Annotated in this window: 42 protein-coding genes and 1 pseudogene (1 of these 43 running past the window's edge); 29 read left to right on the forward strand and 14 right to left on the reverse strand. The window is 67.0% G+C overall.

Translation table 11 applies throughout. The features are described from left to right. The 7 genes from HNR28_RS09125 to HNR28_RS09155 all read left to right on the forward strand — a co-directional run. Window positions 1–1,125, forward strand: the 3' end of a protein-coding gene (locus HNR28_RS09125; protein WP_151024202.1) for a BPTD_3080 family restriction endonuclease. The gene continues 1,989 nt to the left of window position 1, outside the view; 1,125 of the gene's 3,114 nt are visible here — the last part of the coding sequence; its start codon lies beyond the left edge, outside the window; its stop codon occupies window positions 1,123–1,125. A gap of 1 nt (window position 1,126) precedes the next feature. Continuing rightward, window positions 1,127–3,994, forward strand: coding sequence for a site-specific DNA-methyltransferase (locus HNR28_RS09130; RefSeq protein WP_151024201.1), 2,868 nt, complete (start codon window positions 1,127–1,129; stop codon window positions 3,992–3,994). A 14-nt stretch (window positions 3,995–4,008) separates the two neighbouring features. Beyond that, on the forward strand, window positions 4,009–5,109 hold the full coding sequence (locus HNR28_RS09135; RefSeq protein ID WP_151024200.1) for a hypothetical protein: 1,101 nt from the start codon (window positions 4,009–4,011) through the stop codon (window positions 5,107–5,109). Further along, entirely contained in the window at window positions 5,106–5,480 is a 375-nt protein-coding gene (locus HNR28_RS09140) for a hypothetical protein (protein WP_151024199.1), read from the forward strand. The genes HNR28_RS09135 and HNR28_RS09140 overlap by 4 nt, the downstream gene beginning before the upstream one ends. Window positions 5,481–5,502: 22 nt before the next feature. Further along, on the forward strand, window positions 5,503–7,587 hold the full coding sequence (locus HNR28_RS09145; RefSeq protein WP_151024198.1) for a 3'-5' exonuclease: 2,085 nt from the start codon (window positions 5,503–5,505) through the stop codon (window positions 7,585–7,587). Between the two features lie 168 nt (window positions 7,588–7,755). Further along, entirely contained in the window at window positions 7,756–8,076 is a 321-nt protein-coding gene (locus tag HNR28_RS09150) for a nucleotide pyrophosphohydrolase (RefSeq protein WP_151024197.1), read from the forward strand. Then, entirely contained in the window at window positions 8,073–10,259 is a 2,187-nt protein-coding gene (locus HNR28_RS09155; RefSeq protein ID WP_151024196.1) for a DNA/RNA helicase domain-containing protein, read from the forward strand. The genes HNR28_RS09150 and HNR28_RS09155 overlap by 4 nt, the downstream gene beginning before the upstream one ends. Before the next feature lie 34 nt (window positions 10,260–10,293). Here HNR28_RS09155 and HNR28_RS09160 read toward each other — a convergent pair whose 3' ends face one another. Next, window positions 10,294–10,917 carry a glutathione S-transferase family protein gene (locus tag HNR28_RS09160; protein WP_151024195.1) on the reverse strand — a complete coding sequence of 208 codons (624 nt, stop codon included), beginning with the start codon at window positions 10,915–10,917 and terminating at the stop codon, window positions 10,294–10,296. Window positions 10,918–11,087: 170 nt separating this feature from the next. Between HNR28_RS09160 and HNR28_RS09165 the strand changes: the two genes are divergently transcribed. Both HNR28_RS09165 and miaE read left to right on the forward strand, forming a co-directional pair. Next, complete coding sequence (locus tag HNR28_RS09165; protein WP_052355953.1) at window positions 11,088–12,332, forward strand: MFS transporter; 1,245 nt, start codon at window positions 11,088–11,090, stop codon at window positions 12,330–12,332. A gap of 14 nt (window positions 12,333–12,346) precedes the next feature. Then, window positions 12,347–12,994 (forward strand): tRNA-(ms[2]io[6]A)-hydroxylase, encoded by a 648-nt coding sequence (miaE, locus tag HNR28_RS09170; RefSeq protein WP_151024194.1) that lies wholly within the window; start codon window positions 12,347–12,349, stop codon window positions 12,992–12,994. A 99-nt stretch (window positions 12,995–13,093) separates the two neighbouring features. On the opposite strand, the gene HNR28_RS09175 is transcribed toward miaE, so the two are convergent. From HNR28_RS09175 to HNR28_RS09185, 3 genes are all read right to left on the reverse strand, one after another. Next, window positions 13,094–13,705 (reverse strand): LysE family translocator, encoded by a 612-nt coding sequence (locus HNR28_RS09175; protein WP_043684506.1) that lies wholly within the window; start codon window positions 13,703–13,705, stop codon window positions 13,094–13,096. Between the two features lie 181 nt (window positions 13,706–13,886). Next, a complete protein-coding gene (locus HNR28_RS09180; RefSeq protein ID WP_277355910.1) occupies window positions 13,887–14,522 on the reverse strand; it encodes a trimeric intracellular cation channel family protein in 636 nt (211 codons plus the stop codon). 44 nt (window positions 14,523–14,566) lie between these two features. Next, a complete protein-coding gene (locus HNR28_RS09185) occupies window positions 14,567–15,601 on the reverse strand; it encodes a LacI family DNA-binding transcriptional regulator (RefSeq protein ID WP_043684504.1) in 1,035 nt (344 codons plus the stop codon). A gap of 249 nt (window positions 15,602–15,850) precedes the next feature. Between HNR28_RS09185 and HNR28_RS09190 the strand changes: the two genes are divergently transcribed. From HNR28_RS09190 to mgtA, 7 genes are all read left to right on the forward strand, one after another. Then, on the forward strand, window positions 15,851–16,651 hold the full coding sequence (locus HNR28_RS09190; protein WP_151024532.1) for an SDR family NAD(P)-dependent oxidoreductase: 801 nt from the start codon (window positions 15,851–15,853) through the stop codon (window positions 16,649–16,651). Between the two features lie 121 nt (window positions 16,652–16,772). After that, a complete protein-coding gene (locus tag HNR28_RS09195) occupies window positions 16,773–17,810 on the forward strand; it encodes a TRAP transporter substrate-binding protein (RefSeq protein ID WP_151024531.1) in 1,038 nt (345 codons plus the stop codon). Window positions 17,811–17,812: 2 nt separating this feature from the next. Continuing rightward, window positions 17,813–19,711 carry a TRAP transporter large permease gene (locus HNR28_RS09200; RefSeq protein WP_151024535.1) on the forward strand — a complete coding sequence of 633 codons (1,899 nt, stop codon included), beginning with the start codon at window positions 17,813–17,815 and terminating at the stop codon, window positions 19,709–19,711. Between the two features lie 74 nt (window positions 19,712–19,785). After that, on the forward strand, window positions 19,786–20,325 hold the full coding sequence (locus HNR28_RS09205) for a VOC family protein (protein ID WP_151024530.1): 540 nt from the start codon (window positions 19,786–19,788) through the stop codon (window positions 20,323–20,325). Window positions 20,326–20,392: 67 nt separating this feature from the next. Next, complete coding sequence (locus HNR28_RS09210) at window positions 20,393–21,673, forward strand: ribulose-bisphosphate carboxylase large subunit family protein (protein WP_151024529.1); 1,281 nt, start codon at window positions 20,393–20,395, stop codon at window positions 21,671–21,673. Next, window positions 21,670–22,974, forward strand: a complete 1,305-nt coding sequence (locus tag HNR28_RS09215; RefSeq protein WP_151024528.1) for a four-carbon acid sugar kinase family protein — start codon at window positions 21,670–21,672, stop codon at window positions 22,972–22,974. Before HNR28_RS09210 ends, HNR28_RS09215 begins: the two co-directional genes overlap by 4 nt. Before the next feature lie 516 nt (window positions 22,975–23,490). Beyond that, window positions 23,491–26,256 carry a magnesium-translocating P-type ATPase gene (gene mgtA, locus HNR28_RS09220; protein WP_151024527.1) on the forward strand — a complete coding sequence of 922 codons (2,766 nt, stop codon included), beginning with the start codon at window positions 23,491–23,493 and terminating at the stop codon, window positions 26,254–26,256. Between the two features lie 40 nt (window positions 26,257–26,296). Here mgtA and HNR28_RS09225 read toward each other — a convergent pair whose 3' ends face one another. The 4 genes from HNR28_RS09225 to HNR28_RS09240 form a co-directional block, all read right to left on the reverse strand. After that, window positions 26,297–27,796: a tripartite tricarboxylate transporter permease gene (locus HNR28_RS09225; protein WP_043684486.1), complete on the reverse strand. Its 1,500-nt coding sequence runs from the start codon at window positions 27,794–27,796 to the stop codon at window positions 26,297–26,299. 12 nt (window positions 27,797–27,808) lie between these two features. Beyond that, window positions 27,809–28,279, reverse strand: a complete 471-nt coding sequence (locus tag HNR28_RS09230; protein ID WP_148304992.1) for a tripartite tricarboxylate transporter TctB family protein — start codon at window positions 28,277–28,279, stop codon at window positions 27,809–27,811. 124 nt (window positions 28,280–28,403) lie between these two features. Further along, window positions 28,404–29,378, reverse strand: coding sequence for a tripartite tricarboxylate transporter substrate binding protein BugD (locus tag HNR28_RS09235; RefSeq protein WP_148304991.1), 975 nt, complete (start codon window positions 29,376–29,378; stop codon window positions 28,404–28,406). A gap of 144 nt (window positions 29,379–29,522) precedes the next feature. Then, window positions 29,523–30,512 (reverse strand): TRAP transporter substrate-binding protein, encoded by a 990-nt coding sequence (locus HNR28_RS09240; RefSeq protein ID WP_151024526.1) that lies wholly within the window; start codon window positions 30,510–30,512, stop codon window positions 29,523–29,525. Between the two features lie 245 nt (window positions 30,513–30,757). Between HNR28_RS09240 and HNR28_RS09245 the strand changes: the two genes are divergently transcribed. Both HNR28_RS09245 and HNR28_RS09250 read left to right on the forward strand, forming a co-directional pair. Next, window positions 30,758–32,764, forward strand: a complete 2,007-nt coding sequence (locus HNR28_RS09245; RefSeq protein ID WP_151024525.1) for a PAS domain S-box protein — start codon at window positions 30,758–30,760, stop codon at window positions 32,762–32,764. Window positions 32,765–32,995: 231 nt separating this feature from the next. Then, window positions 32,996–33,586 carry a response regulator transcription factor gene (locus HNR28_RS09250; RefSeq protein WP_043684475.1) on the forward strand — a complete coding sequence of 197 codons (591 nt, stop codon included), beginning with the start codon at window positions 32,996–32,998 and terminating at the stop codon, window positions 33,584–33,586. An 85-nt stretch (window positions 33,587–33,671) separates the two neighbouring features. Here HNR28_RS09250 and amaB read toward each other — a convergent pair whose 3' ends face one another. Beyond that, window positions 33,672–35,183, reverse strand: coding sequence for an L-piperidine-6-carboxylate dehydrogenase (amaB, locus tag HNR28_RS09255; protein WP_043684471.1), 1,512 nt, complete (start codon window positions 35,181–35,183; stop codon window positions 33,672–33,674). Between the two features lie 249 nt (window positions 35,184–35,432). On the opposite strand from amaB, the gene HNR28_RS09260 reads away from it, so the two are divergent. Genes HNR28_RS09260 through HNR28_RS09275 form a run of 4 tightly spaced genes read left to right on the forward strand, consistent with a single transcriptional unit; the run spans window position 35,433 to window position 39,969 of the window. After that, entirely contained in the window at window positions 35,433–36,614 is a 1,182-nt protein-coding gene (locus tag HNR28_RS09260) for an NAD(P)/FAD-dependent oxidoreductase (protein WP_043684468.1), read from the forward strand. A 46-nt stretch (window positions 36,615–36,660) separates the two neighbouring features. Next, on the forward strand, window positions 36,661–37,311 hold the full coding sequence (locus HNR28_RS09265) for a helix-turn-helix domain-containing protein (RefSeq protein WP_221291649.1): 651 nt from the start codon (window positions 36,661–36,663) through the stop codon (window positions 37,309–37,311). Further along, on the forward strand, window positions 37,304–38,227 hold the full coding sequence (locus HNR28_RS09270; protein ID WP_151024524.1) for a delta(1)-pyrroline-2-carboxylate reductase family protein: 924 nt from the start codon (window positions 37,304–37,306) through the stop codon (window positions 38,225–38,227). The genes HNR28_RS09265 and HNR28_RS09270 overlap by 8 nt, the downstream gene beginning before the upstream one ends. Window positions 38,228–38,286: 59 nt before the next feature. After that, window positions 38,287–39,969 (forward strand): thiamine pyrophosphate-binding protein, encoded by a 1,683-nt coding sequence (locus HNR28_RS09275; protein ID WP_151024533.1) that lies wholly within the window; start codon window positions 38,287–38,289, stop codon window positions 39,967–39,969. A gap of 46 nt (window positions 39,970–40,015) precedes the next feature. On the opposite strand, the gene HNR28_RS09280 is transcribed toward HNR28_RS09275, so the two are convergent. Next, window positions 40,016–40,960, reverse strand: coding sequence for a LysR family transcriptional regulator ArgP (locus tag HNR28_RS09280; RefSeq protein WP_151025174.1), 945 nt, complete (start codon window positions 40,958–40,960; stop codon window positions 40,016–40,018). A 322-nt stretch (window positions 40,961–41,282) separates the two neighbouring features. Between HNR28_RS09280 and HNR28_RS09285 the strand changes: the two genes are divergently transcribed. Continuing rightward, on the forward strand, window positions 41,283–41,918 hold the full coding sequence (locus HNR28_RS09285) for a LysE/ArgO family amino acid transporter (RefSeq protein WP_457912094.1): 636 nt from the start codon (window positions 41,283–41,285) through the stop codon (window positions 41,916–41,918). Here HNR28_RS09285 and HNR28_RS18690 read toward each other — a convergent pair. Beyond that, the gene (locus HNR28_RS18690) at window positions 41,915–43,960 is read right to left on the reverse strand and encodes a methyl-accepting chemotaxis protein (protein ID WP_151025175.1); all 2,046 of its coding nucleotides are present in this window, start codon (window positions 43,958–43,960) and stop codon (window positions 41,915–41,917) included. The two genes, HNR28_RS09285 and HNR28_RS18690, sit on opposite strands and share 4 nt — an antisense overlap. A 255-nt stretch (window positions 43,961–44,215) precedes the next feature. On the opposite strand from HNR28_RS18690, the gene htpG reads away from it, so the two are divergent. The 6 genes from htpG to HNR28_RS09320 all read left to right on the forward strand — a co-directional run bounded on the left by htpG (window position 44,216) and on the right by HNR28_RS09320 (window position 49,757). Further along, window positions 44,216–46,117 carry a molecular chaperone HtpG gene (htpG, locus tag HNR28_RS09295; protein WP_151025176.1) on the forward strand — a complete coding sequence of 634 codons (1,902 nt, stop codon included), beginning with the start codon at window positions 44,216–44,218 and terminating at the stop codon, window positions 46,115–46,117. 299 nt (window positions 46,118–46,416) lie between these two features. Beyond that, window positions 46,417–47,535 carry an S-(hydroxymethyl)glutathione dehydrogenase/class III alcohol dehydrogenase gene (locus tag HNR28_RS09300; protein ID WP_043684459.1) on the forward strand — a complete coding sequence of 373 codons (1,119 nt, stop codon included), beginning with the start codon at window positions 46,417–46,419 and terminating at the stop codon, window positions 47,533–47,535. Next, on the forward strand, window positions 47,522–48,361 hold the full coding sequence (gene fghA, locus HNR28_RS09305; protein ID WP_151025177.1) for an S-formylglutathione hydrolase: 840 nt from the start codon (window positions 47,522–47,524) through the stop codon (window positions 48,359–48,361). The genes HNR28_RS09300 and fghA overlap by 14 nt, the downstream gene beginning before the upstream one ends. 212 nt (window positions 48,362–48,573) lie before the next feature. Next, entirely contained in the window at window positions 48,574–48,918 is a 345-nt protein-coding gene (locus HNR28_RS18845; protein ID WP_409360361.1) for a PhzF family phenazine biosynthesis protein, read from the forward strand. Between the two features lie 4 nt (window positions 48,919–48,922). Beyond that, window positions 48,923–49,552, forward strand: coding sequence for a Fic/DOC family protein (locus HNR28_RS09315; protein WP_043684451.1), 630 nt, complete (start codon window positions 48,923–48,925; stop codon window positions 49,550–49,552). A gap of 25 nt (window positions 49,553–49,577) precedes the next feature. After that, complete coding sequence (locus HNR28_RS09320; protein WP_170288505.1) at window positions 49,578–49,757, forward strand: hypothetical protein; 180 nt, start codon at window positions 49,578–49,580, stop codon at window positions 49,755–49,757. A 42-nt stretch (window positions 49,758–49,799) separates the two neighbouring features. Here the strand turns inward: HNR28_RS09320 and HNR28_RS09325 are convergent, their stop codons facing one another. From HNR28_RS09325 to HNR28_RS09335, 3 genes and pseudogenes are all read right to left on the reverse strand, one after another. Further along, a complete protein-coding gene (locus HNR28_RS09325) occupies window positions 49,800–50,627 on the reverse strand; it encodes an isocitrate lyase/PEP mutase family protein (RefSeq protein WP_043684449.1) in 828 nt (275 codons plus the stop codon). 154 nt (window positions 50,628–50,781) lie between these two features. Beyond that, window positions 50,782–52,467: an AIPR family protein gene (locus HNR28_RS09330; RefSeq protein WP_158386313.1), complete on the reverse strand. Its 1,686-nt coding sequence runs from the start codon at window positions 52,465–52,467 to the stop codon at window positions 50,782–50,784. A 146-nt stretch (window positions 52,468–52,613) separates the two neighbouring features. Then, window positions 52,614–52,802 (reverse strand): annotated as a pseudogene (locus tag HNR28_RS09335) (VOC family protein); the annotation flags it as partial. Window positions 52,803–52,889: the final 87 nt, after the last annotated feature.

Raw genomic sequence — 52,889 nt, forward strand, 5'->3', positions numbered from 1 at the left:
CAAGGCCTGTTCGACGTGGAGTACGCCGACGTATTCGGCATTCCTTTCGACTTCACAGCCAAGCCGGTCGTTGTCACGCCGCCCAAGCCCCGCGAAACCATTACGGTCAAGGCATTGCGCCCGGAGCGCGACCCTCTGGAAATCCGGTTCCCTCGCGTGCAGGGCTATCGCGTCGAACTGCCAGAAGAACAACTCGAAGCCGAATTCAACGGTGACCACCACCTCACCCTGACGCCAGACATGGTTGGCGCAACCCAGACCCACAACGCCGGCATCATCGGCGAGGCGGTAGTGCTGGACATCAAGCATCTGCAAGATGTGCGGCAGTCCACTCTGTTGATGGAGTTGACCAAGCACCTGCTGTTCCAGCATTGGCGCGACCAAGGTCAGGACGCGCCGATTGCATTGTTTGGGCAGCTCAAGCGCATCGTGCGCCAGTGGCTGGACGAGTGCCTGGAATGCAAGGGAGGCACCTGCCCGGCGCAATTGATGTACCGCGAACTGGCGGACATGGCCTGCCAGCGCATCACCAAGGGCATTACCGCGAAGGAGCTGCAGAAAGGCCGGCAGGTCAAGGCCATCCTCGACCCGTTCAACCCCACCGGCAGCACCGCGCATGTGCGCTTCAACACCTCTCGCCCGGGCAGCGAACGCTGGGAAACCCTCGGCGTGGAGAACCAGCCGAAGAACCAGGTCAACTGGGTCATCCTGGACAGTGGCTGGGAAGGCGAATTCTGCCGCGTCGCCGAGTCCCACCCCAAGGTGCTGGCCTACACCAAGAACCACAACCTCGGCCTGGAAGTGCCCTACCGCTTCGGCTCGGCCAACCGTATTTACATCCCGGACTTCATCGTGCAAGTGGATGACGGTCATGGCAAGAACGACCCGCTGAACCTGATCGTTGAAATCAAGGGCTACCGGCGCGAGGATGCGAAGGAAAAGAAGTCCACCATGGACACCTACTGGATTCCCGGCGTGAATCACCTCGGCACGCACGGCCGCTGGGCCTTTGCCGAGTTCGGCGATGTGTACGAAATGCAGGAAGACTTTGCCAAAGAGGTCGAGGCGAAGTTCAACCAAATGATTGAAACGGCTGCACCTGCACCGGGCAACAAGGGACACTGAGATGGCAACCAAGAAAACACAGAAGCCCGGCAAGAGCATCGAGCAGATCACGCATACCGAGGCCAAACGCAAGAACATCCCGACGGTGGAGCATCAGTCGGTGATGCAACACCACGAGCAAGCGCCGGTGCAGGTGGCGTACCCGCGCGCCAATCGGCAATGGCTGGAGGAGCTGTGCGCCCTGCATGATGCAGGCAAGGTATCCCCGGAATTCCAGCAGCGGCTGAACCGTGACCTCGACCCGCAGCTCATCTGGCGTGGCAAGGACCAGCAGGACTGGTCAGACCTGGTCGTCAATGCGCCGCCGCTCTACATCCAGGAGAAGGTCAAGCCCAAGGCGCTGATCGACAACCTGCGGCGCCAGACCGAGGAACGACGCGGAGCTGCCACGCCGCAGCAGGACATACCGGATCTGTTCGGCGACTTCAATGGTTTGCCCACAGGTGCGGATCGGACTGAGTTCTACCAGCACGAAGGCCATTGGCAGAACCGGATGATCCTGGGCGACAGCTTGCAGGTGATGGCGAGCCTGGCCGAACGCGAGGGGTTGCGAGGCAAAGTGCAGTGCATTTATTTCGATCCGCCCTATGGGATCAAGTTCAACAGCAATTTCCAGTGGTCAACCACCAGCCGCGACGTAAAAGATGGCAATGCCGACCACATCACCCGCGAGCCGGAGCAGGTGAAGGCATTTCGGGATACCTGGCGTGATGGCATTCATTCGTATCTGACGTATTTGCGCGACCGGTTGATGGTGGCGCGGGATTTGTTGACCGAATCCGGGTCTATTTTTGTGCAGATTGGCGATGAGAATGTGCATCGTGTGCGTACTCTAATGGATGAAATTTTTGGTGACGAAAATTTCGTTAGTCAGATCGCAGTAAGAAAAACAGGAGCGGTCAGTAGCCCCGATGCAAAATTGAACTCCCTCGGAACTATATCAGATCATGTTGTCTGGTATGCGAGACGAAAGGATTTTCTCAAGTATCGCCAACTCTACACAAGAAAGGCAGACACAAACACTGCAGAGCAGTATCGGCTTACCGACGAGGGCGGTCAATATCAGTCCGTAACGATTGAGTCGAACGGCTATGCAGAGAATTTTCACTTTCCGATTCGGATCAGGGGCAAGGATTTTTATCCCGCAAGGACTCGGCATTGGAGTACCACGGAAAAGGGCATCTATCGTGTGGCAAACGCCGGCCGAGTAATCGCTACCGAAAAAAAACTTCGTTTCAAGAAATATATGGAAGATTTTCCGGTAAGTCCAATTGCAAATATCTGGGCGGACGTTATGGGGTCGTCGGGGCTGATCTATGTTGTGCAAACTAATGAGCGTATTGTCGAACGGTGCTTGTTGATGGCAACCGATCCTGGCGACTTAGTGCTTGACCCCACCTGCGGTTCCGGTACGACGGCCTATGTCGCCGAACAATGGGGACGTCGCTGGATAACGATTGATACTTCGCGCGTTGCACTTGCACTAGCACGCGCCCGTATCATGGGCGCACGTTATCCTTTTTACCTACTCGCCGATTCCCGCGAAGGCCAACAGAAAGAAGCCGAGATCACCCGTGGCGCACTTTCTAGCCATGTCACCTACGGCAACATCACCCAGGGTTTCGTGTATGAGCGCGTGCCGCATATTACCCTAAAATCCATCGCCAACAATGTCGAGATTGATGTCATCTGGGACGCCTTCCAGTCTAAGCTAGAGCTACTGCTCGAACAACTTAATGCGGCGCTGAAAAAGAACTGGCAGGAATGGGAAGTTCCGCGTGAAGCCGATGCAAAGTGGAGCGACAAAGCCAAGAAGCTGCACGCCGACTGGTGGCAGCAGCGCATCGCCCGACAAAAGGAAGTCGACGCATCGATCTCCGCCAAGGCCGAGTTCGAGTACCTCTACGACAAACCCTACGAGGACAAGAAGAAGGTGCGCGTGGCCGGCCCCTTCACCGTTGAATCGTTGTCGCCGCATCGCGTGCTGGGCGTGGACGAGGAAGACAACCTGATCGACCACGTGGCCGAGGCTCAAGCGGAGTACGGCCAGGACTTCGCCAGCCTGATCCTGGCCAATTTGCGCACCGCAGGCGTGCAGCAGGCACACAAGGCCGACAAGATCGAGTTCACCTCACTGGAAGCGTGGCCGGGCGACTTGATTTGTGCCGAAGGCCGCTATCTGGAGAACGGGCAGGTGAAGCGTGCCGGCATCCTGGTCGGTCCCGAATTCGGTACCGTCACTCGCGCTGACCTGGTCGATGCTGCCCGCGAGGCGGGTGATGCCAATTTCGACGTACTCATCGCCTGCGCCTTCAACTACGACGCACCGGCCAGCGAATTCAGCAAGCTGGGCCGCATCAACGTGCTCAAGGCACGCATGAACGCCGACCTGCACATGGCCGAAGATCTGAAGAACACCGGCAAGGGCAACCTGTTCGTGATCTTCGGCGAACCGGATGTAGATGTGCTGGACACCCAGGGCCGCAGCATCCGCCGCTACGACGGCAAGCGCGACGTCATCGAGGTGCCCGCGGACGGACAACTGGTGGTCAAGATCAACGGCGTGGACGTGTTTCACCCCAGCACCGGCGAAGTGCGCAGCGACGGCGCAGACGGCATCGCCTGCTGGTTCCTGGACACCGACTACAACGAGGAATCCTTCTTCGTCCGCCATGCCTACTTCCTTGGTGCGAGCGATCCGTACAAGGCGCTGAAGATCACCCTCAAGGCCGAAATTGACCCCGACGCCTGGGCAACACTCAACAGCGATACCTCACGCCCATTCCCGAAACCCAGCACCGGGCGGTTCGCTGTGAAGGTCATCAATCATCTCGGGGATGAAGTGATGAAGGTTTTCAGGGTAAGCTAGGAGAACGAGGGCATATGAAAATCGACTTCTCCCAACCCAAGTTCACTGGCGCACGCTTTGACGAGCATACGTTACCCGTCGACGTGGCTCGTGACCTTGCTGCTTATGAACGCCTGATTGTCGAGCTGGCCAAGCATCTGTATTTGCAGGAGCACCCAGGGAGGCAGCGCGTGCCCAAGGGGTTTGAAGCCGGTTTCCGCCTGGACATTGAGCGCATCGATGAAGGTAGTACCAAGCCCATGCTGGCGCTGGTCATGGCTGGCGCGCTTGCTCTGCAAGGCGGCGAGAGAGATTATTTCGAGCGTGCCCGCGACTTGGTGGCCGAATGCATCGCAGCGCCGATTACTGCATTGCCAGAAGCATTTCCGAAAGAGCTGTTGGGATACTTCAATCAGTTCGGCCGTTCTTTGCGTGCCGATGAGGCTTTGGAGTTGCCGCTTCAAAGCGGCAATCCGGCCCGTTTGACACAGGACAAACGCAAGCAACTGGTATTGGCCGCTGATCAGGTCTATGAACGAGAAATTTCGCTCAATGGTTACATTGAAGAAGTAGATTTCGCCAAATCTTCGTTTCGCCTGAAGCCGGCAGACAACAGCCCGGCCGTTGTTATTCCTATGTCGGATTCGTTTCATAACACGGCTCGCACCTATGGGGGGCGTGAGCGTCATCAGATTAGCGTAGCGGGTGTAGGTGCCTATGACTCTTACGAACGCCTTCAAAAAGTAATATCCATCGAGTCGCTGGAAGTCACCAAAAACTACGCCATCTCGGCGCGGTTCGACGAAATCTCCCAGCTCGAAAATGGCTGGTTCGAGGGTGGTGGGCTGGCGCCCAATGCCGACAGGCTGTCTCGTGTTTCTGAGAAACTGATCGCTGATTACCCGGATAAATTACCCATACCCCTGATTGTTTCAAAGCAAGATGGCAATCTTTTGCTCGAATGGAAAGTCGAAGGCGACCCATCGCTGGACATCGATTTGACCAATTTGCAAGCCAGTTACCATGCGTTCGGAGCCAATGATGAGGACGTGGAGAGAGACTTCAATCTCGATGCTGCTGGCTGGCAGTCCCTGTTCGCGTTCTTGAATGAAAATATCAAGGTGCAACAGGCATGAACGAACAGATTTTGCTGCTGCGCCAGGTGCATCCGAATTTCTTTCCCGATGGCGAGGTTTCCAGCCAAGCTTTCTTTCCTTTCCCGAAGGATGACGGAAAACTGTCCGTTTACGATGGCAATCAGACTACTGCGGAGGCATCGCATCAGCACTACACCGTGGAGCTCGGTCTGGAATCCGTTGGCGTGTGGGCTGTCAGTGGCGCGGAGACCGTATCGATTGGTTTGACCCACCAGCCGGATCCTGTCGCCGGGAACCCAGCGCACGCGATCATTAATTTCGGCGCGTTCACCGAAAAGGAATGCCGGAAGTTGGCGAAGAAGCTGAAGAAGTTCGCGGTGGATCGCGGTAGTCAGTATCGCGTAGCGTAATTGCCATCGTTGAGAGGAACTGATGGAATTCCGCATTGCAGACACCTTTACCACCAGCCTGGCCCGCCTGACCGGCGATGAACAAAAGTCCGCGAAGACCACTGCCTTCGATTTGCAGATGGATCCTGCCGGCAACGGCATGAGCTTTCACAAGCTCGACAGAGCCAAAGACCCGAACTTTTGGTCGGTGCGTGTCAGCCGCGACATTCGCCTGATCGTCCACAAGACCGCTGGCAGTCTGCTGCTCTGCTACGTCGATCACCACGACAAGGCCTATCAATGGGCCGAGCGGCGCAAGCTGGAAGTGCACCCGACCACCGGCGCGGCTCAGCTTGTCGAGGTCCGCGAGCGTGTCGAGGAGATCCTCGTTCCGAAGTATGTCGAGGACAGCAGGCCGGCCACGCAGCAGAAGCCGAAACCGTTCGCAAAATATGGCGACGCCCAACTGCTGGCCTATGGTGTGCCGCAGGAGTGGCTGGCCGACGTGAAGGCTGCCGACGAGGATTCGCTGCTGGAACTGGCCGACCACCTGCCCGGTGAGGCGGCCGAAGCCCTGCTTGAACTGGCGACCGGCGGTACGCCGGCGTTGCCGGAAGTGGCAACCAAGGGGGCGGACCCATTCCAGCACCCGGACGCGCAACGCCGTTTCCGCATCATGTCCGATATGGACGAGTTGGCCCGCGCCCTGGAATACCCGTGGGACAAGTGGACGGTGTTCCTCCATCCGGCGCAGCGTCAGCTGGTCGAACGTCATTACAACGGAGCGGCGCGTGTGTCTGGCTCGGCGGGCACGGGCAAGACCGTGGTTGCCTTGCACCGGGCTGTACATCTGGCGCACCAGGACGAAGATGCGCGCGTTCTGCTTTCCACGTTTTCGGACACATTGGCCAATGCCTTGTGCGGCAATTTGTATCGGCTGATCTGGAACACTCCCAAGCTCGGTGAACGTATCGACGTGGCCGCCATGGATGCTCTCGGCATCCGCTTGTATGCGGCGGAATTCGGTAAACCGGTATTTGCCAGCCGTGATGAAATTTCCACGCTGCTGAAGGCGACTGCCACGCAGGTGGATGGCCTGAAAGCCAACGTCGCGTTTTTGCTGTCCGAATGGGAAGGCGTGGTGGACACCTGGCAAGTGGAAAGCTGGGAGGCTTACCGCGATGCCAAGCGTCTGGGGCGCAAGACGCGCCTGCCGGAGGCGCAGCGCGCTTTGTATTGGCAGGTATTCGCCGAGGTGAAGAAGCAATTGAAGCAGGCCGGCAAGATCACTGCGTCCGAGATGTTTGCCAAGCTGGCTGAGGCGATGTCCAAGCGCAAGCATCCGGTATTCGATTACATCGTGGTGGACGAGGCACAGGACATCGGTGTGCAGCAATTGCGCTTCCTTGCGGCGATCGCTGGCGACCGCGCCAATGCCCTGTTCTTTGCCGGCGATCTTGGCCAGCGCATTTTCCAGTCTCCGTTCTCGTGGAAAGCTCTGGGGGTAGATGTGCGTGGCCGCTCGCGCACGCTCAATATCAATTACCGCACCTCGCATCAGATTCGCTCGCAGGCCGACCGGCTTCTCGGCCCCGAGGTATCCGATATGGACGGTAATGTCGAAAGCCGCAAGGGCACGATTTCCGTATTCAATGGGCCAGAGCCGACCATCCGTAGCTACGCCGATGCCGAGGCGGAGTGCCAAGCAGTCGGCGTGTGGCTGCAGCAATGCAGTACCAGCGGTGTACTGCCGCAGGAAATTGGAGTCTTCGTTCGATCAGAAAGCGAGCTATCACGCGCACAGGCGGCAGTCAAGGCCGCAGGCTTGCAGGGGCGCGTACTCGGCAGGGACATGGCAACGGAAGAGGGCTTCGTCAGTATCATCACCATGCATCTGGCCAAGGGGATGGAATTCCGCGTGGTTGCAGTGATGGCCTGCGATGACGAAATCATTCCTTCTCAGGTACGCATTGACACTGCTGCTGACGAGGCCGAGTTGACCGAAATCTACAACACCGAGCGCCAGTTACTGTATGTGGCTTGCACCCGTGCCCGCGACCAATTACATGTCTCAGCAGCGAAACCGGCGTCGGAATTTTTGGGGGACATAGACTTACTGCAGAAGTAGTTATGCGCGCCTCGGATGCTTCGGGTGGTTACCGAATGCACAGGCTTTGTCACCCCAGCTGCTTGCTCGACGTCCGGCTTTCTCTTCCCGGATAGGCCGCTGTCTGGGCACGTCTTGTATCACGCTATCGTTCTTTAGAATACGTTGTTCCGGCAGAAGGCTAAGGAAATGGACCAGATATTAAAAAGGTTGCGCCAGTTTCGCGATGATCGCGACTGGAAGCAGTTTCATAACCCCAAGGACCTGGCAGTGGCCCTGAGCATTGAAGCCAGCGAGCTGCTGGAGGCCTTTCTCTGGAAGGCACCCGAAGATGCCGATCCCGAGAAGGTCAGGGAGGAACTGGCGGACGTGCTGGCCTACGCGCTGCTTCTGTCGGATGCCTACGGCTTTGACATCCAGCAAATCGTCCTGGATAAAATCGAACGAAACGAGGAAAAATACCCGGTCGACAAAGCCCGGGGCAGCGCAAAGAAATACAACGAACTATGAGTCAGCCGGACCTTGTTGAAGTCAACCGATACGGGTTTTCAACAGAAGCCCTGGCAGGCATACAGGCCAATGCTTACGCCGCCGGTCATTGGCCGCTGGTCTACATCCTCAGCGACGGTGCCACGAGCAATGCCTATGTCGGTGAAACCACCGACACGCTCACCCGGCTGAATACCCACCTCAAGCACCCGTGCAAGAAACAGCTGACCACGGTGCACCTCATCAGCAGCGAGCGCTTCAATAAATCCGCAACGCTTGACATCGAATCCTCGTTGATCAAATATATGGCGGCCGACGGCTGCTTCAGGCTGCTGAACGGCAACCTGGGTCTGGTCGATCATAACTACTTCCAGAAGGATGAACTTTATTCGGCGATCTTTCGGGAGACCTGGGACAAGCTGCGGACACAAGGCGTTGCCTCGCGTTCTTTGGAGGCCATCGACAACTCCGATGTCTTCAAGTATTCGCCCTACAAATCCCTGTCATCCGACCAGCGCCAGAGCTTGATTGAAATCATGCGGGCGCTGCTGGATCCGGGACTGAAGAACCTGGTGGTGGAAGGCGGCGCAGGCACCGGAAAGTCCGTTCTGGCCATATTTCTGTTCAAGCTGATCCACACCGACGATACCGGACTGGATCTGCGTGAGTTTTCCGAAGAGGAAACCGAGCTGCGGGAACTGCTGGCGCAGTTCAAGACTCTTTGCTCCCAGCCGCGCATGGCCCTGGTCGTGCCGATGGCATCCTTCCGGGAGACCCTGAAAAAGGCATTCGGACACATCGTCGGCCTGCACCCGGACATGGTCATCAGCCCTTCAGAACTGGCACGGCAGCCCTACGATGTCGTGCTGGTCGATGAATCGCACCGGCTGCGCAAACGGGTCAATCTGGGGTCTTACTACGGCGCCTTCGACAGGGTCTGCGCAACCTTGGGACTGGACAAGCACACGTGCAGCGAGGTCGACTGGGTCACCCGACAGTCGAAAAAGGCTGTCTTTTTCTACGACGCGGACCAGACCATCAAGCCGTCCGATGCCAACGCCAGCGATTTCCAGGCCATCAAATCGTCGCCCGGCTCGAGGGTCATGATGCTGGTTTCCCAGTTCCGGGTCCAGGGGGGACGGCACTATGTGAAATTCCTCGACGACCTTCTGAACCTGCGCCTGACCGGTACCGGGAAATTCCATTCAAAGAAATATGAGTTCCTGGCGTTCGATGGCATATCGGACATGGTGCGGGAGATCGACCGGCGGAATCAAACCCACGGCCTTGCACGCCTCATTGCCGGCTATGCCTGGCCGTGGGTGTCGAGAAAAAATCCGAGCGCATACGATATCGAGATCGCGGATGTCCGACTGCGCTGGAACCGCACCAACATCGACTGGATCAACACCCCAGGAGCCGAGCACGAGGTTGGCTGCATCCATACCACCCAAGGCTATGACCTGAACTATGCGGGCGTCATCTTCGGCCACGAAATCCGCTATGACGCGCAGCGGAACCAGATCGTCATCGACAAAGGCAACTACCATGACCGCACCGGCAAGCAAACCATACATGACCCGGATGAGCTGAAGCGGTACATCCTCAATATCTATAAAACCATCATGCTGCGGGGCATCAAGGGAACCTTCGTCTACGCTTGCGATGAAGGCCTGCGCAACTACCTGAAGCGGTACATAGCCACCTACGAGACCAACGTCATCCCGCTGGCCAGGCCGGCAGAAAAGCTGGAACCTTACGTCAATGCGGTTCCTCTCTACGACTTGCAGGCCGCCGCAGGCGGTTTCAGCGGGCTTCAGCATGTCGAGCATGAAAACTGGGTCGCCGTGCCGCAGGGCTTGCCGGTGGGAAGAGATATTTTCGCCTGTCGGGTGGTCGGAGAGTCGATGAACAAGATCATTCCGAACGGTGCCATCTGCCTTTTCCGTCTGAACCCTGGCGGCAGCCGGAACGGAAAGATCGTGCTGGTCGAGTGCGCCGAGGTCCAGGATGATGATTCAGGTTCACGATATACCGTCAAGGAATATCAGAGCCTCAAGATTGACACCGAAGATGGATGGCAGCACCAGAGAATTCTCTTGAAACCCCGCTCATACAATCCCAACATGGCGACGCTCGAGATCAGCAGCGACGACGAACATCGTTATCGTGTGGTCGGAGAGTTCTTGGGCGTGATCGATTGAGGCACATCATGAACCGCAGTGACCATGCCTCCCCTCAAGCCACCCCATTCCCCCCATGTTCCCTGAACCCGGGCCGCTCCCCCAGCCGCCGGCAGTACGCCTCGACCGCCGGCAGCGAAGGATGGTCGAAGGGCGTCTCGAACCAGCGGTTCACGGACAGGCCGATGGCGATGTCGGCCAGGCTGAAATCGGTGCCGGCCACGAAGGCTCCAGTCTCGGCCAGGCGGCCGTCCAGGATTTTCATGAAGCCGGTCCAGGCTTGCAGGGATGCCTCGACCTGATCGGCATCCGTATGGCTGGGCGATCGCCGGCCCAGCGCCATGAACGCATAGCTCCAGGACCGGTTCAGGTCGGACGCCTGCCAGTCCAGCCATTGGTCCACCCGGGCGCGCGCCCGGGCCTCGCGCGGGTACAGGGCCTCGTCGCCCTGGCGGTTGGCGAGATAGCGGATGATGCTGTTCGATTCCCAGAGCACGAAATCCCCGTCGAGCAGCACCGGCACCATCGCGTTGGGGTTGAGCGCCCTGAATTCATCGACATGGGTATCGCGGAACCCCGCGCCCCAGTCTTCCTGCCGCCAGTCCAGGCCGAGTTCGTCGCAGGTCCACATGACCTTGCGGACATTGATGGAGGCGCGTTTTCCGAGAATGGTCAGCATGGCATGTCGGTCCGGGCGGGGCGGGGTGGTTGCGGGATGTCGAGCATGAGCTTACCCCGGGCCGCGGGCGTCAGGGTGTCGTCAGCGATCGGGCCGCGCCAACTGTTAATCTAACGGTCCAAGGGCTGCGGGCGAACGAACCCGCGCCCGCATTCCCAGGCCCTTTCTCCATGCCCGCCTCTCCATCCCCCGACGCCGACGACCACTATCGCCTCACCGTGCCCCTGCTGCTGACCGTGGCGCTGGTGGGCGTGTTCGCCTTCATCCAGGTGTACTCGGTGCAGTCGATCCTGCCCGAATTGCAGCGGGACCTGAACGCCACGGTGGTCGAGATCGGCAATGCCGTGGGGATGACGGTGCTGGCGGTGGCGCTGATCTCGCCCTTCATCGGCATGCTGTCCGACGCCTTGGGGCGCAAATGGCTGATCACGGTGTCGGTGTTCGCGCTGGCCGTGCCCACGGCGCTGATGACGCAGGTGCAGTCCGTGCACGGATTGCTGGTGCTGCGCTTCCTGCAGGGGCTGGCGGTGCCGGGCGTGTCGGTGGTGGCGATCGCCTACATCGGCGAGGAGTTCCGCGGCGCCGCGATGGTGCGGCTGGTCACCGGATACGTCACCGGTTCGGTGCTGGGCGGTTTCCTGGGGCGTTTCCTGATGGGGCACCTGACCGAGTTCATGGCCTGGCGCACGGCGTTCGGGGCGATGACGGCGATCAATCTGGTGGGCGCCTGGCTGGTGTGGCGCGGCCTGCCGCCTTCGCGCCATTTCGTGGCCAATGTCCGGATCGCCGACAACCTGGCGTCGCTGGGCCGGCTGCTGCGCAATCCCGCGCTGCAGGTGGCGTGCGCGCTGGGCTTCACGGTACTGTTCGCGCTGGTCGGGCTGTTCACCTTCGTCAACCTGCACCTGGCGGCGGCGCCTTATCGTTTCAGCCCGGGCGACCTGGCCAACATCTTCAGCGTCTATCTGCTGGGGGTGGTGATCACGCCGCTGGCGGGGCAGGTGATCCCGCGCATCGGCTCGCGGCGCACGGTGCTGGCGGCGGTGGCCGTGTCGGCGCTGGGCGTGCTGGGCTCGCTGGCGGCGCCGGTCTGGGCCATCGTGGCTGCGCTGGCCGTGACGGCCTGCGGGGTGTTCGTGACGCAGTCGGCGACGATGAGCTTCATCGCCCACCGGGTCACCAGCGGCCGCTCGCTGGCCAGCGGCCTGTACTACGGGGCGTATTACTGCGGCGGCTTCGCGGGCGCCTGGAGCTGCGGCGTCGCCTATACCCTGGGGGGCTGGCCCGGCACCGTGGCCACGCTGTGCGCGGTGCAGGCGCTGGGGTGGCTGATCGCCTGGCGCTTCATGCCCGGACCCGCGCCGTCGCCTGTGGCGAGCGGGGCGCCTCGCCCCGGATCCTCCACCGACCGTTGAATCCCGAGTCCCGGATGAACCTGCCCGAACTGCCCGCCGATCTGATTGAATTCCTGCCGTGCCCCACGCCCGCCGCCTGGGTCGAGGCCGCCCTGGCGCAGCAGGATGTGCTGCTGCTGGACCACCGCAACTGCGAGCTGAAGGCGGCCGCGACCGCGATGAGCCTGATCGCGCGCTACGGCCAGGACGCCGAGCTGTCGGCGGCGCTGTCGAAGCTGGCCCGCGAAGAACTGGTGCACCACGAGCAGGTGCTGCGCATCCTGAAGCGGCGCGGCATCGCGCTGCGGCCGCTGACGGCCAGCCGCTATGCGTCGGGCCTGCGGGCGGCGGTGCGTACGCACGAGCCGGCGAAACTGATCGATACGCTGATCGTCGGGGCCTTCATCGAGGCCCGCTCCTGCGAGCGCTTCGCCGCGCTGGTGCCGCACCTGGACGAGGGACTGGCCGCGTTCTACGCCGGGCTGCTGCAATCGGAAAGTCGCCACTACCAGGGCTATCTGCGGTTCGCCCGCCGCTTCGGCGAGGCGCGCGACGTGGAGCGCGCGGTGCTTCGGATCCGCGCGGTGGAACAGGAGCTGATCGAGTCGCCGGACGCGGAATTCCGCTTTCACAGCGGCTGCCCGGCCGCCATGGAAGCGGGCCGGGACGGCAGGGTGACCTGAGGCGGCGCGGACCGGGCCAGCGGCGCGGCACGGACCAGCCCCGCCGCGGCGCCCGCCCAAGGCAGGGCGTCCGGCGCCGGCGCGCCGGCGCCGCGCGCGCTACATCCCCGAACTGCCGACCTTGGCCGCCAGGCCCAGCAGCACCACGCCGATGGCGCGGTCGAACCAGCGCAGGCGGGTGCGCAGCCATTGCAGCATGCGCGGGGCCGAGAACAGGGTGGCGACCAGGGCGAACCACAGCAGGGATTCGGCCACCAGCACGGTCCAGACCACGGCCAGGTGGGCTCCGCCCAGGTCCGGCGTGACCGCCTGGGACAGGATGGAGCCGAAATACAGCATGGCCTTGGGGTTGAGCAGGTTGGTGAAGAAGCCGGTCACGTAGGCGCGCCGTCCGCCCAGGGCGGCGGAGCCCGACTCGGGCATGTGGCCCTTGGAGCGCAGGCACTGGATGCCCAGCCACATGAGGTAGAGCGCGCCGGCGATGGACAGGGCGCGCGACAGGCCCGGCAGGGCGGCCAGCACCAGGGTCAGGCCCAGCAGGCTGACCAGGGTGTAGACGCCGATGGCGCTGGCGACCCCCGCCGCCGCCCACAGGCCGGCGCGCCGGCCCGAGACGATGGACAGGCGGGTGACGACGGCGAAGTCGGGGCCGGGCGAGACCAGGGCCACGGCGTGGATCGTCATGACGAGCAGCAGGGTGTGCAGAAACATGGGGATCCCCAGGGACGGGAAGGGCGGACAAGGAATGATTGTCGCGCAAACGCCGCTCCGGCGCATCGGGCGCCGTCACATCCCGCGCCGCCCGGGTCGGCACCCGATGCGCGACGCCGGCCGCGCGCTGCGGACTGCGCGGCGCACCGGGGGGCGGTACTGGCGCCCGGCGCGCCCCGCGTCAATGCAGGTCGCGCGTGTAGACGAATTTGGGCATGCTCCAGCCGAAGCGCAGGGCCAGCAGCCGCAGCGCCAGGCCGACCGCCAGCGCGCCGGCGGTGACGGTCTCCTGGTGCAGGTCGAGCGCCAGGCCGCCGACGTACAGGGCGCCCGCGACGATGGACACCGTGGCGTAGAGCTCGGCGCGGAACAGCAGCGGGACTTCGTTGCACAGCACGTCGCGCAGCACGCCGCCCACGCAGCCGGTGATCATGCCCGAGACGATGGCGATGCTCCAGGGCAGGCCCAGGCCCAGGGCGATGTCGCAGCCGATCACGGTGAAGACCACCAGACCGACGGCGTCGAGGAACAGGAACAGGTGCCGCAGCGGATGGATGAAGCGGGCCAGCGCGATGGTGACCAGGGCCGCGCCGCCGGTGATCAGCAGGTAGGACGGGTGAGCGATCCAGGACAGGGGGTGGTGGTCCAGCAGCAGATCGCGCACCGAGCCGCCGCCCAGCGCGGTGATGCAGCCCAGCAGGCACACGCCCAGCCAGTCCATTTCGCGCCGCCCGGCCGCGAGCGCGGCGGTCATGGCCTCGGCGGCGATGGCGATAAGAAACAGGGCGTGCAGGAGTTCGTTGGTGATCGGGCTGATGGACAAGGGAGGCTCCGTTCGGGTGCGCGGGAACTGGACAGATACTACGGCAGATTTTCCCGGAAGATCACGTCCATGCGCGTGGCTTCGACGCCGGACAGCACGCTGCGGTGCTCGCGCAGGTTGGTGAAGATGCGGATGCTGTTGAGCAGGGTGGTCAGCGGCGTCTGGTTGATGACGGCATCCATGCTGCCGTCGATCAGCAGGGCGCGGGTGTCGGGCGTCAGGCCGTGGCCGATGAAGACGATGTCGTGCTGCCGGCCGCCTTCCTTCAGCGCCTGGCCGATGCCTTCCGCGCCGCCGCCGATGTTGTAGATGGCGGCCAGGTCCGGGTGCTCCTTCAGCAGGGCGGCGGTCTGGCGGTAGTTGGCCCGCGTGTCGTCGTAGCCTTCCCGCAGGCCGAGCACGCGCATGTGCGGGTACTGTTCGGCGAACAGGCTCAGGAAGCCGGCCTCGCGCTCTTCGTGCGCGCGGTAGCTGAGCGAGCCGGCGATCAGGGCGATCCTGGCGGGCCGCGACGGCCCGACGAAGCGGGCGATCAGGTGCGCGGCCGTGCGCCCGGCCGCCCGGTTGTCGAGGCCGACGTAGGCGGCGCGGCGCGAGTGCGTCAGGTCCGACACCAGCGTCACGCTGGGGATGCCGCGTTCGGCCAGCTCGGCCACGGCGTCCCGCACCTTGGGATCCTCCAGGGCGATGAAGGCCACGCCGTCGCTCTGCCGGCCGCGCCGCCGCAGGATGCGGGCCAGGGCGTCGGGATCGAAGCTGTCCACCGGCGCGACGCGGCAGCCGACGTTGAAGGGCGCCCAGTGCTCCTGGGAGTGCCGCACCCATTCCCCGAGCATCTGCAGGAACCGGCTGCTGCGGTCCGGCAGGATGAACAGCAGGCGCATGGGCGGCGGCGCCATGGCGGCGTACAGCTGCGCCTGCGGCAGGTATTCCAGCTCGGCGGCGGCTTTCATGACGCGCTGCAGGGTGGCGTGCCGCACGCCCGGCCGCCGATGCAGGACGCGGTCCACCGTGGCCGGGGAAACGCCGGCCAGCCGGGCGACGTCCAGCAGGGTGGGCAGGGAAGAGGGCATGGGGCGGCTCCTGTCGATCGATGCGCCCGCGGACGCGGCGGCCCGCGGGCGGGACGGCACCGGCGCAGCACCGATACCGTACCGGTGTTGCACCGATGCCGCCCCGGAACAGAATACCGCGATCCGCGATGAGCACCTCAAAACACATCAAGAAACCGGCTTCCCGTTTTGGCCGCGGCGCCCCTATCCTAACCACAACAGTCCCGGGACGACACCGGGACGCGAGACGAGGCAGACAAGGAAAGCAGGATGGAAACTCGAGGCAGGCTGGCGGACCGGGTGGCGCTGGTGTTCGGCGCGGGATCGGTGGGCGAAGGCTGGGGCAACGGCAAGGCGGCGGCCGTCGCCTATGCGCGGGCGGGGGCGCGGGTCGTGGCCGTCGACCGCGATCCGCAGGCGGCGCAATCGACCTGCGAGCTGATCCGGGCCGAAGGCGGCGACGCCCTGGACCTGCAGGCCGACGTGATCGACCTGGACCAGATCCGCTCGGTGGTGGACCAGGCGCTGGCGCGCTACGGCCGGATCGACGTGCTGCACAACAATGTCGGCATCACCTCCCGGGGCGGGCCGGTCGAAACCGGCGAGGACGTCTGGGACCGGGTGATGGCGGTCAACGTCAAGAGCATGTTCCTGACCTGCAAGGCGGTGCTGCCGCACATGGAGGCGCGCGGCCGCGGCGCCATCGTCAATATCGGCGCCCTGGGCGGGGTCCGCTGGGCCGGCTATGCCTATTGCGCCTATGCGGCCTCCAAGGGGGCGGTCAATTCGCTGACCCAGAGCGTGGCCCTGCAGTACGCGGCCAAGGGCATCCGGGCCAACTGCATCCTGCCCGGCGTCATGGACACGCCGCACATCTACCAGCAGATCGCCGGGTTCTACCCGGATGCGGAGGACATGGTGGCGGCGCGCAACCGGCTTTCGCCCACCGGCCGCATGGGCGACGGCTGGGACGTGGCCCATGCGGCCGTGTTCCTGGCTTCGGACGAGGCGCGCTACATCAACGGCGTGGAGCTGTTCGTGGACGGCGGCCTGCACGCCCGCTGCAACTAGGGCTCGTTCACATCCATCGAGGAGATCCCGACCGGCGCCGGACGGCCGGACCGGATGTCTTTCAACTTTCGATATCGCCGGCCTCGACGCCGGCACGCGGTACCCCACAGGAGACGGAGACATGAATCAATCCCGGAAGACCTACACGCGCCGCGGCGCGCTGCGCACGCTGGCGGGCCTGCCGCTGGCCGCCTCGATGATCGGACTGCCCCGGTTCGTGCGCGCCGCCGCGCCCGAATACGAGTTCAAGTTCGGCAACAACCTGCCCACCAGCCATCCGCTGAACATCCGTGCGCTGGAGGCGGCCGCCCGCGTCGCGGAGGAAAGCAAGGGGCGGATGGCGGTCAAGGTGTTTCCCAACAACCAGCTGGGCGGGGACACCGACATGCTGGCCCAGGTCCGCAGCGGCGGGATCGAGATGTTCAATGCCGGCACCATGGTGATCGCCACCCTGGCGCCGATCAGCGCGATCACGGCCATCGGCTTCGCCTTCGCCGACGATGCGGAGGTCTGGAAGACCGTCGATGGCGATCTGGGCAACGGCATCCGGGCCGCCTTCGCCAAGGTCGGCCTGCATACGCTGGAAAAGATGTGGGACAACGGATTCCGCCAGATCACCACCAGCACGCGGCCGGTGGCGACCGCGGCCGACCTGGAAGGCATGAAGATCCGGGTGCCGGTCAGCCCGATGGGCATTTCGCTGTTCAAGGCGCTGTCGGCCGCGCCGACCAGCCTGCAGTTCAGCGAGGTCTATTCCGCCTTGCAGACCAAGGTCGTCGATGCCCAGGAAAATCCCCTGGCCATCGTGGAGACCGCCAAGCTGTACGAGGTGCAGAAATACTGCTCGCTGACCAACCACAGCTGGGATGGCTACCATCTGGTGATCAACGGCCGCGCCTGGCGCGCCCTGCCCGACGACCTGAAGGCGATCTACACGCGCGCCTTCAACGAGGCGGGCCTGCAGCAGCGCGCCGACCTGGCCCGGCTCAACACCACGCTGCAGGACAAGCTGAGCGCCAGCGGCATGCAGTTCAACGCCGCCGACGCGCAGAGCTTCCGCGAGCAGCTGCGCAAGGCCGGGTTCTACGCCGAGTGGAAGCAGAAGTTCGGCGACGAGGCCTGGGGCCTGCTGGAATCCTCGGTCGGCAAGGTGTCCTGATGATGGCGAGCCACGACGCCCCCGCCGCCTGGGAGGCGGGCGATCCTGGAAGGGAGGCGGCGTCGGCCGGCGCCGGCGCGCTGGCCTGGCTGGACCGCGCCCTGGGCATCGTCTCCGAATGGCCGGCGATGCTGCTGGTGCTGGCCGAAGTCTGCGTCCTGCTGTCGGGCGTCGTGGCGCGCTACGTCTTTCACGAGCCGATCGTCTGGTCCGACGAGCTCGCGGCCATCCTGTTCCTGTGGCTGTCGATGCTGGGCGCCGTCATCGCGCTGCGGCGCGGCGCGCACATGCGCATGACCGCGCTGGTATCGCGCTGCGCGCCCGGGACGCGCCTGTTCCTGGACGCCTTCGCCCTGGCCGCCGCCCTGGTGTTCCTGGCGCTGCTCCTGATGCCGGCCTGGGAGTACGCGGCGGAAGAGGCCGTCATCGTGACTCCGGCGATGGAGATCAGCAACGCCTGGCGGGCCTCGGCCCTGCCGGTGGGGACCGTGCTGATGCTGGCGGTGTGCGTGGTGCGGCTGCTGCGCTGCGGGCCGGCCGGCAAGGTGCTGCCGGCGGTGCTGGCGGCCGTGGGGCTGGCGCTGGCCTTCTGGCTGATGGGGCCGCTGCTGATGCCGCTGGGCAAGCTCAACCTGGTGATCTTTTTTGCCGGGGTGGTCGGCGCCTGCGTCTTTGCCGGCGTGCCCATCGCGTTTTCCTTCGCCCTGGCGACCTTCGGCTTCCTGGCGCTGACCACGCGCACGCCAATGGTGGTCCTGGCGGGCCGGCTGGACGAGGGCATGTCGCACCTGATCCTGCTGGCGGTGCCGCTGTTCGTGCTGTTGGGCATGCTGATCGAGATGACCGGCATGGCTCGCGCCATGGTCCAGTTCCTGGCCAGCCTGCTGGGCCACGTGCGCGGCGGCCTGAACTACGTGCTGATCGGCGGCATGTACCTGGTGTCGGGGATCTCGGGGTCCAAGACGGCCGACATGGCGGCGATCGCGCCGGTGCTGCTGCCCGAGATGAAGAAGCGGGGCGCCAAGCCCGGCGACCTGATCGCCCTGCTGTCGACCACCGGTGCGCAGACCGAGACCATCCCGCCGTCCATCGTGCTGATCACCATCGGCTCGGTCACGGGCGTGTCGATTTCCGCGCTGTTCACGGGCGGCATGCTGCCGGGGCTGGTGCTGGGCCTGGCCCTGTGCGTCATCGTGCGGCGGCGCTACCGGAACGAGGATCTGAGCAATGTGCCGCCGATTTCCCGCAGCCAGATCGGCCGGACCTTCCTCGTCGCGCTGCCGGCGCTGGCCCTGCCGTTCGTGATCCGCGCCGCGGTGGTCGAAGGCGTGGCGACGGCCACGGAGGTGTCCACCATCGGCATCGCCTATGCCGTGCTGGCGGGGCTGCTGCTGTACCGCCAGTTCGATTTCTCCCGCCTGCCCGCCATCCTGGTCGAGACCGCGACCCTCTCGGGCGCGATCCTCTTCATCATCGGCTGCGCCACGGGCATGGCCTGGGCGCTGACGCAATCGGGCTTCGCCCACGACCTGGCGGAGGCCATGACCGGGCTGCCGGGCGGGAAATACACCTTCATGGCGGTTTCCCTGGTGGTGTTCATCGTGCTGGGCAGCGTGCTGGAGGGCATTCCCGCCATCGTGCTGTTCGGCCCGCTGATGTTTCCCATTGCGCGGGCGGTGGGCATCCATGAGGTGCAGTACGCCATGGTCGTGGTCCTGGCGATGGGCGTGGGGCTGTTCGCGCCGCCGTTCGGGGTGGGCTATTACGGCGCCTGCGCCGTGGGGAAGGTGGACCCCGAGGAAGGGGTCGGGCCGATCTGGGGATACATGTCCGCCCTGATCGTCGGCCTGATCCTGGTCGCGGCCATTCCGTGGATCTCCATCGGCTTCCTCGATTCCTGATTCCTCCCGATTTCCGATTTCCGATTTTTGATTCCCGATTTTCGATTCCTGATTCCTTTTCTGGGAGCATGTCTATGAGCCGGTTCTTCGGCCAGATCCGCCAGCTGGGCTACGTGGTGCCCGACATCGAGGCGGCCATGGAATACTGGAGCAAGACGCTGGGCGTCGGCCCCTGGTACTACAACCCGCGCGTGCCCATCGCCAACTACCGCTATGGCGGCGAGGCCTACGAGCCGCACAATTCCGTGGCCCTGGCCAATTCCGGCTTCGTCCAGGTGGAGCTGATCCAGACGCGCAACGACGTGCCGTCGATGTACCGCGACTTCCTGCGCGCCGGACGCATCGGCCTGCAGCACGTGGCCTACTGGACGGAAGAGTACGACGCCGACCTCGAACGCCTCCTGGCGCAGGGCTTCCAGCCGAAGATGAGCGGCGAGGTCGGCGAACGCGGGCGCTTCGTCTATTTCGACACGGAATACCACCCGGGGACCGTGATCGAGCTGTCGGAGGTCGCGGGCCCGAAAGGCCGCCTGTTCCAGACGATCCGCGAGGCGGCGGAAGGGTGGGACGGCCGCGACCCGGTGCGCCCGTTTCCCGATCTGGGGGTGGCATGAGCGCGCCGGGCCGCCCCAAGCGCGAATTCCCCCTCGGGGGGAAGGCGCGTAGCGCCAAGGGGGCAGCATGAGCTGTAATGAAGACCGCATCCTGGCCGGCTACGTGATCGAGACGCCCCTGGATCCCGCCGCCGTGGCGGAGGTCATGGCCGGCGAGCAGTCCTGCGGCACCTTCACCCGCGTGGCCGGGGAGACCGACGAATTGCGCGCGCGGGCGCGCGCCACGGTGGAATCGGTCCGGCCGCTCGACGAAGCGGACCGGCCGAGCCTGTCCAATGCCTTCCTGGAGCGCCGGGGGGTGCAGGGGCCGTGGCGCCGGGCGCGCATCGAGATCTCGTTTCCGACGGCCAACATCGGCGCCAACCTGCCGACGCTCGCCAGCACCGTGGCGGGCAATCTGTACGATCTGGGCGAAGTCACGGGCCTGCGCCTGGAGACTCTGCGCGTGCCGGCGGCCTATCGGGCCGGCTTCGACTTTCCGCGCGCCGGCATCGCCGGCACGCGCCGCGCCGCGGGGGTGCCCGAGGGCGCGCTGGTGGGCACCATCATCAAGCCCAACGTCGGCCTCTCGGCCGGGCAGACCGCCGAACTGGTGGGGCGCCTGTGCGCGGCGGGCGTGGATTTCATCAAGGACGACGAAGTCTGCGCCGACCCGGCGCATGCGCCGCTGGCCGAGCGCATTCCCGCCGTCATGCGGGTGGTGCGCGCGCATGCCGAGCGCACCGGCAAGCGGGTCATGGTGGCGTTCAACATCACCGACGAAACCGATGCGATGCGGCGCCATGCCGACTTGGTCGAACGGGAAGGCGGCTCCTGCGTCATGGCCAGCCTGAACGCCTGCGGCTATTCCGCCATCCAGAGCCTGCGCCGCCATACGCCGCTGGCCCTGCACGGCCATCGCAACGGTTTCGGCGCCCTGTCGCGCCATCCGCTGCTGGGCATCGGCTTCCAGGCCTACCAGACGCTGTGGCGCCTGGCGGGGGTGGACCACATGCACGTCCATGGCCTGCGGGGCAAGTTTTCCCAGTCGGACGCGGAAGTCGTCGAGGCGGCGCGCGACTGCTACACGCCGCTGGCGCGGGGATCGGCGCGCGACGATACGGTGATGCCGGCATTCTCGTCCGGCCAGTGGGCCGGCACCGTGCCGGCCACCTGGGAGGCGATCGGCCGCGACGACCTGCTGTTCATGGCGGGCGGCGGCATCCTGGCCCATCCGGACGGGCCCGCCGCGGGGGTGGCCAGCATCCGCCAGGCCTGGGCGGCGGTCCGTGCCAGCGTGCCGCTGGCCGAGCAGGCCCGCCAGGCGCCGGAACTGGCCCGGGCGCTGGCGTTCTTCGGCTCCCGATGAGCGCGGCCGCGCCGCGCCTGGCGTTCTACGGCGACGATTTCACGGGCGCCACCGACGCGCTGGCCACGGCCGCGCGCGCGGGCCTGCGCGCCCTGCTGTTCTTCGGCGTGCCGACTCCCGCGCAGCTGCGGCGCGTGGGCCCCCTCGACTGCCTGGGGATCGCCGGGGCGACGCGGGCCCTGGCGCCCGAGGCGATGCGGGCGGCCCTGCTTCCCGTCGCGGCGTTCTTCCGCGAACTGGCGCCGGGCGTGATCCATTACAAGGTCTGCTCCACGTTCGACAGCGCGCCGCAGGCGGGCAACATCGCCGTGGCCGTGGAGGCGCTGCGATCGGCGGCGCCCGGGGCCGGTCCCGTGCTCGTCGTGGGCGGCCAGCCCAGCCTGGGGCGCTATTGCCTGTACGCCCAGCTGTTCGCGGCCGCGGACGGCGAGGTCTACCGGATCGACCGCCATCCCGCCATGAGCCGCCATCCGGTCACGCCCATGGACGAGGCCGACCTGCGGCGCCATTTCTCCCGCCTGGGCCTGGAGGGCGTGGCATCGCTGGACTATCGGACCTGCGCCGCGGGCGCGTCCGCCGTGATCGAGCGCCTGGGCGCACTGCGCGCGGCCGGCGCGGCGGCCGTCCTGTTCGATGTGGCGCAGGTCGGGGATCTGGCGCCGATCGGCGCGGCGCTGGCCGGACTGGCCGGCCGCGAGCCCGTGCTGGCGGTCGGGCCCAGCAGCGTGATCGAGGCCTTGAGCACCCAGTGGAGCGCGGGCGCGGACGCGGCGGCCGATGGCGTGTCGCCGGCGCAAGGACCGGTCCTGCTGCTGGCGGGCAGCCTGTCGCCCATGACGGCGCGGCAGGTGGCGGCCGCCGGATCCTATCGCCGGGTCCGTCTGGACCCGCGGCGGCTGGCGGACGAGGATCCCGCCTACCGCGACCGGATCGCCCGCCGACTGGCCGCCCATCTGCGGGACGGCGATCATGTGCTCGCCTGGATCGGCAATGCGCGGGGCATGCGCACGGCCGGCGTCCAGAGCCATCGGCTGGCTCGCGCCGGCGGCCGGCTGCTGGACGCGGTGTTGCGCGAAACGCCGCCGGCGCGCCTGGGCGTGGCGGGCGGGGACAGCTCCAGCCTGGCGATGCAGGCCCTGGACGCCTGGGGACTGTCCTACCTGCGGCGGATCGCGCCGGGCGTCGCCCTGTGCCGGCTGCACAGCGACGCGCCCGCCCTGGACGGCATGGAGGTGATGCTCAAGGGCGGGCAGATGGGGGCGCCCGACCTGTTCGAGCGGTTCGTGCATGGGTCGGACTGAGTTTTCCTGTCCGAGTTTTCCTTGCCCGCGCGCCCCGGCCCGCATTAAAATTCCGCCGTCTTCACTTTCCGGAGTTCCTCCTGTGGACTTACCCAGTTGTCGATTCCTGGTCGACTTCCCGCAGGCAAGGTAACCGCGAGTCTTCTCGCCGCCTTGCCCGCAGGGCAGGGCGGCAGTCCGGACGGCCCTTCCAGGCCTCCGGTTCATCCCCCTGAATCCGTATCGCCGCTTCCCGCAAGCGCTTCCGTCCGCCTCGGTGTGTCCCGGGCCGGATGGCCGCGTTCCATGGAATGCGCCCGGGCGCCGCGCGTCCGGGCGGCGCCGGCGTGCGTGCGGTCGTCCCGCATGTTTTTCCGAAATCAGAACCCTACGTCCTGAATGCCATGAACCCCGACCCTCAGCCTCGCAAGCCACCGTCCTGATTTTTCCGGGGTGGTGGCGTCAAAGGAATTTCCCGGACCCGCACGGCCGCATGCGGCGCGGTGACGCGTCCGGGAGAGCCCAAGGAGAACAAGAATGCACATCACCATCCTGAAGAACCTCTTCGCGGGCTTTCTGCGCGCCCGCCGCATGACCCGGCATTTCGGCCGGCGGATCATGCTGGATACCGTCGTCCGCACGGGTGTCGGCCGCGAAGCGCCGGACACGCTGTCCCGCACCCTTGCCGAAGCGGCCCTGGACGACCGCGACGCGCTGCTCGCCCGGCTCGGCAGCCATGCCGACGGCCTGACCGAACGGCAGGCCGAGGCGATCCGCGCGCGGACCGGCTTCAACGAGGTCGGCCACGAGAAGCCGCTGCCGTGGTGGCGGCACCTGTGGCACTGCTACCGCAATCCCTTCAACCTGCTGCTGACCCTGCTGGCCGCGATCTCCTGGTGGACCGGAGACCTGGAGGCCGTGACCGTGATCGGCACGATGGTGGTGTTTTCCACGCTGCTGCGCTTCTGGCAGGAAGCCCGCTCCAGCCGGGCGGCCGATGCGCTGAAGGCGCTGGTGGGCAACACCGCGACCGTCGCGCGGCGCCCGGCCTCGGCCGATGCCGCGCCCCATGCCGAGACCTATTTCGGCGTGCGGCTGGCGGTGGACCCGGGGCGCGACGTCGAAATGCCGGTCCGGATGCTGGTGCCGGGCGACATCGTGCGGCTGGCGGCGGGGGACATGATCCCGGCCGATTGCCGGGTGCTGTCGGCCAAGGACCTGTTCGTGGCGCAGGCCGCGATGACGGGCGAATCCCTGCCGGTGGAAAAGTTCGCTGAACAGGCCGGCGCGTCGACCCGCAACCCCCTGGAACTGGACGACATCCTCTTCATGGGCACGAACGTGGTGTCCGGCTCGGCGACGGCCGTGGTGCTCGCCACCGGCGACCGGACGTACTTCGGCGCCCTGGCCGGCCGCGTGCAGGCCGTGGACCGCGGGCCGACCTCGTTCCAGATGGGCGTGAACCAGGTGAGCTGGCTGCTGATCCGCTTCATGCTGGTGATGGCGCCGCTGGTGCTGCTCATCAACGGCTACACCAAGGGCGACTGGGGCGAGGCCCTGCTGTTCGCGCTGTCCATCGCGGTGGGGCTGACGCCCGAGATGCTGCCCATGATCGCCACCTCCACCCTGGCCAAGGGGGCGGTCGCGCTGTCGCGCCGCAAGGTCGTGGTCAAGCGCCTGGACGCGATCCAGAACCTCGGCGCCATGGACGTGCTGTGCACCGACAAGACGGGCACGCTCACCGAGGACCGGATCGTCCTGGCGCGGCACGAGGACGCCTGGGGCGCCGCCTCGGACCGGGTGCTGGAACTGGCCTGGCTCAACAGCCGCCACCAGACCGGGCTCAGGAATCCGCTGGACGAGGCCGTCCTGGAACGGGTGGAGACCGGCGCGCCGCCCGGCCAGGCCGCGTCGTACCGCAAGATCGACGAGATTCCCTTCGACTTCGAGCGCCGCCGCATGTCGGTGGTGGTGGCCGGCGCCGATGGCCGGCACCTGCTGATCTCCAAGGGCGCCGTGGAAGGGATCCTGAAGGCCTGCGACCGGGTGCTGCACGACGGGGTGGAAACGCCGCTGACGCCCGAACGGCTGGAACGGGTGCGGGCGGTGGCCTCGGCGCTGAACGACGAAGGCCTGCTGGTGGTCGCGGTGGCGTACCGGATGCCGGAGCCCGCGCGCGAAGCCTATGGCGTGGCCGACGAGCAAGGGCTGGTGCTGGCGGGCACCGTCGCCTTCCTGGATCCGCCGAAGGAGTCCGTGCCCCAGGCCCTGGCGGCCCTGGCCGCGCACGGCGTGCCGGTCAAGGTGCTGACCGGCGACAACGAGCGGGTCGCGGCCAAGGTCTGCAGCGACGTGGGCCTGGCCCCGCGCGGCGTGCTGCTGGGCGGGGACGTGGAGGCCATGGACGACGCCGCGCTGGCGCGGGCCGTGGAGTCGCACGACGTGTTCGCCCAGCTCACGCCCATGCACAAGGAGCGCATCGTGCGGCGGCTGAAGGCCAACGGCCACGTCGTCGGCTTCCTGGGCGACGGCATCAACGACGCGCCCGCGCTGCGCGCGGCCGACGTCGGGATCTCGGTGGACACGGCCGTGGACATCGCCCGCGAGGCGGCCGACATCATCCTGCTGGAAAAGAGCCTGATGGTCCTGGAGGAGGGTGTGGTCGAGGGCCGCCGCACCTTCGCCAACATGCTGAAATACATCAAGATGACGGCCAGCTCGAACTTCGGCAACGTCTTCTCGGTGCTGGTCGCAAGCGCCTTCATTCCCTTCCTGCCGATGCTGCCGATCCACCTGCTGGTGCAGAACCTGCTGTACGACGTGTCCCAGTCGGCCATCCCCTTCGACCGCGTGGACGAGGAGCAATTGCGCCGCCCGCAGCGCTGGCAGCCCGGCGAGATCGGCCGCTTCATGCTGTTCTTCGGTCCGATCAGCTCGGTGTTCGACATCCTGACCTTCGCCATGATGTGGTTCGTGTTCGGCGCGGACACGCCGGCGCGGCAGACCTTGTTCCAGTCGGGCTGGTTCGTGGTCGGCCTGCTGACCCAGACCCTGATCGTGCACATGATCCGCACGCCCAAGGTGCCTTTCGTGCAGAGCCGGGCGGCCTGGCCGCTGCTGGCGATGACGGCGGCCATCATGGCGGCGGGCGTGTTCCTGCCGATGGGACCGCTCGCGCCGGAACTGCGGCTGCAAGCCCTGCCGCCGCTGTATTTCGCGCTGCTGCCCCTGATCCTGCTGGGCTACATGGGCCTGGTGCAGGCGATGAAGGGCTTCTACGTCCGCCGCTGGGGCTGGCAGTGAGGCGGGGGCGGGCGCCCCGCGCGGGCGCCCGCCCGGAGGGTCATTCCACGAATACGTCCTCGCGCTTCCTGCGCAGCGCCGGGCTCAGGACCACGAGCAGGGCGATGGCGGAAAGCCCGAGCATGGTCGCGCTGATGGGGCGTTCGATGAAGACCATCGGGTCGCTGCGCGACAGCAGCAGCGCGCGGCGCAGGTATTCCTCCATCATCGGCCCGAGGATGTAGCCCAGCAGCAGCGGCGCGGGCTCGCATTCGAGCTTGGCGCAGAGGTAGCCGAACAGGCCGAACAGCCCCATCAGGTAGATGTCGAAGGTGCTGTTCTTCAGGCTGAACACGCCGATGGCGCAGAACATCAGGATGAGCGGATACAGGTACTGGTAGGGCACCAGGATCATGCGCGCCCACAGGCCGATCATCGGCAGGTTGAGCACGATCAGGAACAGGTTGCCGATCCACATCGAGACGATGATGCCCCAGAACAGCGCCGGCTGCTCGGTCATCACGGCCGGGCCGGGCTGGATGCCCTGGATGATCAGCGCGCCGATCATCAGCGCCATCACGGGGTTGGACGGGATGCCCAGCGTCAGCATCGGGATGAACGAGGTCTGGGCGCCGGCGTTGTTGGCCGATTCGGGCGCGGCCACGCCCTCGATCGCCCCGCTGCCGAATTCGGCGGAGTTCTTCGACAGCTTCTTCTCGATCGAGTAGGCGGCGAAGGAGGACAGCATCGTGCCGCCGCCCGGCAGGATGCCGAGGACGCAGCCGATGCCGGTGCCGCGCAGGATCGGGGCGACCGAGCGCTTCAGGTCGGCCAGGGAAGGCATCAGGCCGGTCACCTTCTTCATCACCAGCGAGCGGGCTTCCTTGTTTTCCAGGTTGAGGATGATCTCGCCCAGGCCGTAGATGCCCATGGCGACGATGACGAAATCGATCCCGTCGGCGAGTTCGGGCAGGTCGAACGTATAGCGCGCCATGCCGGAATTCACGTCGGTGCCGATCAGGCCCAGCAGCAGGCCCAGCACCGTCATGCCGATCGCCTTGAGCAGCGAGCCGCGCGCCAGCACGACGGCGGCCACCAGGCCCAGCGTCATCAGCGAGAAGTATTCGGCGGGGCCGAACTTCAGCGCCAATTCGGCCAGCGGCGGCGCGAACATGGCCAGCACCAGCGTGGCCACGGTGCCGGCGAAGAACGAACCGATGGCGGCGATGGCCAGCGCCTTGCCGGCCTGCCCCTTGCGCGCCATCTGGTAGCCGTCGATGGCCGTCACCACGGAGGACGACTCGCCCGGCAGGTTCACCAGGATGGCGGTGGTCGAGCCGCCGTAGGAGGCGCCGTAGTAGATCCCCGCGAGCATGATCAGCGAGGTGATCGGCGGCAGCGAGAACGTCGCCGGCAGCAGCATGGCGATGGTGGCGATGGGCCCCAGGCCGGGCAGCACGCCCACCGCGGTGCCGAGGAAGACGCCGGCCAGGCAGTAGAAGAGGTTGGCGGCCGTGAGGGTGGCGTCCAGGCCGAGGGCGAGATTGCCGAGCAGTTCCATGGATGTCTCTCCTTACCGGCCGAGCCAGGCGAGCCAGGGGCCGAACACGGGCAGCGGCAGGCCCAGGGCTTTCACGAACACCAGGACGCAGAACAAGATGGCCCCGACCGAGAGGATGAGCGAGGCCCTGAAGTGGAATTTGTCGCTGGCGTAGGCGCTGACCATGACCAGGGCGGCCACGGCGGCCACGATGCCCGCGTTGCGCACCAGCAGGCCGAACAGGAAGACCGCGAACAGGATCAGGGCCAGGTCGCGGACGGAGAAGCGCTGGATCGCCTCGCCGCGCAGCCAGAGGGCGCGCAGGGTGGTGGCCAGGCCGATCAGGGACAGCAGTCCGCCCAGGACGATGGGGAAGTAGGCGGGGCCCATGCGGCCGGCCGTGCCCATCGGGTAGTCCTGTCCGATCACCACGGCCGCCAGGCCGAAGAACATGAACATGACCCCGGACCAGAAATCCTTGGGGTGGCGGATGAATTGGAACACGATGAACTCCTTGCGCACGGCCGGCGCCGCGGAGCCGGGCCGTTGCGGACGGAAGGGGAGCGGCGGGCCGCCCGGCGCGCGGCGGCGCGTCCGGCGGCCCGCCCCTGGGGCGGGGGCTGGCGCGTCAGTCGGCGAACGTGCCCGCGGCCTTGATGACGGGCGCCCACTTGTCGATCTCGGCCTTCAGGTGGGAGCCGAGCGCCTCGGGCGTGGCGCGGTCCTGGGCGACGGGCTCGGTGCCCAGTTCGGCGAAGCGCTTCACCACGTTCGGGTCCGCGAGCGCGACCTGCAGGGACTTGGACAGGCGCGCGACCGCGTCCTTCGGGGTGCCCTTGGGCGCGTACACGCCGTGCCAGACGGCGACCTCGAAGTTCGGCAGGCCGGCTTCCTTGGTGGTGGGCACGTCCGGCAGCGACGGCACGCGGGTCGGGGTGGTGACCGCGTAGACCTTGACCTTGCCCGCCTTGATCTGGCTGGTGGTGTTGGTGGTCTGGTCGCACATCACGTCCACCTGGCCGCCCAGCATGTCGTTCATGGCGGGACCGGTGCCCTTGTACGGGACGGTGGTCATGTTGGTGTCCAGCGCGCTCATGAACAGCATCCCGCACAGGTGCGAGGCGGCGCCCAGGCCGGCGTTGGCGTAGGAGACCTTGTCCTTGTTGGTCTTGATGTAGGAGACCAGCTCGCCGAAGTTCTGCGCCGGGAAGTCGCTGCGCGCGATGAGGGTCATCGGCACGTCGGTGACCAGGCCCACGGGCTCGAAGTCGGTGAGCGGATTGAAGCTCAGCTTGCGGTACAGGCTGGGCGCGGTGGACATGCCGATGTGGTGCAGCAGCACGGTGTAGCCGTCCGGCTCGGCCTTGGCGACGCGCGCCGCGCCGATGGTGCCGCCGGCCCCGCCCACGTTCTCGACGATGATCTGCTGGCCGAGGTCGTTGGACATGGACTGGGCGATCAGCCGCGCGACCGTGTCGGTGGGCCCGCCCGCAGAGAAGGGGACGATCATCGTGATCGTCTTGTCGGGGTACTTCTGGGCGAAGGCGCCGGAACTCGCGACCAGCGCGAGGCCTGCGAGCAAACCGATGGACTTGATCTTCATGTGCTTGACTCCTCTCCGGAATGATTCGTGTGGGAACTGCGTTGGAACCCATCGCGGCCGCGCTCTGCGGGGCGAGCCTCCGGGGCGATTATGCCCAGGCCGCCGCCGGCGGGGCAATTGTGGACATCCGCAATCGCCTCCGGCTCAGCGGCCGATCTCGCGGCGGATCTCCTCGACCAGGTCCTTGCCGATGCGCGCCTCCATTTCGGCGGTCGTCGCGGCCAGCGCGTCACGCCACTGGCGGCGCTCCTCGTCGCTCAGCATGTGGATCTCGGTCTTGCCGGATGCGCGCACCGCCTGCAGCGCCCGGTCGTTTTCCTGCTGCGCGATCGTGTTGGCGTAGCGCGTGGCCTCGCGCATGGCTTCCTCCAGCGCCGAGCGGATCCCCGGAGGCAGGCCTTCCCAGAATTTCCGGTTGACCACCACCGCATAGCCGAGATAGCCGTGGCGGGACACCGTCAGGTGGGATTGCACGTCCTGCATGCTCTGGGTGTAGAAATTGGACGGCGGGTTCTCGGTGCCGTCCACCACGCCCGAGCGCAGCGCGTGGTAGACCTCGCCGAACCGCAGGATCATGGGGCTGGCGCCGAGCGCCCGCATCTGCGCGTCGAGCACCCGCGAGGGCTGGATGCGCATGCGCAGGCCCTGGAAGTCGGCCGGCAGGCGCAGGGGCCGGTTCGCCGACATGACCTTGAAGCCGTTGTCCCAGAAGGCCAGGCCGATCAGCCCCTTGGGCTGCAGGCGGCGCAGCAGCTCCCTGCCGACCGGCCCCTCGGTGACCCGGTGCAGCGCGTCCTTGTCGGGAAAGAAGAAGGGCAGGTCGAACACCTCGAATTCGCGCACGCCCAGCGGACTGAACTTGGACAGCGAGGGCGCCAGCATCTGCACGGCGCCCAGCTGCAGCGCCTCCAGCTCCTCGCGGTCCTGGTAGAGCTCGCTGTTCGGGTGGACGAGCACGCGCACCCGCCCCTCGGTCGCCTGCTCGGCCAGTTCCTTGAACCGCTCCGCCGCCTTGCCCTTGGGCGTGTCCGGCGCCACCACGTGGCTGAACCGGATGAGGATCGGCTCCTGGGCGCGCGCGGGGAAGGACGCCCAGGTGAGGACGCAGGCCAGCAGGAGGAAGAACGGCTTCATGGGACGATCCGGAAGAAGAGGGCGGAGGCGCGCGGGGAATCCGCGTGGGATCCGCGCCACCGCCGTGCGCGAGCCATTGTCTGCAGCCGCGGGGCGGGCATCAACTGTGGATAACCACAATGCCGGCGCGGCGCGGCCGCCGCGCCGCCTCGGCTACACTGGGATTCCGGTTCGTCCCGGCCGCCTCGCGCGCCGCGGGACGCGCGCGAATCGGCCCCCCAGGACATCCTCGCCGATCATCCCGCATGAACGCCCGTCCGACCCGCCTCTCGTTCACCCGCCGCGGCGTGCTGCTGTGGCTGGTGCCCATGCTGTTCGTGCTGCTGATCCTGGCGTCCCTGCTGTGGCTGCCGGGCCGGGCGCGCCAGATGGAGGCCGACGAGCGCCAGGAGCAGCTGATCGCCGATACGCTCTGGCTGGAACAGACGATCCGTTTCCAGCTCGGCCGCAACGAGGACAACCTGCGCCTCATGGCCAACGAGATCGCGGCCGGCGGCCTGCCGGACGAGCGCCTGCGCGCGCGCATGGACTTCCTCGGCCGCAGCCATCCGGAACTGATGCGCATCGCCCGGCTGGACGCCGACGGGCGCATCGAGGTCGCCAGCGACGGCGGCCGCGGCGCGGGCGCCCTGCTGCCGCCGCCTTCGCCCTCCGGCCTGGAACGCGCGCGCGGCACGCGCACGCCGCAGTACGGCCAGCCCGCGCCGCCGCCCGGCCTGGAGCGGCCGGTCCTGATGGACTACTACGTGCCGCTGTTCCAGGGGGACCGCTACCTGGGCAGCCTGGTGGCCACCTATTCGGTGGCCGGCATCCTGGAGCAGATGGTGCCCTGGTGGTTCGCCCAGGACAACGAGATCCTGCTCATCGACCGCCACGAGAACGTGCTCGGGCTGCGCGCGGCCGGCGGGCCCGGGCGCGGCGTCTACACGCATTCGCGCGACCTGCACCTGCCCTACGCCGACATCACGCTGCGCAGCAACAGCGTCAAGAGCGCGCCGCACCTGCTGCCCAATCTGCTGGTGGGTTCCGTGATCGCGCTCTCGCTCGGCCTGATCTGGAGCCTGGCGGCGCTGTGGCGCGACATCAACCGCCGCATGGCCGCCGAGGACGCGCTGCGGGCGCAGGCGGCCTTCCGCGCGGCGATGGAGGATTCCCTGGTCACGGGCCTGCGCGCGCGCGACCTGGAAGGCCGCATGACCTACGTGAACCCGGCCTTCTGCCGCATGGTCGGGATGCCGGCCGAGGAACTGGTCGGACGCATGCCGCCGATGCCGTACTGGGCGCCGGAAGTGATGAACGAATACGAGCACCGCCTGGCCGAGCGCAAGGCCGGGGTCGGGAATTCGCAGGGATTCGAGACGATCTTCCAGCGCAGCGACGGCGAGCGCATCCCGGTGCTGGTCTACGAATCGCCGCTGCTGGACGAAAGCGGCCGGCAGACGGGCTGGATGGGATCGATCCTGGACATTTCCGACCGCAGGCGCTTCGAGGAACTGAACCGCCGCCAGCAGGAGAAGCTGCAGGCCAGCGCGCGGCTGGCGACCATGGGAGAAATCGCCTCGACCCTGGCGCACGAGCTGAACCAGCCCCTCGCGGCGATTTCCAGCTACACCACCGGCGCGCTCAATCTGCTGGAAAGCCATGCGCGGCTGGCCGGGCTGGAGGAAGTCGGCCCGATCAGGACGGCGCTGGAGAAGGCCCATGCGCAGATCCAGCGCGCCGGCCACATCATCCGCAGCGTCCACACCTTCGTCAAGCGGCGCGAGCCCAAGCGCGAGCCGGTCGACCTGGCCGCGCTGATCGCGGACGTGATCCAGCTGGCCGAACTGCAGGCCCGCCAGCACTTCGTCGCCATCCAGACCGAGATCGAGCCCGGCCTGCCGCAGGTGCTGGCCGATCCGGCCATGCTGGAACAGGTCCTGCTCAATCTCACGCGCAACGCCATCGAGGCCATGCGCGACGTGGAGCCGGCGCGCCGCCTGCTGCGCATCGGCGCGGGCGTCGATCCGCAGGCCCGCGGCAGCGTGGCCGTCAGCGTCGCCGACCGGGGGCACGGCATCGCGCCCGAGGTTGGCGAGCGGCTGTTCTCGCCCTTCTTCTCGACCAAGGCCGACGGGATGGGCATGGGCCTGAAGATCTGCCGCACCACGATCGAATTCCATGGCGGCACGCTGGCCTATCGCGACAATCCGGGGGGAGGCACGGTGTTCCATTTCTCGCTGCCGGTGCGGGACGCGGGCGGGGCCGCCTGAGGGGCCGCGTCCCGGATCGCCTGCCGGAGCGTTTTCGGGCCGTGCCGGCGTCCGGCGGGCGGCGCGCCGGGACGCGGGCTGGCGCAAACACCCCTTCCCGGTGAAAAATAGACCCGTCGGCGGCCGCAGGAGCGGCCGGCGGCCTTCTTTCCATGTTTCCATGTTTTCATGACAAGAAACCGCGGAGGCGGCCGGCCGGCCGGCGCCAAGCGGACTTCCCGAGGGACACCCATGCTGCACATCGTCGATGACGAAGAAGTCATCCGAGACTCCCTGAGCTGGCTGGCGTACTCGCGCGCCATTCCCGCGGCGAGCTACGGCAGCGCCGACGCCTTCCTGCGCGCGCTGGAGGCGGACGATCCGTTCGATCCGGCCGGCGACTGCCTGCTGCTGGACGTGCGCATGCCCGACATGAGCGGCACGCTGCTGTTCGACACGCTCGCCGAGCGCGGCTACACCCGGCGCGTGCCGGTCATCTTCCTGACCGGCCATGGCGACGTGCCGATGGCCGTCGACAGTCTGAAGCGCGGCGCCTTCGACTTCTTCGAGAAGCCCTTCAACGACAACAAGCTGATGGACCGCGTGCAGGAGGCCCTGCAGGCCTCGCGCGAGGCGGGCGACCGCGCCCAGGTGGACCGGCGCCTGGCCGCGCTGTCGGCGCGCGAGCGCGAGGTGCTGGACCTGATCCTGGAGGGCAAGATGAACAAGGTGATCGCGGACATCCTCGGCATCAGCATGCGCACCGTGGAGGTGCACCGCGCGCACGTCCTGGAGAAGATGGGCGTCCGGACGGCGGTCGATCTCGCCCGCCTGCTGCGGTAGGCGGGGGTCTTCCACGTCGCGGCCTGCAGGCCGCTCCGATTCGTCAGGCATAGGTCAGTCCGCAGGGACTGACCTATGTCCTGACTCATCCAAATCGGATGCCCTGCGCCAGGGGCAGGTCTCGGGAATAGTTGACGGTGTTGGTGGCGCGGCGCATGTAGGCCTTCCAGGCGTCGGACCCGGACTCGCGCCCGCCGCCGGTTTCCTTCTCGCCGCCGAAGGCCCCGCCGATCTCGGCGCCCGAGGTGCCGATGTTGACGTTGGCGATGCCGCAGTCCGACCCCGTGGCGCCGAGGAAGGTCCCGGCCTCGCGCAGGTCCGTGGTGAAGATCGCCGAGGACAGGCCCTGCGGGACGTCGTTGTGCAGCGCCAGGGCCTCGTCGAAGTCGCGGTAGCGCAGGACGTACAGGATCGGGGCGAAGGTCTCGCTGCGCACCACGTCGGTCTGGCCGGGCATCTCGGCCAGGGCGGGGCGGACGTACCAGGCGTCCGGGTAGCGTTCGGCCAGCAGGCGTTCGCCGCCCGTGACCGTGCCGCCCTGGGCGCGGGCCTGTTCCAGCGCCGCCTGCATGGCCTCGTAGGCGGCCCGGTCGATCAGCGGGCCCACCAGGGTGCCCGGGTCCAGCGGATCGCCCACCGTGGCGCTGGCGTAGGCGGCTTTCAGCCGCGCCAGCAGGGCGTCGGCGACCGATTCGTGGACGATCAGGCGGCGCGTGGTGGTGCAGCGCTGGCCGGCCGTGCCGATGGCGCCGAACAGGATGCCGCGCGCGGCCATGTCCAGGTCGGCCGAGGGGGCCACGATGAGGGCGTTGTTGCCGCCCAGTTCCAGCAGGCAGCGGCCGAAGCGTTGCGCCACGCGCGGCCCGACCTCGCGGCCCATGCGCGTGGATCCGGTGGCCGAGACCAGCGCCACCCGGGGATCGTCCACCAGCGCCTCGCCCGGCTCGCGGGCGCCCACCAGCACGTGCAGCAGGCCCTCGGGCGCATCGCCGAAGCGCGCCAGCGCGCGCCGGAACAGGGCCTGGCAGGCGAGCGCCGTGAGCGGCGTCTTTTCCGAGGGCTTCCAGACGACCGGATCGCCGCAGACCAGGGCCAGGGCGGCGTTCCAGGACCAGACCGCCACCGGGAAATTGAAGGCCGAAATCACGCCCACCACACCCAGCGGGTGCCAGGTCTCCATCATACGGTGGCCGGGCCGCTCGGACGCGATGGTCAGGCCGTGCAGCTGCCGCGACAGGCCGACGGCGAAGTCGCAGATGTCGATCATTTCCTGGACCTCGCCCTCGCCCTCGGCGACGATCTTGCCGGCTTCCAGGGACACCAGGCGGCCCAGCGCCTGCTTGTGGGCGCGCAGTTCCTCGCCCAGCAGGCGCACGAGTTCGCCGCGCCGGGGCGCCGGCACCTGGCGCCAGGCGAGGAAGGCCTCGTGGGCCCGGGCGATCATGCGCCGGGCGTCGTCCGCGCCATGCGGGCGCAGGTCCGCCAGGCGGGCGCCGTCGATGGGGGAACGGACCGGCAGGCCGCCGGTGTGGAGCGTGTCGGCGTCCAGGCCGAAAGCGTGCAGAAGATCCTGGTGGGTATCCGTGAAGGTGGCCATGCGGGAGGGCTCCGGGCAGGGCGCGCCGTCCGGACGGCGCGCCGGGATCGATGTCTGTGAAATCCCTGACCGTTCAGGGGTTTCCCGGGCCAGCATATCACGCATGTTTCCGATGGGAAATTTTTTGCGTCTAGGGAAAATGCCTAGGGAAATGGGGCGGGATTGTCTCCAGAATAGGGGGCCGGTTAGAGGGTCGGCCTGGTGGGGCTGACCCCTGGTGGGGCCGGCCTGGTATTGGAGCGCCGCAGGATGCCGCAGACGCAGTTCGATGTCGTGATCGCCGGGGGCGCCGCCGTCGGCAGCGCCGCCGCCTATTTCCTGACGGCGGACCCCGGCTTCGGGGGCTCGGTCGCCGTGGTCGAGCCCGATCCCACCTACCAGCGCTGCGCCACCGCCCTGTCGGCCGCCTCCATCCGCCACCAGTTCTCCACCGAAGAAAACATCCGCATGTCGCGCTTCGGCACGGAGTTCCTGCGCGCCTTCGGCGACGCCCTGGCCGTGGACGGCGTGCGGCCCGATCCGGCGTTCCACGAGGGCGGCTACCTGTTCCTGGCCACGCCCGCCGGCCTGCCCGTGCTGCGCGACAATCACGCCCTGCAGCGGCGTGAGGGGGCGGACGTCGCCCTGCTGGATGCCGCCGCCCTGCGGGCGCGGTTTCCCTGGCTGCGCGTGGACGACCTGGCGGGCGGGACGCTGGGCCTGAGCGGCGAAGGCTGGCTGGACGCCTATGGCATGCTCCAGGGGCTGCGGCGCAAGGCCATCGCCCAGGGCGCCACGTACCTGCCGCGCCGGGTGACGGGCATCGAGCGCGCCGGCGCGCGCGTCACGGCGGTGCGCCTGGACGACGGCCAGGCGCTGGCATGCGGCGCCCTGGTCAATGCCGCTGGCGTCGGCGCGCCGGCCCTGGCGCGCCTGGCGGGCATCGAGCTGCCGGTGCAGGCCCGCAAGCGCAGCGTCTTCTACGTGCAATGCCCCGAGCGCCTGCCGGGATGCCCGATGGTGATCGATCCCAGCGGCGCCTACTTCCGCCCCGAGGGGCAGGGGTTCATCGCCGGCATCGCGCCGCCGCCGGACCAGGACCCCGAATGCTTCGACTTCGACGTGCAGCACGCCCTGTTCGAGGACGTGCTCTGGCCCCTGCTGGCGCGGCGCGTGCCGGCGTTCGAGGCCCTGCGCTGCGTGCGCAGCTGGGCGGGGCACTACGATATGAACCTGGTCGACCAGAATGTGATCCTGGGCCCGCATCCCGACCTGGACAACCTGTATTTCGCCAACGGCTTCAGCGGCCACGGCATGCAGCAGGCGCCGGCCGTCGGCCGGGCGCTGGCCGAGCTGATCGCGCACGGCGGCTATCGCACCCTGGACCTCGGCCGCCTGGGCTGGCGGCGCATCCTGGAAGGCCGGCCGATCGTCGAGAAGAACGTGGTATAGAGTGGAGCCGGACCGGGCCGGGCGCCGCATCGGAAGGGATGGAAAATTGAGCATCGACGCAGTCAAGGAACGCCAGTCGGCGTTGGCCGAGCGCCTGAAATCGCTGCGCCTGCGGCGCGGCTGGACCCAGGGGCAGGCGGGGGACGCCAGCGGGGTGTCGGCGTCCGCCTGGTCGAAGATCGAGAACGGCCTGATGTCCCCGACGTACGACGTGCTGCTGCGCCTGGCCCATGGCCTGGGCGTGGACGTGGCCGAACTGTTCGTTCCCGCGCGGGAACACATGGGCGCGGGCCGGCGCAGCATCGAGCGGGCGGGCGAGGGCGAGATCCACGAGACGCCGATGTACCGGCACCGGCTGCTGTGCTCGCAGCTTTCGCACAAGCGCATGATGCCGTTCCGCAGCACCATCAAGGCGCGCGACCTGGCGGCGGACGAGGGCTGGAGCCGGCACGAGGGCGAGGAATTCGTCTATGTGCTGGAAGGTGCGGTCGAGCTGCATACGGAATACTATCGGTCCGTGATCCTGGGGGCCGGCGACTGTTTCTACATCGACAGCCGCATGCGGCACCGGCTGGTCAACGCCGGCCCGCGGGATGCCGAGGTGCTGTGGCTCAGCATGGCGCCGTCCGGCGTGGCCGCGCCGGGGATCGGCAGCGGGGCCGGGACGCCCGGGAACGAGGAGAATCGCGATGAATGAGACGGGACGCGCCCTGCACGACGCGGCCGGGACGCGTGCCCTGCTGCCCTTGCCGGACCTGATGCGGGAAATCGCCCGGGCGGCGGAGGACCTGGCGGCGGGCCGCCTGTGCGCGCCGGCGCGGCAGGCCGTGCCGTTTCCCGGCGGCGCGGTGATGCTGTCCATGCCGGCCACGGCGGCCGACGTCGGCATCCACAAGCTGGTCAACGTCGCGCCGGGCAACCGCGCGCATGGCCTGCCGACGATCAACGGCCTGGTGTCGGTCCATGACGGCGAAACCGGCCGGCTGCGCCTGCTGCTGGACGGGCCGGCCGTCACGACGCGGCGCACGGCGGCGGTGTCGATGCTGGCCGCGAGCCGCCTGCTGCCCGGCGGCCCCCGCCACGCGGCCGTGTTCGGCACCGGTGTCCAGGCGGCGGGCCACGTCCAGGCCCTGCTCGAACTGCATCCGGACGCGCGGGTGGACGTGATCGGCCATGCGCCCGGCCGGGCCGAGGCCTTCGCCCGCACCTTCGGGACGGACCGGGTCCGGCCGGCGCGCGGGGTCGATCCGGCCGCCGACCTGGTGATCACGGCGACGACCAGCGCCGTGCCGGTCTACGACCGGCCCGCGCGCGCCGGCCGGCTGGTGATCGGCGTGGGAGCCTACCGCCCCGACCTGGCCGAGATCGGCGCGCGCACCCTGGCGGACAGCCATCTGTTCGTGGATGATCCCGAGGGCGCGCGGCACGAGGCGGGCGACTACCTGCAGGCGGGCGTGGACTGGCTGCGGGTGCGGTCCCTGGCCGGCCTGCTGGCCGCCGGGCCGCCCGAAGGCGCGGCCGTCTTCAAGTCCGTCGGCTGCGCGGCCTGGGATCTGGCCGCCGCGCGCTGCGCCTTGCGTTTCGCTCACTCTTCGGAAAGGAATCTTTCATGACCACGCGTCACAGCGCCAGCCCCGCCTTCCAGGGCGGGGCCGAGCATGGCCACGCCGGCATGGCGGTGCGCGCCGCCAGCCGTCCGGCCCCCCGCCTGGCGGGGCACGTCCTGGTGGATCAGCTGCGCCTCCATGGCGTGGACCACGTATTCTGCGTGCCGGGTGAAAGCTACCTGCCGGTGCTCGACGGCCTGGTCGACGCCGACATCCAGGTCACGGTCTGCCGCCAGGAGGGCGGCGCCGCCATCATGGCCGAGGCCTACGGCAAGCTGACCGGCCGGCCCGGCGTGTGCCTGGTGACCCGCGCGCCGGGCGCCGCCAACGCCTTCGCGGGGGTGCACGTGGCGTCGCAGGATTCCACGCCCCTGGTCCTGCTGGTCGGGCAGATCGACCGGGCGATGCGCGACCGCGAGGCCTTCCAGGAAATGGACTATCGCGCCGTGTTCGGCACCCAGGTCAAGTGGGCCGCCGAGATCGACCGGGCCGGACGCATTCCCGAATACCTGTCGCGTGCCTTCCACGTGGCGCTGTCCGGGCGGCCGGGGCCGGTGGTGCTGGCCCTGCCCGAGGACATGCTGGGCGAATCCGTCACGGTGGCCGACGCGCGGCCCTGCCACGTGCCCGAGACCCTGCCGCCCGCCGCGCAGATCCAGGCGCTGGCCGACCGCCTGGCGGATGCGGAACGGCCGCTGGCCATCCTCGGCGGCAGCCGCTGGGACGCCCGCTCCGTGCAGGCCTTCGGCGCCTTCGCCGAGCGCCACGCCCTGCCGGTGGCGGTGCAGTTCCGCCGCCAGATGCTGTGCCCCGTGGACCATCCCTGCTTCATCGGCGACCTGGGGCTGGGCGCCGATCCCCGGCTGCTGGAGGCGATCCGCGAATCCGACCTGATCCTGGCCGTGGGCGGGCGCCTGTCCGAAGTCCCCAGCCAGGGCTATACCCTGCTCGACGTGCCGAACCCGTCCCAGACGCTGGTCCACGTGCATCCCGACGTCGGCGAGCTGAACCGCGTCTACCAGGCGGACATCGCCATGGCCTGCGCGCCCGGCACCTGGGTGCGCGCCATCGAACCCCTGGCGCCCACGGCGACCACGGCGCGCCGCCAGCGCTGCGAGCGGCTGCATGCGCGCCGCCAGGAATGGAGCGATCCGTCCACCGTCGAGCATCCCGGCGCCCTGCAGATGGGCCGGGTGATGGCGCACCTGAACGTCGTGCTGCCGGAGGACGCCATCCTGACCAACGGAGCCGGCAACTACGCCACCTGGCTGCACCGCTACTATCGCTTCCGCGCCTACGGCACCCAGCTGGCGCCCACCTCGGGCTCGATGGGCTACGGTCTGCCCGCGGCGGTGGCCGCCCAGCGCCTCTACCCGCACCGCCGGGTGGTGTGCATGGCGGGCGACGGCTGCTTCATGATGCACGGCCAGGAATTCGCCACGGCCGTCCAGTATGGCCTGCCGATCCTGGTGATCCTGATCGACAACGGCATGTTCGGCACCATCCGCATGCACCAGGAGCGGCGCTATCCCGGCCGGGTGTCCGCCACCGCGCTGCGCAATCCCGATTTCGCGGCGTACGCGCGCGCCTTCGGCGGCCATGGCGAGCGCGTCGAGACGACCGAGGACTTCGCCCCCGCGCTGCGGCGCGCCCTGGACAGCGGCCTGCCGGCCATCCTGCACTGCCTGCTGGATCCGGAGGCCATCACGCCGACGACGACCCTGAGCCGCCTGCGCCAGGGCGGCTGAGCGGCCCCTGGCCGGCGTCGCCGGCGCGGGCCGGGCGGCGCCGGATTCAGGCCGTCGCCGGTCCGGCCCGTTCGCCGGCGGCGGACGCGGGCGCGCGGGCCGGCCGCACCAGGGCGCGCGCGGCCCGCAGCACGGCCGAGGTCAGCAGCTCCATGGTGTGCGCGCCGGTGCGCCAGTGCTGCCAGTACAGCGGCACGTCGTGCCAGGCCCGCGCCCGCAGGGGCATCAGGCGGCCGTCTTCCAGCGCCTCGCGGACCATGGGCAGCGGATTCATGGTCCAGCCCAGGCCGGCCAGCGTGGCCGAAACGAAGGCGTGCGACGAGGGCACCCACCAGGTCGGCGGCTGCCAGGGCGTGTCGCCCATCACCTGGCGCGCGAACTGGGCCTGCAGGGCGTCCTTGCGGTTGAAGACCAGCACCGGCGCGCTCGCCAGCGCGTCCGGGGTCACGCCGCGGGCGAAATGCCGGGCGTGGAAGGCGGGCGCGCAGGTGGCGACGTAGCGCATGCGCCCCAGCGCGTGGACCCGGCAGCCCTGCACCGGATCGCCCAGCGTGGTGACGGCCGCCAGCACGCTGCCGTTGCGCAGCAGGGCGGCCGTGTGGTCCTGGTCCTCGGAGATCAGGTCCAGCGTGGTGCGGGTCTGTTCCGCGTAGCGCGTGGCCGCCTCGATGAACCAGGTCTCCAGGCTGTCGTGGTTGACCGCGATGCGCAGGCTGGGCGCGGGGCGGTCCTCGCCCATGCCCAGGCGCTCCAGCGCCTCGTGCTCCAGCAGGGCGGCCTGCTCGGCCAGCCGCACCAGGACGCGGCCGTCGTCCGTGGGCTGCGCCGGGATGGTGCGCAGCACCAGCAGCCGTCCCATGCGCGATTCCAGCGTCTTGATGCGCTGGGACACGGCCGAGGGGGTGACGTGCAGGGCCGCGGCGGCCCGCTCGAAGCTGCCTTCGCGCACCACGGCCGCCAGGGCGCGCAGGTTGTCGTGATCCAGTTGCATGGGCGTGAGTTCCAGGGCGGAGTGCCGGGCGTTCCGTATCCGGCGGTGCGGGGGTCGGTGGGGCATTCGATGCCGGGCGTCCGCCGTCCGCCACCGGCCCTATGTATTAAGCCTGGCTAAATCATATTTAAATAAATTAGCTGTATTTTATACCCAGTCTTGCGCACAATGCGGTCCAGGCCCCACGCACGGCGTCCGTTCCGGCCCGCCGCGCCCGGAGGCCGGTGGACGGCCCGGGCTTCGCGCCGCCCGCCGCCCCGGCCCTTGTTCCGGCCCTTGTCCCGTCCCTTGTTCCGTTTCTCGTCCGCCACCGCAGGAGCCCATGATGTTCGCCGCCGCCATGCCCACCGTGTCCCCCCTGGTCGCCGCCTGGACCAGCGGGACGCTGACGGGCCTGGGCATGTTCGCCGTGGTGGGCGCGCAAAGCGCCTTCATCCTGCGCCAGGGCATCGCCCGCGCCCACCTGAGCGCCATCCTGCTGGTGTGCGCCCTGATCGACGCCTGCTTCATCTTCGGCAGCGTGTCGGGCCTGCAGGCGCTGACGGCCTGGCTGCCCGGGCTGGCGGGCGCCGTGCAATGGTGCGGGGTGGCGTTCCTGTCGTGGTACGGCGTCCAGTCGGCGCGCCGGGCCTGGCGCCCGGCCGCCGGTCCCCGGGCCGACCAAGCCGCGGTGTCCTCGCGCCGCGCCGCCCTGCTGGGGGCGGTGGGCTTCACCCTGCTCAACCCGCATTTCTGGCTGGACATGATGGTGCTGGGCTCGATCGCCCACGGCTTCGCCGACGCCCGCTTCGGCTTCGCCGCCGGGGCCCTGACCGCCAGCGTGCTGTGGCTGGCGGCGCTGGGCCTGGGGTCGCGGCTGTGCGCGCCGCTGTTCCGCGATCCCCGCGCCTGGCGCTGGCTGGACGGCGGCATCGCCGCCGTCATGTTCCTGCTGGCCTGGCGGCTGCTGCCCCTCTAGCCCGGCAGGCGCGCCTTCTGGCCGGGCAGGCGCGGCACGTCCGCGCGGCCCAGGGCAGGGGGCTGCTCCGCGGCGGCCGGTTCCGCCTCCCCGGTTTCCCCGGTGCGGAACACCGCCACGGTGTCCGCTAGGCGGTCGGCCTGTTCCCGCAGGGAATCGGCGGCGGCCGCCGCCTGCTCGACCAGCGCGGCGTTCTGCTGCGTCACCTGATCCATCTGCGTGACCGCCAGGTTCACCTGGTCGATGCCGGTGGACTGTTCGTTCGAGGCCGAGGCGATTTCCCCCATGATGTGCGTCACCCGGTCGACAGCCGCCAGGACTTCCTGCATGGTGGCGCCCGCGTCGCCCGCCTGGCGCGTGCCGGATTCGACTTCCCTGGACGCCGTCTCGATCAGCGCCTTGATCTCGCGCGCGGCCTCGGCGGAGCGCTGGGCCAGGGCGCGGACCTCGCCGGCCACCACGGCGAAGCCGCGGCCCTCCTCGCCGGCGCGCGCGGCTTCCACCGCCGCGTTCAGGGCCAGGATGTTGGTCTGGAAGGCGATGGAATCGATCACGCCGATGATGTCGGTGATGCGCGACGAGCTGTCGGCGATGCGCTTCATGGTGTCCACCATGCCGTGGACGGCCTGCTCGCCCTGGTGGGCGGTCTGCGAGGCCCCCGCGGCGAGCTGGTCGGCCTGGCGGGCGTTGTCCGCGTTCTGCCGCACGGTCGAGGCCAGCTCTTCCATGCTGGCGGCCGTCTCCTGCAGGGAGGCGGCCTGCTCCTCGGTGCGGCTGGACAGGTCGGTGTTGCCCACGGCGATCTCGCGCGCGCCCGTGTGGATCTCGCCCACGCTGCGGCGCACCTGGCGGATCATGCGGCGCAGGGCGTCCTGCGTGCCGCGCAGGCTGTCCAGCAGCTGGTGGACCTCGTTGCGGCTGCCGGCCGGGCTGTCCGGGATCTCGTGGGTCAGGTCGCCCGCGCCCAGCCGCTGCATGCCGGTCACCACGTCGCGCACCGGCCGCAGGGTGCGGCGGGCCAGCCAGCGGATCAGCAGGGAAATCAGCAGCGTGCCCAGCAGCATCACGCCCAGCTGGATCCACATCGCGCGGGTGCTTTCGGCCAGGTAGTCGTCGACGCCGCCGAAGCCGTACATCAGCCAGCCCCAGTTGGGCACCGTCTGCCAGGCGAGGAAGATCTCCTCGTCCCGGACCGTGATGCGCGTCACCCCGGCCGGGGCCGACTGGAAGGTGCCGTGCATGGCGGCGAAGTCGGCCGGCGGATTGCCGGCGCTCAGCAGGTCGCCGGGCTTGCCGAAGGTGCCGGCGACGCGGATCCAGTCCTTGCCGTCGGCGGTCGGCCGCAGCACGAACAGCTGGCCGTACTGGGCCAGCTTGGTCTCGGTCAGGTCCTTGAGCACCGGGTCGATCTGGGCGCTGATGTCCAGGTGATCGACGATGCCGCCGTAGACCTTGCCGCCGTCCTTGAGCGGGTTGATCGTGATCAGGTGCCATTTGTCGCCGATCAGGCCGGGCGCGTGCACGACCTCGCCCCCGTCCAGGGCCCGGGCGATGGGGTCGGAGGGATCCAGCGTCCCGCCCAGGGCGTGGTCCGGCCGGTCCTGGTAGGCGCTGGCGATGCGCGTCCAGCCCTTGCCGGTGCGGGCGTAGACCTCGGCCGACATGCCGGTGACGCTGCGCATCAGGTCCTGGTCGCCGTTGATGGGCATGCCCGAGGACTTGAACACCGGCAGGCCGTTCTCGACCTGGCCGGTGGGCTTGGGCTCGCCGTTCATGTAGCGGATCAGCACCGGGTACAGAGATTCGCTGCGCTTGCGGGCGATGTCGTAGATCAGCTGCAGGGTGCGGTCGTAACCCTGCAGCCCGTAGCGGTTGGCGGCGCTGACGTTGTCGATGGCCGTCTGCCGGTTCTGCCAGGTGATGATGGAGGCCAGGACCGCCATCACCAGGATGGTGATCAGGGTGGCGGCGATGAACAGCTGGGTGCCGAGTGTGGCGCGCGCCATGCGGCCGGCGTTATGGCCCCCGGGTCGTCTGGACATGGTATGTCTCCTGCGGAGCGATGCATTCTTGTGGAAGGTTCTTGTGGAAGATAACCTTAGCGGATCGCGTCCTATCCGGAGATGTCTGGAAACAAATGAGGATTATTCATGGAAAGCATGGTCCCGGGGCGCCGGCCATCTTGAAAACCGCGCCCGCCGGCCCCATGTGAACAGGCAGCCCGTCCCGCCGGCCGCCGTTCGGCCGTCCGCGGGGCGCCCTGCAATCCCGCGAGAACCTTCGATCCCATCCGTATCATGAGCGAAACCGACACCAAGACGGCCGAAACCCTGGGCTTCCAGGCCGAAGTCAAGCAGTTGCTGCACCTGATGATCCATTCCCTGTACAGCAACAAGGAAATCTTCCTGCGCGAACTCGTGTCCAACGCCTCCGACGCCTGCGACAAGCTGCGCTTCGAGGCCATCGACCATCCGGAACTGCTCGAAGGCGATGCCGACCTGCGCATCCGCGTCGAGTTCGACAAGGCCGCCCGCACCGTCACCATCAGCGACAACGGCATCGGCCTGTCGCGCGACGAGGCGGTCGCCAACCTGGGCACCATCGCCCGTTCCGGCACGCGCGAATTCTTCTCCCAGCTGACCGGCGACAAGCAGAAGGACGCCCAGCTGATCGGCCAGTTCGGCGTGGGCTTCTATTCGTCCTTCATCGTCGCCGAAAAGGTCGCCGTGCGCAGCCGCCGCGCCGGCCTGCCCGCGTCCGAAGGCGTCCTGTGGGAATCCGACGGCCAGGGCGAATTCTCCGTGTCCGCCATCGAGCGCGGGGAGCGCGGCACCTCCGTCACGCTGACCCTGCGCGCCGACGAGGACGAATTCCTGTCGAGCTGGAAACTGCGCGAGATCCTGCGCCGCTATTCCGACCACATCTCCCTGCCCATCCAGATGAAGAAGGAAGAGTGGGACGCGGAGAAATCCGAACAGGTCGTTAAGGACGAATGGGAAACCGTCAACCAGGCCAGCGCCCTGTGGACCCGGTCCAAGTCCGATATCACCGACGAGCAGTACAAGGAGTTCTACAAGCACGTCGCCCACGACTACGAGGACCCGCTCGCCTGGACGCACAACCGCGTCGAGGGCCGCAGCGAATACACCCAGCTGCTGTACGTCCCGAAGCGCGCCCCCTTCGACCTGTGGGACCGCGACGCGCGCCGGGGCGTGAAGCTGTACGTCAAGCGCGTCTTCATCATGGACGACGCCGACCAGCTGCTGCCGGCCTACCTGCGCTTCGTGCGCGGCGTGGTCGATTCCGCCGACCTGCCGCTGAACGTCTCGCGCGAGATCCTGCAGGAAAGCCGCGACGTGCGCGCCATCCGCGACGGTTCCGCCAAGCGCATCCTGGGCCTGCTCGAAGAGCTGGCCCAGGACAAGCCCGAGGAATACGCCGAATTCTGGACCCAGTTCGGCCAGGTGCTCAAGGAAGGCGTGGGCGAGGACCCCGCCAACAAGGACCGCATCGCCGGCCTGCTGCGCTTCGCCTCCACCCAGTCCGACAGCCCGGCGCAGACCGTGTCCCTGGCCGACTATATCGGCCGCATGAAGGAAGGCCAGGACAAGATCTACTACCTGAGCGCCGACTCCTACGCCGCTGCCGCGCACAGCCCGCACCTGGAAGTCTTCCGCCGCAAGGGCCTGGAAGTCCTGCTGCTGTCCGACCGCGTGGACGAATGGATGCTGTCCTACCTGCGCGAATTCGAGGGCAAGGCCCTGGCCTCGGTCGCCAAGGGCGGCCTGGACCTGGACGCCCTGGCCGACGAGGAAGAAAAGAAGCAGCAGGCCGAGGCCGCCGAGGCCTTCAAGCCCACCATCGAGCGCCTGAAGGCCGCCCTGGGCGAGCGCGTCAAGGAAGTCCGCGTCACCGCCCGCCTGGTGGATTCGCCCGCCTGCGTGGTCGTGGACGAGCACGAGCTCAGCCCGCACCTGCTGCGCATGCTCAAGGCCGCCGGCCAGGACGCTCCCGAGGTCAAGCCCATCCTGGAAGTGAACCCGCAGCACGCCCTGGTCAAGCGCCTGGAGGCGCAGCCCGACGCGTCGTTCGGCGATTGGGCCGAGCTGCTGCTGGACCAGGCCATGCTGGCCGAAGGCGCGGCGCTGAAGGATCCCGCCGCCTTCGTGAAGCGGTTGAACGCGCTGCTGCTGGGATGAGCCGGGACGTAGGACAGCCCCTGCGGGCTGTCCTACGCCTGGCGAATCCGAGCGGCATGCAGGCCGCGAGGTGGGGCAGCCGGGACGTAGGACAGCCCCTGCGGGCTGTCCTACGCCTGGCGAATCCGAGCGGCATGCAGGCCGCGAGGTGGGGCGGCCGGGCCGCCCTGCGCATCAGGACCCTGAGAACCGGGAGCGCCGTGGATCGCGGCGCTCCCGGTTTGTCTTCCCGCCTGCTTCTGGCCATAATCGGCCTGAACCCCGCCTGCGCCGGGCGGGGCGGAATTGGAGACAGACTGATGAAATCCCGCGCCGCCGTGGCCTTCGAGGCCGGCAAACCCCTGCAGATCGTCGAGATCGACGTCGAACCGCCCCGCAAGGGCGAAGTCCTGGTCCGGATCACGCATACCGGTGTCTGCCACACCGACGCCTTCACCCTGAGCGGCGACGACCCCGAAGGCGTGTTCCCCGCCGTGCTCGGCCATGAAGGCGCGGGCATCGTCGTCGAAGTCGGCGAGGGCGTCACCAGCGTCGCGCCGGGCGACCACGTCATCCCCCTGTACACCGCCGAATGCGGCGAATGCCTGTTCTGCACATCGGGCAAGACCAATCTGTGCGTGGCCGTGCGCGCCACCCAGGGCAAGGGCGTGATGCCCGACGGCACCACGCGCTTTTCCTACCAGGGCCAGCCCATCCACCACTACATGGGGTGCTCGACCTTCAGCGAATACACCGTCGTCGCGGAAGTCTCGCTGGCGAAGATCGATCCGGCCGCCAACCCCGAGCAGGTCTGCCTGCTGGGCTGCGGCGTGACCACCGGCATCGGCGCCGTGCGCAACACCGCCAAGGTCCAGCCCGGCGACACCGTGGCCGTCTTCGGCCTGGGCGGCATCGGCCTGGCCGTGGTCCAGGGCGCGCGCCAGGCGGGCGCCGGGCGCATCATCGCCGTGGACACCAATCCCGACAAATTCGCGCTGGCGAAGGTCTTCGGCGCCACCGACTGCGTCAACCCCAAGGACCACGCCGAGCCCATCCAGCAGGTCATCGTCGGCATGACCGGCTGGGGCGTGGACCACAGCTTCGAGTGCATCGGCAACGTCAACGTCATGCGCGCCGCGCTGGAATGCGCCCACCGCGGCTGGGGCCAGTCCATCATCATCGGCGTCGCCGGCGCCGGCCAGGAAATCTCCACCCGGCCGTTCCAGCTGGTCACCGGGCGCTCCTGGCGCGGCACCGCCTTCGGCGGCGTCAAGGGCCGCTCGCAGCTGCCCGGCATGGTCCAGGAAGCCATGCGCGGCGACATCGACCTCGCGCCCTTCGTCACCCACACCATGGCGCTGGACGGCATCAACGAAGCCTTCGACCTGATGCACGCAGGCAAATCCATCCGTTCGGTGGTGCACTATGGAACGCATTGAGCAACACGCCTGCTTCGGCGGCCGCCAGGAAGTCTGGCGGCATGCCTCGGCCGTGCTGGGCTGCGACATGCGCGTCGGCGTCTTCCTGCCCTCGGCCGCCCTGCGCGGCGAATCGTGTCCCGTGCTGTACTGGCTGTCCGGCCTGACCTGCACCGAGCAGAACTTCATCACCAAGGCGGGCGCCCAGGCGCACGCCGAGCGCCACGGCCTGATCCTGGTCGCGCCCGACACCAGCCCGCGCGGCGCGGACGTGGCCGACGACCCGGCCTACGACCTGGGCCAGGGCGCTGGCTTCTACTTGAACGCCACCCAGGCGCCCTGGGCGGCCCACTACCGCATGCAGGACTACGTGGCCGAGGAACTGCCCGGGCTGATCGAGCGGCATTTCCCCGCCTCGTCCGCGCGGTCCATCGCCGGCCATTCCATGGGCGGGCACGGCGCGCTGGTCACCGCCCTGCGTCATCCCGGGCGCTACCGCAGCGTGTCGGCCTTCTCGCCCATTGTTGCGCCTTCGCAGGTGCCCTGGGGGCGAAAGGCCTTTGCGGCCTACCTGGGGGATGATCCCGCCGCCTGGACCCGCTGGGACGCGGTGGAGCTGATCCGCGCGGCTTCGCCCGCCGATCACCTGCCGATGCTGGTGGACCAGGGCCTGGACGACGAGTTCCTGGACGAGCAGCTGCGGACCGACCTGTTCGAGGCCGCGTGCCTGGAAGCGGGATACATGGCCACCGTGCGCCGGCATGCCGGCTACGACCACAGCTATTACTTCATCGCCAGCTTCATCGGTGAGCACATCGCCTTTCATGCGGCGGAGTTGAAGGGGTAGGGCTCGGACCAGACAGTTCTCCGGAAGCCGGTATCCGAGTTCCGTTCAATATTTCAATATGCCGGAACAGGGGACGGACTTGCCTTTGCGGCGGCCGGGCCATCTCCGCGTCGTTGACGCTCATCGGCATGGCTGGCCGGCGCGGTTTTGATGCCGCTGGCTGGGCCTCAAGTAAACTGGGGATCAACTGAAAAAGTGAGCCTCACATGACCTTGAATGGCACCGCCAGCCAGCAAATCAACGGCTATCCCGTGGACCGGCTGGCCGCGTTTTCGGATGGCGACAGCGGCGGCAATCCGGCCGGTGTCGTCATTTGCGAGGCCTTGCCGGACGCCGTCACCATGCAGGCCATTGCCGCCGAGATCGGCTATTCCGAAACGGCGTTCGCGGCGCTGGCCGGCTATCTGCGGGATGCGGGCTGGCCGCACGGTGGCGCCATCGACATTCTCCAGGGCGAGGACATGGGTTCGCCCAGCCGGATCCATGCGGAAATCCCGCCGGAAATTGGCGCCAGCATCCGGATTTCGGGGACGGTGCGGGCGTCGGGCGGATCATGATGGCATGAGCTCCAACCGTTACCAAGCCACTGGTTCGCAGGCTGAATACCAGCCCGGATCAAACGAGCAGGTGCTGCGGAATCGGCAAGGCATCACGGATCCGGCCGTGATGGTCGAACTCGAGACGAGGCTGTTGCTGCGGCTCTATGAACGGATGATGCGGGAGCAGTTTCCCAATCGGCGGCTGGACGTGGCCGACCTGATGGGATGGCACTACCAGTGGCTGGGCAATCTGTACGACTGGGCCGGGCGGCCCCGGTCCGTCAACATGAGCAAGGACGGCTTCCATTTCGCCGCCGCCATGCAGATTCCCCGGTTGCTGGACGAGTTCGAGCGGAAATACCTGCATCGCTACACGCCCTGCCATGATATCGACGACAGCACCTTGGCCGAGGCCATCGCCGTCTGCCATGTCGAACTGATCCTCATTCATCCGTTCCGCGAAGGCAACGGACGCCTGTCCCGTTTGCTGGCCGATGTGATGGCGGTGCAGGCCGGTCGCGGCCCCTTGGACTACAGCCAGTGGGATGCGGACAAGACCACGTACTTCACCGCGATCCAACGCGGGGTGGGCATGGACTATGCGCCCATGCGCGCATTGGTCAGCGTTGCGCTGGCTGGGCAGGGCGGCTGAGCGCCGCCAGGGAAACCTGGGGAAGATGGCTATCCCCGCTGCGCAATTTTGCTTCGATATCAGCGATGCGTTGGCCCGTTTCGATGGCCGTGGAACTGGCCACGGCACGCAGAATGGCTTCCTGGCTTGGAGGTTGATGCATGCGCTGACTGGACATGAAATGCCTGATTCAGAAGGAATGTTCCATTTTACCGCCTGGGCCTGAAAGCGGCCATCTTGCTGTGGTGCCCATCCTACGCCGCCCGCGCTATGGACTGCCGGGGCCGAAAAGCCGGGCCATGTCCGCATAACTGACCGCCTCTTCACCGAACGTGAACGTGCCGTGTTCCGCCATTTCGCGGCCGGCGCGCAGGAATGCGCCGAACGCCGCGCGGCTGAGCGCGCTGCCCACGCTGATGCGCTTCACGCCCATGTCCGATAGCTCGTCCAGCGTGAAATGCATTCCGGGCGATCCCATCAGCACGTTCACCGGCCGGTCCACCGAACGCACCACGGCGAGGATGTCCTCGCGCGTGCGCAGCCCCGGCGCGTAGAGCACGTCGGCGCCGGCCTCCTGGTAGGCCTGCAGGCGGCGGATCGTGTCCTTCAGGTCCGTGCGTCCGTGCAGATGGTTTTCCGCCCGCGCCGTCAGCATGAACGGGTAGGGCAGCGTCCGCACCGTCTCGACCGCCGCCGTCACGCGATCCACCGCCTCGGCCAGTTCGTAGATCGGATCATCCGGCCGGCCGGTGGCGTCCTCGATGGAGGCCCCCACGGCGCCCGCCTGCGCCGTCAGGCGGTAGGTTTCCGCGATGCCTTCCAGCGTGTCCGCGTACCCGTTTTCCATGTCCGCGCTGACGGGCAGATCGGTGGCTGCAGCCAGTTCCGCGACGTGCGCCAGCATCTGGTCCCGGCCGACCTGGTAGTCGGGCAGGCCTCGGGTATAGGCGTAGCCCGCGCTGGTGGTCGCCAGCGCCTGGAAACCCATGCCCGCCAGCAGTTTCGCCGTGCCGATGTCCCAGGGGTTGGGGATGATGAAGGCGCGGGGGGAGTGGTGGAGGGTGTGGAAGAGGCGGGCTTTTTGATGGAGGGGCATGGGGGGCTGTCAGACGGGAACTGTAAGGGTTTATGGGTATTTTCTTATAGAGGAGGGCAGCTATCGACCCAAAGCCGTCATTCGCACATATCGCTGGCAGTCACTCGAGTAAGCGTTTCGATACGAGGCGATGTCAACTATGAAAATACAGGCACTATGCTCGCGACTGTATTGCCACAGCCATCAACGCATCGGTAAAAGGCTCCGTTCGCAATGGGGCGGACTCAAGATCCCCGTTGGCTACAGCCAGCACTGCATCAGTCGCGCGCTTAAACATCCTTTCCGACTCAGCTGCGCTCCAAAGTTTTTCTATCAGCGGCTTGCACATGCGCTCGATCGCGTTCGAGTTCATCTTGGGGAGCGGAGACGGCATCTCGTACAGACGTAACGCTAAAAGGATTTCATAGCGCGCAGACCTATACTCAGTGGGTAGGATTTGATTCCGGAATAGGTATTCAAGTCGATAAGACGCCAGTGCTGCAACATAGTACGGTTCGAGCTTGTCAGTTGGCACAAACAGGTCACTTCCGACGCGATCGAGAATTCGCCGATAGCTCCTGGTGGCCCTATGTGGTTCTTGCAGGAACATAGATGCAAAGGCTCGGATCAAACCGCCAGGTGTAATGACTCGGGTCTTTTCGATGCCTCCAACACTGTTGTACTGGCGCGAACGCCGTTCATAGTACAGGCGCTGATCATCAGGGAATGCACCGAAGTATGTCTCTAGCTTCTTCTGGAAATCAGAAAGAGCGAGCAACTGCTCCTCGCGAACTTCGGTTTGCCGGTTCGTTGCCTTCACGATCGACGAAATGACCTCGTCATCACGTGTCGCAATCAGCCGAAGCGGAACCATCACCGTTTCGTCCAGAAGATCTCTCTGATCGTGCAACACGTGGCTCGTTTGACAACCGTTGACGACCTGATAGTCCTCGATATAGAAGCGGTTGGCGGTAGTTCTTAGGGTCTTGGCAATAACTGTTACGCCGTTGTTCATCAGCGCAAAGCGCGATCTGGTCGCACCGGACGTCAGCGTTTCACGCATTTCGCTGTTGACCACATTGAAGTCCTGCCAGTCGCGGACGTTGTCATAGAAGATCCCCTTGAGGATCTCATGATTCTCGTCCTCTACAAGCCTTAGGAATTCTGGGGCAGGCAATAACCCGACGTAGGACTCGGTGACTCCTTCGATATTCGGCACGACTGCCTTCAAAGCGAAATCGAACTCTCGCGAAACAGAATTTCGGCTCTCTCGGTTCAGGCGCTGAATTCCTTCCGAATCCACCGGGATAAATTCGACACTGCGAAAGATGCGCAGGGCGGTCAGATCATCAGTCGCCGCCCGTCGTCTGGCCTCGAGAGCGGCGTCGCCTGTCCAGACACCGGTCGTGACGTAGTACAGACGACATGTCGGATTACCCCGCTTGAATTTGCTGCTCTGCCTGTAGATCGCAGACATGACTTTTCCAAGCTTAGTGACTTCCTTGCTTCGCGGGAGTGATGGTTCGTCCTTAAAGAAATCCAGGACTCCGTAGCAAAACTGTCCAATCTTCGCTGTCTCAAACGATGAGGATCGTTCCGTTTGAACGAAGATAAACGACACGTCGAGGTAGCCATTCCGCTCTACGAATTCCTGTATTACCGCATCGTCGTCTACAAGTGAGCCGTTTACGATAATCGCGATGGCATCGATTCCCGTATCCCCGCCTGATCCTACGACGGTATCAGAGGTGTCGAACGCTTCAGAGAGTGACCGCCCAACCGTTAGAAAGGATGCAAAGTGTTCGAACTGCTTGTCCTCGGCTAGGGAGGCAAGGCCCTGCTCGGCGATAAACTCGGTCAACAAAGATTTCGTTATGCGGTCCATATTGTTTGACAGTTTTTAGGTTTCATCATTCTGACGGATATTTCATTACAGAGATAGCATTGGGGCGGATTTTCGAATGCCCGTTTCTGGCCGAAGCCGGTCATTCAAACGCCACACCCCTCTCACTCTTCGGGCACCAACCTCGGATTCCAAACCACCTCCCACATATGCCCGTCCGGGTCCTGGAAATATCCCGCGTACCCGCCCCAGAACGTCTCCTGCGCCGTCTTCACGATCACGGCACCTGCGGCGGCGGCCTGTGCCATCACCTCATCCACCTCGCCCCGTGAAGCCACGTTATGCCCTAGTGTTGTGTTTCATTAATTTGTTTATTTATTCAATAGTTTGAAATAAAATGGTGGACGCTTCTTTCGATGAGTGTCCACCATGAGCAAGCC

The sequence above is a fragment of the Castellaniella defragrans genome (genome assembly GCF_014203015.1).
GTDB lineage: Bacteria > Pseudomonadota > Gammaproteobacteria > Burkholderiales > Burkholderiaceae_B > Castellaniella > Castellaniella defragrans.

Coding starts and splice junctions, on each gene's coding strand:
- HNR28_RS09165 (WP_052355953.1), top strand. CDS start 11,088: ATGCCCGCCTCTCCATCCCCCGACGCCGACGACCACTATCGCCTCACC.
- HNR28_RS09300 (WP_043684459.1), top strand. CDS start 46,417: ATGAAATCCCGCGCCGCCGTGGCCTTCGAGGCCGGCAAACCCCTGCAG.
- HNR28_RS09325 (WP_043684449.1), bottom strand. CDS start 50,627: ATGCCCCTCCATCAAAAAGCCCGCCTCTTCCACACCCTCCACCACTCC.
- HNR28_RS09175 (WP_043684506.1), bottom strand. CDS start 13,705: ATGTTTCTGCACACCCTGCTGCTCGTCATGACGATCCACGCCGTGGCC.
- HNR28_RS09145 (WP_151024198.1), top strand. CDS start 5,503: ATGGAATTCCGCATTGCAGACACCTTTACCACCAGCCTGGCCCGCCTG.
- HNR28_RS09195 (WP_151024531.1), top strand. CDS start 16,773: ATGAATCAATCCCGGAAGACCTACACGCGCCGCGGCGCGCTGCGCACG.
- HNR28_RS09260 (WP_043684468.1), top strand. CDS start 35,433: ATGCCGCAGACGCAGTTCGATGTCGTGATCGCCGGGGGCGCCGCCGTC.
- miaE (WP_151024194.1), top strand. CDS start 12,347: ATGAACCTGCCCGAACTGCCCGCCGATCTGATTGAATTCCTGCCGTGC.
- HNR28_RS09285 (WP_457912094.1), top strand. CDS start 41,283: ATGATGTTCGCCGCCGCCATGCCCACCGTGTCCCCCCTGGTCGCCGCC.
- HNR28_RS09315 (WP_043684451.1), top strand. CDS start 48,923: ATGAGCTCCAACCGTTACCAAGCCACTGGTTCGCAGGCTGAATACCAG.
- HNR28_RS09160 (WP_151024195.1), bottom strand. CDS start 10,917: ATGCTGACCATTCTCGGAAAACGCGCCTCCATCAATGTCCGCAAGGTC.
- amaB (WP_043684471.1), bottom strand. CDS start 35,183: ATGGCCACCTTCACGGATACCCACCAGGATCTTCTGCACGCTTTCGGC.
- HNR28_RS09150 (WP_151024197.1), top strand. CDS start 7,756: ATGGACCAGATATTAAAAAGGTTGCGCCAGTTTCGCGATGATCGCGAC.
- HNR28_RS09280 (WP_151025174.1), bottom strand. CDS start 40,960: ATGCAACTGGATCACGACAACCTGCGCGCCCTGGCGGCCGTGGTGCGC.
- mgtA (WP_151024527.1), top strand. CDS start 23,491: ATGCACATCACCATCCTGAAGAACCTCTTCGCGGGCTTTCTGCGCGCC.
- HNR28_RS09275 (WP_151024533.1), top strand. CDS start 38,287: ATGGCGGTGCGCGCCGCCAGCCGTCCGGCCCCCCGCCTGGCGGGGCAC.
- fghA (WP_151025177.1), top strand. CDS start 47,522: ATGGAACGCATTGAGCAACACGCCTGCTTCGGCGGCCGCCAGGAAGTC.
- HNR28_RS18690 (WP_151025175.1), bottom strand. CDS start 43,960: ATGTCCAGACGACCCGGGGGCCATAACGCCGGCCGCATGGCGCGCGCC.
- htpG (WP_151025176.1), top strand. CDS start 44,216: ATGAGCGAAACCGACACCAAGACGGCCGAAACCCTGGGCTTCCAGGCC.
- HNR28_RS09250 (WP_043684475.1), top strand. CDS start 32,996: ATGCTGCACATCGTCGATGACGAAGAAGTCATCCGAGACTCCCTGAGC.
- HNR28_RS09320 (WP_170288505.1), top strand. CDS start 49,578: ATGGCTATCCCCGCTGCGCAATTTTGCTTCGATATCAGCGATGCGTTG.
- HNR28_RS09215 (WP_151024528.1), top strand. CDS start 21,670: ATGAGCGCGGCCGCGCCGCGCCTGGCGTTCTACGGCGACGATTTCACG.
- HNR28_RS09240 (WP_151024526.1), bottom strand. CDS start 30,512: ATGAAGCCGTTCTTCCTCCTGCTGGCCTGCGTCCTCACCTGGGCGTCC.
- HNR28_RS09210 (WP_151024529.1), top strand. CDS start 20,393: ATGAGCTGTAATGAAGACCGCATCCTGGCCGGCTACGTGATCGAGACG.
- HNR28_RS09245 (WP_151024525.1), top strand. CDS start 30,758: ATGAACGCCCGTCCGACCCGCCTCTCGTTCACCCGCCGCGGCGTGCTG.
- HNR28_RS09190 (WP_151024532.1), top strand. CDS start 15,851: ATGGAAACTCGAGGCAGGCTGGCGGACCGGGTGGCGCTGGTGTTCGGC.
- HNR28_RS09135 (WP_151024200.1), top strand. CDS start 4,009: ATGAAAATCGACTTCTCCCAACCCAAGTTCACTGGCGCACGCTTTGAC.
- HNR28_RS09200 (WP_151024535.1), top strand. CDS start 17,813: ATGGCGAGCCACGACGCCCCCGCCGCCTGGGAGGCGGGCGATCCTGGA.
- HNR28_RS09140 (WP_151024199.1), top strand. CDS start 5,106: ATGAACGAACAGATTTTGCTGCTGCGCCAGGTGCATCCGAATTTCTTT.
- HNR28_RS09185 (WP_043684504.1), bottom strand. CDS start 15,601: ATGCCCTCTTCCCTGCCCACCCTGCTGGACGTCGCCCGGCTGGCCGGC.
- HNR28_RS09205 (WP_151024530.1), top strand. CDS start 19,786: ATGAGCCGGTTCTTCGGCCAGATCCGCCAGCTGGGCTACGTGGTGCCC.
- HNR28_RS09155 (WP_151024196.1), top strand. CDS start 8,073: ATGAGTCAGCCGGACCTTGTTGAAGTCAACCGATACGGGTTTTCAACA.
- HNR28_RS09225 (WP_043684486.1), bottom strand. CDS start 27,796: ATGGAACTGCTCGGCAATCTCGCCCTCGGCCTGGACGCCACCCTCACG.
- HNR28_RS09130 (WP_151024201.1), top strand. CDS start 1,127: ATGGCAACCAAGAAAACACAGAAGCCCGGCAAGAGCATCGAGCAGATC.
- HNR28_RS09235 (WP_148304991.1), bottom strand. CDS start 29,378: ATGAAGATCAAGTCCATCGGTTTGCTCGCAGGCCTCGCGCTGGTCGCG.
- HNR28_RS09270 (WP_151024524.1), top strand. CDS start 37,304: ATGAATGAGACGGGACGCGCCCTGCACGACGCGGCCGGGACGCGTGCC.